This is a genomic window from Floridaenema flaviceps BLCC-F50, from assembly GCF_041929275.2.
Classification (GTDB): domain Bacteria; phylum Cyanobacteriota; class Cyanobacteriia; order Cyanobacteriales; family Aerosakkonemataceae; genus Floridanema; species Floridanema flaviceps.
In genome coordinates, this window is sequence record NZ_JBHFNR020000001.1 from 461374 (window position 1) to 519044 (window position 57671).

The window sequence follows — 57671 nt, forward strand, 5'->3', positions numbered from 1 at the left end:
TTTACTCCATTCTCGCACGCGATCGATAATTCCCCCAATAAATGACAGACTGAGAATTTGATTCTCCCCCGTTGAAGCACCCACTAACGCTTCTTTACCCGATGTATTTTCAATCAGCGTTAGTTCGTACTTGTCACTAAGTTTGGGAATATATGCTTTAAAGGAAATTGAACTAAAAATTTCCTGCACCCGCTTTTCTAATTGACTGCGAAAATGTTGATCTAACCGAGATTTATACTCATTTAATCGAGAAATAGCATCCTGAGTTGCAGCAATTCTTCGTTGTGCTAACAATTGTTTTTCTTCGTTAGATTGCTGTTTAGTAATTTGTTTTACAAGCGCATCAATTTCTGCTTTGAAATCAGAAATTTTTTGCTTATTCTCTCCCTCTTCTAAGGTTAACTCTCGAATTTTACTTTCAATTTCATCCAGTCGCTTTTGCAAGTTCCGAATTTCTTCTGCGGGATTTTTGCGTAACTGTTCGCTAATACTTTCTAACTGAGTTTCAGTTTGAAAGATTTCTTGGCGAAATTGGTTAATACTCGCTTGTTCTTTGTCTACATCTTCCCAGAAACTAACCGCTTGTTGCTCAATTTCATCTACTTGGGCACTGATGCGAATTGCGGTTTCTTCAACTGCGGCAATATTAGCTTTATCCAACCAACTGTTTACATTTTCATGAAAATGTGTGCCATCGCTTAAATCTGCACCACAAATACAACGCCGAGTATTAAGTAACTGATGAATAAATTCACGAGAAATTCCCGATGTTAATTCACCTCGCTGTTTTAATTCTTCTAAAATTGTGCGAAATTCAGCAGTTAATTCCGGCAATAAAACCGTATAACCTTTGCTAGAAATCGCACGGTTTAGCGCTTCTTTGCTTTTTTTCAGTCTTTCTCGACTGGCAGTTTTTTGCGCTTCTAATTCTTTGCGTCTTTCTTCTAAATCTTTAGCGCCACTAATATCTCGGAAGCGGGTACTAGTTTCTCGCTTCAGTGTTTCTTGGTGCGCTAATTCTTGAGAAATTTCGGTTTGACGATTTTCTAAACGTTCAATTTCTTTTTCTTTCTGCTGCTGTTGTTTTAATAGCTGTTTTGTTTCCGTATCTCCGATCGCCTTTAACTCATCTTCTAAACTTTTCTTTGCTTCCCCCAAATGCTTGATGGAACGATTTAAAACTTCCACCCCCAGCATAGTTTTAGTTGCTTCGGCAATTTCGATTTTGTTATCAGAACGAACGATTCTTTCAATTCGTTCTCCATCAAAGAAGAAATACTGATGCAAACTTTCTGGTAAAATTTTACCAATAATATCATCAGGTTGTTCTGTAGGAAGTTTCCAATTCCCATCATCGCCAGCAATTTGCATATATAATTTGCTTTCGCCTTGTTCGATGGTTTCGCCTTTATAACCGCGACATTCCCGTTTAGCGCGATAGCGTTTTTGAAAATGTTCCCAAACGATTTCTACCCAACATTCTATCCCTTCTCCAGGGTTAGCTTCCGATATTGCTCTTTTATTTACTAAGTATTCTTCCGAAGCAAAAGCCGCTGTAAATTTGTTATACAATACCCAAGTGAAAGCGTTGAGTAAAGTGGTTTTCCCCGAACCGTTATTTCCGTGAATAATTGTGGTATTCTGTTCCTCTCCATAAGCAAAGGAAATCTCTGGACTCTTGCCATAAAAACACCGAAAGTTACAAAGTTTCAGCGAAATTAACCTCATCGAATTACATCCTTAACGATGAGTAAAATGTCTTCGTTAATTTTATAAGGTGTTTTCATATAAAGCTTATCTTTTTCCGCTTGTCTCACCCTATCAATGATTTGTCGCACTTCTGGCGGCGCAGTGGCGATCGGTTCTTGCACATAACTCAGGTTGAGTTCTTCGCTCATCTTTACTACTACCCTGAACTTGGTAATCTCTTATTTAATCTATTGTATTTGCCCAGATTTCTGAACAGTAAAAATACTAATTTGCTTAATCTCACTGCGGTGAGTGCGATCGATTTTAACGCGCTAGTCATATCCTATATATATAAGGATATAATTATCTCGCCCAGCGCGAATTTTAAAATTACAAATTTCCCTTGTTTTATTGCTCAGTCATAATTGAGAGGAATTCTTAATTATTCCACCTATTTACTTCATTCCAGCCTTATGGTAAGATTTCATAATCAAACGGTTGGTATGACTATTTTAGATTTTTAGCTGATTCTAACTGCTCAAAGCCTTGTAAATGCGTTCGGGTAGGTTCTGATTCTAAGCATTTGAAGGCAATTTTCCAGGGCAAAGTGCCACAATTTTTGGCGAGGGACTTTCGGCTTGAGTTTGACAAAATAGCAGTTCAATTGTATAATATCGACTTTTGATTGCTCCAGTCTCCCTGTTATACTAAATTCGGGTTAGTTGCATCCTATTGTGCCTGTGCGGTTGAAAAAAAGCTGAATTAACCCGGATTGAGTAGACTCAGATCTTGCACTCCTGAGCAGAGCCTCTATTTCTCGTTCCCTGGTTGAACCAGGGAACGAGGTCTTGGAAGGTTCCACCTTCGCTGCTGCAAGATCTCAGTAGAAGCGATCGGACCGAGAGCAAAAAACTGAAACTAAAACCGATAGGAAAAATTTAAAAACCAAATCTTCCCTTTCTTCCTTCGCGTCCTTTGTGTCCTTTGCGGTTGAAAAAAAGCGGAATTAACCCGGATTAAGTAGAAGCGATCGGACCGAGAGCAAAAAACTGAAACTAAAACCGACAGGAAAAATTTAAAAACCAAATCTCTCCTTTCTTCCTTCGCGTCCTTTGCGTCCTTTGCGGTTGAAAAAAAGCGGAATTAACCCGGATTGAGTAGACTCAGATCTTGCACTCCTGAGCAGAGCCTCTATTTCTCGTTCCCTGGTTGAACCAGGGAACGAGGTCTTGGAAGGTTCCACCTTCGCTGCTGCAAGATCTCAGTAGAAGCGATCGGACCGAGAGCAAAAAACTGAAACTAAAACCGATAGGAAAAATTTAAAAACCAAATCTTCCCTTTCTTCCTTCGCGTCCTTTGTGTCCTTTGCGGTTGAAAAAAAGCGGAATTAACCCGGATTAAGTAGAAGCGATCGGACCGAGAGCAAAAAACTGAAACTAAAACCGATAGGAAAAATTTAAAAACCAAATCTTCCCTTTCTTCCTTCGCGTCCTTTGTGTCCTTTGCGGTTGAAAAAAAGCGGAATTAACCCGGATTAAGTAGAAGCGATCGGACCGAGAGCAAAAAACTGAAACTAAAACCGACTGGAAAAATTTAAAAACCAAATCTTCCCTTTCTTCCTTCGCGTCCTTTGCGCTCTTTGCGGTTCAAAAAAAGCTGAATTAACCTGGATTGAGGAGAAGCGATCGGACCGAGAGCAAAAAACTGAAACTAAAACCGACTGGATAAATCTAAAAACCAGATCTTCCCCCAGTCCCCAGTCCCTAGTCCCCAGTCCCCAGCCCCTCAAATATCCAACAACCCATAACGTTTTTGCAAACTCAGTAATTTCAACCTTGCTTCCCCGGCATTCACCGCCAAATCTGCAAATTCCACCAAGCGACGCAACTCTTTTCGTAACAGATTCCGTTCCACTTCCAAAGTTTCCCGGTCTAACTCTGGCGGTAGGACAATCATATCGAATAAAGTCGCCCTTTGTTTACCGGGATAAGGGCGCAAAATGCGTCCGCGACGTTGAATAAATTGCCGGGGATTGTTACTGCTTGCTAAAATTACGGCATTTTCGATCGCCGGAATATCCACCCCTTCATCCAAACAGCGAATTGCCACTAAACCTTGTAATTCTCCCGATTCAAATTGTCGCCGCAAATCTTCCCTTTCATCCAAAGGAGTTTCTGCCGTATAAGTGCTGACTCGATAACCTAACTCAGTTCCCAAAATCTTCGTCACCGCCTTCAGTTGGCGGGTACTTTCCACCGAACCATCCCCACAATAAAATAAAGTGTGGCAAGTTTCCAAACGATTAGCCATCAGAGTTCGCAACGCCCTTAACTTGTTCGCTGCTGCACCTATTAATCTCGCCCTTTGAATTAACAAAGGTGTCAAATCTTCATTTTCTTCATCAGAAATACTAGATGTTTGTCCTTCCTGTTGACGATACAGTAACGCCCGTCCAATTTGGCGAGTTAACTTAATATAACTCCGGGTTTCGGTTTCGGTGAGTTCGACTAAGATGGGATGATAAAAATAAGGAACTAAAGCCCCAGCTTGGATGGCATCTTTTAAGTTAAACTCTGGTTGTAAAACTGCGCCGAAATAGTTAAACAGAGATTCGGTGCCCAAATCATCAAAGTGTCTTTCGGGAGTTGCGGAAAGTGCGAGTCTTAAACCGATTTGTCGCGGTAAACTTTCCTCTAATTTGGGAGCACCTAAGTTATGCGCTTCGTCGCCGATGATTAAACTTTTTTCCGGGAAGTACTTAAGTTGAGATTGAAACCCCTCGCTGATTAAAGTGGCGTTGGTGGTAATGATTGTGAGGAATGGTTGTTTTTGCGATCGCACATTATACAGTTGAGTTGAAAGTTTATCTTGCCAACGACGCAGATTTTCAAAAGCCAAAATTGGCGACAACCCAAACTTTTCGCATTCTCGCGCCCATTGGGTGACTAAATGGCGAAAAGGACAGACAACTAACAAAACTTGTAATCCAATTCTTTGGTAAAGTTCGGTAGTAATTGCTAAGGCGGTAATCGTTTTTCCGCTACCCGTCGCCATTTTTAAAGTGCCTCTGCCTTGGTTAGCAAACCAAGATTCTACCGCCTGTTTTTGGTAAGGGCGCAATTGCAAAGAGTCAGGAATTCTCGGACATCCCGGATCAGGTTGTTTCCCTTCAAAATGATAACTACCTTTAGCAGCTGATACTTTTAAAAGTTTGTTGACTGGTAGTAAAGTTTCAGCTTGGAATTGGTGATTTGTTCGCTTTTGAACTTTATAAACACCCTGAGAATTTTCTTTCACAATGCGATCGCCCTTACCACGTTTTATTTATTGTAATTCAGAATCAGCAAATTTTATAGTTTTGCTAACGCCTCCCTAATCGCCCTTTCCTTTTGGGGGTCATTTCCTTGAGCATATTCAATGGGAAAAGGTACTATAATATCCGGCGTTACGCCCTTTCCTTCTAAGCGTTGGTTTTCATCAACATAAACATTGGCAACCGCTACATAAAGTAAAGTTCCATCTGCTAATAAAAAAGGACGACCCGCGACTACTGCACCAGCCGTTTTAGTGCCAACTACTGAGCCAATTTTAGCTTTTTGAAAACCATAAGCTACTACTTCTTTAGCACTGCGACTGCCTTCATTTACTAACATTACTACTGGCTTTTTCCAATGAGAATAATAAGTGCTGCGTCTGCCATTGCGGTTAATATTAGTTAACGAAAAGCCAGGTTGTGCTAAAAAGATATTCAAACCCACCATTGGCGCACCACCCCAACCATCACGCAAATCTAAAACTAAGGCATCTGCATCTTTTAACCGACCATAAATTAAGTCGTCTTCCAATTGTTGCTGATATTGGTCGCCACCATAAGACCAAATGTGAACATAACCGATTTTTTTCCCTTGTCTTTCAATTATTTGGGTACTGGCAATTTGGGCATCTAAAAACATGGTGGTTGTATCAAACGTTTTTGGCGTTACTGTGATTGCTTGCTGACTTTTTGCATCAGGTTGACGCTGAATTTTGAGAGTAACTTTTTGTCCAGCTTTTCCGGCAAAAGATTTAATAGGATGAAATGGTTTACCATCAGCATTAATTATTTCGTCACCTGTTTTTAGTCCAACTTTAGCTGCTGGAGAACCGTCTAAAATGGTGTTAATAAAGGTCTTGTTATTCAGAGTTTTGGTGTAAATGCCAATATCGGTGTATTCAATCTTTCCTGATGGGAATATATTCTTTAACTGCTTTTGTAATTCTTCATTCATTGGGGCGAAAATGCCCAAAATTTGATAGTATGCTGGCTCGTTTTGCGTGTAAAATTTAGTGTGAGAGGTTTGTAATTCTCCCAGCATTTGATTGATGATAACTGCCGCTTGGTCAATGTTTTGAGTTTGGTTAATTTTGGGGGCATATTTAGATTGCATTGCTTTCCAATCTACGCCATTAAATTTAGGGTCGTAAAAGTTGTTGTTGACAATCTCCCAGACGGAATTAAAAGTTTTTGACTGGGTTGCCAGCATTTTAGGAATTACTGGGGAAATTAGCCAGCTAAGGAGTAAAATTGAGATGCTAAATAAAATGATTAAAGCTGAGTTTCTCTTCCTGATGAGTCTGAATCTTTTCATCTCTGTATGTTTAAATAGAATTGATAACTTGTCTAATTTTAATCAATTTTCTCCATAACTGCTTTCAGTTATAATAAAGTTCTTCTTCTTCTTCTTCCTTCGCGTCCTTCGTGTCTTCGTGGTTCAAAATTAATTAAGTTAAAGGTAGTTTAAAAAATGTCTAATAAAGTTAAATATTTGCTACTGGCTTTATTGGTAATTGGCATAGCGACTTGGTTCAGCCATTCTTATAATTTTGCAATGATGGGATTGACGACTTTTTTAATTGCTTATCTTTCTAAGGGGATGCGACGTTATCGATCGCACAATCCCCACTCCCAAGATGAATAATTTTTGAAACCACAGAGACGCAGAGGACGCAGAGGAACGCAGATATATATCTATATTTACTGTGAGTTGCTTGAGATTGTTTCACTTTCAAATTAGATAATTTGGACAGAAGAGAAAATCACTTTAATCCTCTCCTCTGCCCCTCTGCCCCTCTGCCCCTCTGCCCCTCTGCCCCTCTGCCCCTCTGCGCCTTTTTCTAAAGTGCGTCGGTGACGATTTGTTGTGCTTCTTGCAAGATTTGTTCTAAGTGGTTTTCGCTTTGGAAGCTTTCGGCGTACACTTTATAAACGTTTTCTGTGCCGGAAGGACGTGCAGCAAACCAACCGTTCTCTGTGGTTACTTTTAGTCCGCCTATTGAAGCATTATTTCCGGGTGCTTTGGTGAGTTTAGCTGTGATTTGATCTCCTGCCATTGTTCCTGCTTTCACATCTTCTGGGGATAGTTTACCCAAACGTGCTTTTTGTTCGGGAGTAGCAGGAGAGTCAATGCGTTTGTAGTAAGGTGTGCCTAAACGTGCGGTTAAGTCTTGATAATGTAATCCTGGATCTTTTCCGGTTTTGGCGGTGATTTCTGCGGCTAAAAGATCCATGATGATTCCGTCTTTGTCGGTTGTCCAAACTGTACCATTTTTGCGTAAGAATGATGCCCCAGCGCTTTCTTCTCCGCCAAAACCAAAGGAACCGTCTAATAATCCGTCAACAAACCATTTGAAACCTACGGGCACTTCGCTCAGTTTGCGATCGATCTCTTTGGCGACGCGATCGATCATACTACTACTAACTAACGTTTTCCCGATCGCACTTTCTCCCGACCAACCTGTACGATTAGTAAATAAATACCAAATCGCTACTGATAGGAAATGATTCGGATTCATTAATCCTACACTAGGAGTTACAATTCCATGTCTGTCGGAATCGGTATCATTACCAAAAGCGATGTCATAATCATTTTTAAATTTGACTAAACTCGCCATCGCATAAGGCGAAGAACAATCCATGCGAATTTTACCATCCCAATCTACGGTCATAAACCGGAAAGTTGGGTCTACGGTTTTGTTAACTAAGGTGATGTTGAGGTTGTAGCGATCGGCAATTGGTTGCCAATAAGCTATATTAGAACCACCTAAAGGATCGGCACCTATGCGAAGTCCTGCCGATCGAATTACATCAATATCAACCACATTTTCTAGATCGTTGACGTAGGGAGTAATGAAATCATAAAAATGAGTTGTTGATGCTTTCAACGCCGCTTCATAAGAAATGCGCCGCACATCTCGATTGTTATTTGCTAACAATTCATTCGCCCTTTCTTGCACCCATTTGGTAATTTCTGGTTCCGCAGGGCCTCCAGAAGGGGGATTATATTTAAAACCACCATCAGAAGGGGGATTGTGAGAAGGAGTGATGATAATTCCATCTGCTAAACCAGTGGTTTTGCCTTGGTTGTAGGTGAGAATGGCATAAGAAACTACCGGAGTTGGCGTAAACTGAGCATATCCTTCCCCAGCAGCAATGTAAACCTCTACGCCATGAGCCGCTAACACTTCCAAAGCCGTCTTTTGTGCGGGTGCAGAGAGGGCGTGGGTATCCATTCCCATGTACAATGGGCCATTAATGCCCTGACTCTGGCGATATTCCACCACAGCTTGGGAAACCGCGAGAATGTGGTCTTCGTTGAAAGTGCCGTTGCTGGAAGAACCCCGATGTCCCGAAGTGCCAAAACTCACCTTTTGCAGCGGATTTGCCGGATCGGGATGAACTGTGTAATAGTCGTCTAAAAGTTTGGCGACATCAATCAAAATGTCGTCGGGTGCTGGCTTTCCCGCCAGGGGGTTGACTTTTTCTTCTACTGTTTGCATTGTGCCCTCTGTCCAAATCCCGTCATGTTTTTTCTAGTAAAGAATAGCTCGAAATGTCCCTGCTTGGAGCGTGGCAGCTAACTTTGCTTCATTGGGGAAGTTCTATGCCGTAAGATTTAGGACTTCCGCACTCTCTCTAGTATCGCCCCAATGCTTCGCCCTTACCCAAAACCCAAGCAGTATTGCCTTGGGAAGGAGGTTGGGGACTCTGAGTGCGTAACTCCTAAGATTGACAAATCTCCCGCAGTTCTCTGACGCTTCCGGGAAAGAGAAATATTCTGAACTTAACTCTCCTTGCTATTAAACTTAAATAGATGAATTTATGAACCAGTTCCCACTTTGGGGGCAGGAGAACGGGAGAAAATTTGGCAATGAGCAACGCAGTAATGATTAGAGTTAAAAATCCAAAAATTGCTCAAAAAATTAAAAATAAAAATATTCTGACTTTTGTCCTGTAATCCTCTACATTTTTCTGTATGCTTGATCTAACTTCCCATATTATAAGTTAAAGCTCATTAAAGGAAAATAAAAAATGTCCAGTTCTCAACAAAAACCTTCACCACAGGAACCATTGAGCCTTTCAGATATCATTCCCTACCAAGAAGCATTTAGTCCTAGTTTATACAGTCAGGGTTTAGCAAAGTTTCTTCTATTTTTTGCCTTGTTTCCAATGGTGCTCAGCTGGTTAATCAACATCACAGGTGTCGGGGGAAGCTTGCGGCAAACTGCTGGGTTTTTAGGAATTTATTACGCTTGTATGTGGGGAGTAATTTTGCATAATTTAATTAAACCACAGCGATTTTCTTGGGGCAATACTATTACCTGCGTAACATTTACCGCTTTAGTTGGCATTCCCATAGATTTATTATTGCAACAAATTCCCCCATTTAACTTTCTTTATGCCGGAATCGATCGAGGTGGACTACCTACTTTATTTGGGTTCGTTTTTGGTGTCGGACTGTTAGAAGAATTTGTGAAAGCTTTGCCTGTTTATTTATTTTTAATCCGTCCAGGTAAAGTAAAAGACCCTTACACCGCAGCATTTTATGGTGCAATGTCCGGTTTAGGATTTGCAATTTCCGAAGGCGTAAATTACTCAATTCAATATGCAATGGGTTTAGGAGAAGGTATAACAGCAACTTTTTTCGGAAATATTGAACCCACAAATTTATTAGGAGAATATCTGTTAGTTAGTACAATTCGCTTTGTTTGTTTGCCGCTGTTTCATGCAATTTGGGCGGGAATTTTTGGTTACTTTTTGGGGTTATCAGCTATGAGTAATTCCCAAAAAACCACAATTATTTTGATTGGTTGGGCTATTCCAGCTGTGTTACATGGATTTTACAATACTTTCGCGGAAACTGCGATCGGTCTTTTGGTCATGGCGTTTTCAATTTTGATATTTCTCACCTATCTGCGAAATGGTCAAAAAATGAGCGGATAATAACTTCTTCACCAATAACCAATGACCAATGACTAATAACTTATCTCTGTTTAATTACCACTAACGTAATATCATCGAATACTTTTTGTTCATTGATATAACTCATTACATCATCAATCACTGCTTGGCGAATTTCATCAGCTGAGAGATGATGATTTTTTTGCAGAATTGTATAAAATCTTTCTAAGCCATACAGTTCATTTTGGGAATTTACAGCTTCAGTAATACCATCAGTATAAAGTACGGCAATTTCTCCCGATCGCAAAGTAATTTCTACCTGTTGTATAAATTGCGTAATATCTGGTTCTAACCCTAAAGGAAACCCCAAATCAAAAGTATCAATTCGTTCTATCTCTCCATTATTTCGCACCACTATTAACTCTTCATGTTGCCCACTTAAACGCATTACCCCCGCTTCATATTCCAGCAGCGATAATGTCATATTCTTCGGGGATTTCATGCGATTAGTATTGCGATAAATAATTTGGTTTAAAGCATTTAAAAACTTCACAGGATCGGTTTCTTCTACCGTTAACAAAGTTCGCACAGCTGTCTGTGCCATAATCATCACCACACCACTTTCTAACCCATGACCTGTCACATCTCCAATCCCAATTTTAACTTTACCATTTTGTTGCAGAACATCGTAATAATCACCGCCAACTTCATTAGCAGGTGCCATAAAACCAGAAATATCAAGGTCGGCAATTTGTTTAAGTTCTTCCTCTTTAGGTAAAATCATTTCTTGTAATTGTCTGGCTACTTCTAACTCAGCACTCATCCGTAAATTCTCTGTTTTTAGTCGTTCATTTAAGCGCGTAATTTCTTCGTTAGAGTAGCGTAAAGCCGTAGCTATTTTATTAAAAGAATTGACAACTTGACCAAGTTCATCTTTATTTTGTAACGTGATATTTTCGCCAACAAAACCACTTGTCATTTGTTTAGCAGCTTCGTCTAAACGCTCCACTGTCAGCATAACTGCTTTGTAAAAAGCAATCCACAGATAAATAACTATTGCCGAAATTAGTAAAACTAAAATAACAATTACTTGCTGTCTTCTTGTCAAATATTTAATTCTAGCTTGTAAAATTTCATTTAAAACTTGGGAAATTTCATTTTCTAATTTAGAACTTAATTTTAAAGTTTGGTCAGCTTGATGTATATAGTTAAGTGGTTGTACATTGGCGTATGGACTAGTGAGAATATCAAGTTGCTTATTTAATTCTTTAGTAGTTAGGAGTAGAGCTTGTAAATCTTGATTAACTTTAGCTCGCCAACTTTGGGAATTAGGTTGATTAAAGGCTACTTCTAAATTGCGAGATAAATCTTTTGTATAATCTTTTAATGAACCTGATAATTGCACTAATTTACCTCGCTCCTGGGGGGTGATTTCCTGATTACGATTAATACTATTACCGAGGATTTTAATTTCGGTTAAAGTTCTTTGAATTTGGGGAAGTTTGGCGAGAATAGCATCACTGAAATAATAAGCATCTAAATAAGGGTCTAAAATTAAATTGGAGCTTTCTCCAACTTTTGCTGTGAGTTCGTAAGTTTGCGCGATCGCTCTATTATAAAAAACATCCTTAGTCTCTGGACTCCAAATTTGATAATTTTCTTGTAATTGCTCCCAGGTACTTTTAACTTCATTCACCTTAGTAGTACTTGGTAACACCTTTCCCCATTGCCGATCTTTATCTATCAAATTTTGTAAATTTTCCTCAGTTCTGTGATTAGCCTCTTTACGCTTATTTTGATGAATTTCCGAATTAAAGTTATACCTTAAGTCTTGCTCAACTAAATAACTTTCAAAAATAGCTCCTCTAAGTTCACGTAAAGGTTTTAAATATTCAATTCCATAAGTTTGCTTTTGAGTAAAATTTATCCTAATATTAGTTTCTAATAAAAATAAATATATAATTATACATAGAGGTAAAGCCATTAACATCGTAATTAAAGTAAACTTTTGCGGATACTTTAGTTGGTTCATTAAGTAAATAGCTGGTTGAAAAATCCTCTTCATACATTTACCTTGATAAACTAACTTAGCAAGCCGTAAGTCATAGCAAATCTGCAACGATGCCTCCTCTTATTCGGAACTACTGTAGAGACATTGCCTGCAACGTCTCTACAGATGCAACAATCTTCGTTGCTCACAATCACCTAAATTAATTCTATTGTAGGCAACAAATTGGCAAAAGTTGTAGGACTTACGCACCATAGCCAAGAAACCCGGTAACTTCTGCGAAACCGGGTTTCTTTCGTCTCATCTCCCTCTTGCTTAACTTCCTGGATAGCGATAAACAGGTAACTCGTCTACTCGCATTTCAAATGGTGCAGCTTTACTTCCAGGCGAAGAAACTCTAATTTTGCCTTGTTTGGCTATGCGTTTAAGTACACCACCTATTTTCACTAAAGATTTTAAAACTCGCCAGTTAATTACTTGATCTGGACATTCGATAATTAGTGTTGGTACTTCGCTATAAGTGGTAATATACCACTCACAATTAGAGAGTAATGCTTGCTGTTGGGGATGACAAGAATCATAAAAATATTTAGCAAGCATCTCTTCCAATTGTAGACGTTGTAAAGTATCGTCCAAGCCGGAAGTATCAGGCGGTAAATCTTCAAATGGTAAAGAAGAAAGATTCATAATAATTCCCCATCTCTTCAATGAGAGATTGCTGCTTTGGTACGGGGACAAGTTTCTAAGTCCTGATTCACAGGAACTTCAGGTTTTAAGCCAATCCAAGCATTAATTTTTTCTAAGTTAAATCCCACTGTTCGCACATCACCAACTTGGATTAATGGACGGCGAATTAATAAAGGATCTGCCATCATTAATTCTAAAGCTGTGTCTTCATCTAAAAACTCAGGATTTACATCGCCTGATTTAACGCGAGGTGCGGTATAATTAAACCACTCTTTAACAGGCAAATTTCCAAAAAATGAGCGTAGTTTTTCCTTAGTCCAAGTAGTAGTTAAGAGATTTTCAGGTTGTACTTGGTGTCCAGCTTCTAAGAGTAAAGCTTTCTGTTTTTTGTTGTTGGTACAACCTGGCTTTTCGTAAAAAATTACGGTAGACATCGTAGGTTAATTGTAGTGAACTAGGTTAGGATTAAGTCAAGGGAAATTGTTGATAGCTGTACATGGTTGGTGAGAGTTTATCAGCTAACAAATCAACGATTTTTTCAGGAGACATTTTGCTACAGCGGACTTTTCCTGGCATTAAAAGGACGTTAGGTGCAGAGGAACAACATTTTAAACATCCGGTGTATTCAATAACTACTTGATTTTGCAAACCCCGATCGCGCAAAGCTGCTTCTAGTTGTTGACTCAGCTTTTTCCCACCCCGTTTCATGCAACCAGATTTATTACACATTAATAACTTGACTTTTTTAGATTTAGGAGTCGATTCTACAATATCTACTGTTGGTAAGCAGTTATTGGGGCAATCTTCTCCAAAACATTCACTTACTTTATTAATTTGATAAGCTGTTAATTTAGGTAAATCTGTAAAATGCTTTTGTTTCTTTTCTCCAGATACTTCGATGCGATCGCCAGGAATTAAAACCTGTTTAATTTTCCCCCTTGTTTCTTTCGGTAGTTTGATTTCCAACACATTATTTTCTACCGCAATTCGCAAAGATTTAATTTTCCCACTGGACTTTTGTTCAAAACCTAAAAACTGTCCTTCCAAAAAGAAGCTTGACTGAGGTTGAAAACTACACATATCCATCGGGGTAACTCCTAATCTTTACAAATGTGGACGTTAAGTTTGTTGTAGCGACTTTAGTCGTACATTTCCAGGAATAAAAGCACGCTCAGTGCTCACAACGAACCTGGTTTGTTGTAGCGACTTTAGTCGTACATTCTCAGGAATAAAAGCACGCTCAGTGCTCACAACGAACCTGGTTTGTTGTAGCGACTTTAGTCGTACATTCCTAAATCAAAGCGCAGTGACGCTATCAGGTGATGGGATGGTGCGTTACGTTATGACTAACGCACCCTACAAGAAATTCGATTTAGTCGCGAATTACCTTAGCTTCTACAGTCATTGGTAAAGATAAAGTATCGGTCAAATCAGGAATTACTAATTCCCAACCATTTGCCAAAACGAAATGTTTGCCTTCCGACACTTCCTTTTCGCTGACAACTTCCTCTTCTAAATCTTTCTTGGGTACATAAGCAATTAAATGTCCGGCGCAATTATGACGCAACATTACTTTCATAAAATTCCTCCACTAGTTCCAATTCTTTTTTCCGGCAACCAACTATTACACCTCGTTCTACAAAATGTACTGCATAAATATAGTACATTTGCAAATAGTCACCTATACCTACTATATATCCCGTATCTCCTTTTTTTGCTAAAGTTTCTCCGATTTCTTTATTAGGAAAAGTTCCATCATTACGGATTAACTTTTTCACCCTTACCTTATCTTCCATATCAAAGGCAGGTGGGCCATATAGTTCATTTTCTTCTGATGCCGATCCCATGAGCCATCCTCCTTGTATTAACTAAATCCAACAATTCTTCAATAGTCAAACCGCGTTTTACTTGTCCTGAAAGCTGACGCACTTTTTCTAAAAGTGACTCTATTTCCTCTGGTTCGAGAACAATATTATGCTGTTCTAAAACCTTAATTAGTAGATGCCTCCCGGAATGTTTTCCCACTACTAAACGCCGTTCCCAACCTACTTCTTCTGGAGCGAAAGGTTCATAAGTTAGGGGATTTTTTAATACACCATGAGCATGAATTCCTGACTCGTGAGCAAAGGTATTTTGACCGACTATTGCTTTCCAAGGCGGAACTTCATTTCCTGATGCTTTGGCGACTAATTGTGAGAGTTCTTGAAACTTGCGGGTGTTGATTCCAAGCTCCATTGCATATACTCGTTTCAACCCCATGACTACTTCTTCTAAAGCAGCATTACCTGCTCTTTCTCCCAATCCATTAACAGTAGTATTGACTGATTTTGCGCCTGCTAAAATTCCCGCGATCGCATTTGCAGTTGCCATCCCCAAATCATTATGGGTGTGCATCTCCACTGGAATTTCTAACTGCGAAACTAACTGTTTAACTTTAGCGTAAGTGCTAAAAGGATCGAGTATTCCTACAGTATCACAAAACCGAAATCTTGAAACACCTAATTCTTGAACTGAGAGCGCTACATCTAACAAAAAATTATCATCTGCTCTCGAAGAATCCTCACCACCAACTGAAACAAACAAACCTTTATCTAAGGCGAAGCTAACACTGTCTTTCAGTCGGGATAAGATCAACTGCCATTGTCCTTGAAACTTGGCATTGATTTGAATTTCTGAAACCGGAATCGAAATATGAACTCGTTGCAAACCACAAGCTATAGAAGCTTCAATATCTGCTAAAACTGCACGGTTCCAACCCAAAAGTTTGGCAGACAACCCAGCTTCTACCACAGTAGAAATCGCCTTTTGCTCTTCTTTCCCCATTGCGGGAATGCCAATTTCTAATTCTTGGACTCCAATGCTGTCGAGGAAAACTGCGATCGCTAATTTCTCTTCTATAGTAAAAGCAACACCAGCGGCTTGTTCGCCATCCCGGAGAGTCGTATCATTAATCTGAATAATTTCACTCATGATATTGCACAACTTTAGAGTTTCAAATCTTTATGGGTCTGCATTTCTAGCCAATCAAAAATTCTGGTTAGCTGCTCGATCGAAATTAATCCATACTGCCAAAGTAACATCGGTAAAGGGTCATGCCATTGCTGATGAGTACGGAGTGCCATTGCGATCGCAGGACTAGAAATCTCTAAATCATGCTGAAGAAAATTGATGAATTCGTTAAACTTCAAACTGCGATCCATGACCTTACCTCGCGTACTTGGATTAATCTAACCGGAACTATTTAAATCCCCGGAATTTTAGTGCGCCAACAGCGCTCTAACCAATCAACTAATTCCCCGCGAGAAGCAATGAATTGCTGCACAACACTGCGAACTAAAATTGCTTCCATACTGTTATTTATCTCAACTCGCAAAGAACCATCATTTGGACAGCAGCAGGAAATCATTAACTCTTGCAAACGGTGATAAACTTGCCAACGATTTGGGCGAGAAATCTCGACAATTTGACTAGCTAAAGGGGGAACACTATGAGAGTCAAACATAATTTTCTTGATTGATTCTCGCTAAATTTTTCAATTCTTTTACTTGTTGTTCCAATTGTTCAATGCGATCGAGCAACCCACGAATTACAGTTGCTTCCGTATCAGGTAACTTGCCATGTTCTAACGGACAACCTTTACCCTGCTTTGAAACAATTCGCCCCGGAATTCCCACCACTGTGCAATCAGTAGGAACATCGCGCAGCACAACCGAACCTGCACCAATGCGGACATTATCGCCAACGCAGATATTACCCAGCACCTTTGCGCCAGCACCCACCACCACATTGCTTCCGACAGTGGGATGGCGTTTACCGCTTTCTTTTCCTGTACCGCCGAGAGTAGCGCCTTGATAAATTAGCGAGTAATCGCCAACGATCGCAGTTTCGCCAATCACTACTCCCATGCCATGATCGATAAACACACCTTTACCGATCGTTGCACCCGGATGAATCTCAATTCCCGTGAATAATCTACCAATGTGCGAAATCAGGCGCGGGAAAAAACTTACCTTGTGTGAGTACAACCAATGGGCGACGCGATGCAAACACAGAGCATGAAAACCAGGGTAACAGATAATCACCTCCAGCCAATTCCGCGCCGCTGGATCTCGCTCAAAGATAATCTGAAAATCCGCCTGTATTGCTTTAAATCCCGAAGAATCGCTATTTTCTGAACCAGATTTAGGAGTCTCAGAACTAGGAGAACGCCTCAAACTCTGGTGTTGAGATACTTTGTCAGTCGGTTTGGTGAAAGGCAGTAGCATCGACAGAGGAACCAACGCTGTTCTCCTGCTTATAACAAATTGGTTTCGCAGGGTGCGATCGTTCTGAGTGGATTGGAATTATTAGACTTATTAACCTTGCACTCAAAGTCCTCAAAACCTCTCTATTTAATAGATAAAAAAAACTTTGGGGGTAGGGGGTCGAGTATTTTTCCCATCAGGTACAAGTATTTTTGATCGGGGGTACTTGCATTTTTGTACTCAAAACCCAACCCCAACTTCCTGAACTGGTAAGGGTTTCACCCAACTATTACTACTCAGTTAACCTGTACTCACAGGTCAGTTTTCTTGAGCGGAACAGGTCGATCGATCCCCCCTAACCCCCCTTAACAAGGGGGGAACCGGATCTCACCGTCTTCTGGTTTCCCCCTTAACAAGGGGGAACCGGATTTCAAAGTCCCCCTTTCCCAGCAACCAGGAGGGAACCGGATTTCAAAGTCCCCCTTTCCCAGCAACCAGGAGGGAACCGGATCTCAAAGTCCCCCTTTCCCAGCAACCAGGAGGGAACCGGATTTCAAAGTCCCCCTTTCCCAGCAACCAGGAGGGAACCGGATCTCAAAGTCCCCCTTGTTAAGGGGGATTTAGGGGGATCGAAAATGCCTAAACTCATAACTAGCAACTTGAATCTTTACATTCTTCTGCCTTTTCAAATTGAGTTTAACAAATTTTGTCGCAAAGACTACCGTTTAAATTATTAAAGTGCTATTTTAGATACAGAACAACAATTGAATTCGCAAAACGCACCACTGGAGTAGTTAGAAAATCGGCTCCAGAGGTACTCTAAATAGATTTTGAGTACAGGGTTGAAGCGTGAAAACTAAGCAGTAAATAAGGCTCAAACCTTTGATTTATAAAGGTTTAAGCCTGAGTACAAGCTATTCCCGCACCCCTTACCAGAAATACTCAGACCTCTACCCGGAAATACTTGTACCCTCACCCCAAAAAAATTTTTCGATCTAGGTAAATATAGGCTTTGAGGGCTTGAGTACAAAACTAATAAATTCAATAAATCTGAATCCAGGGCAAAAACTGGGACTGGTTGAAGACCTCTTGGTATAAATCCATTAACGTCAGGCACTTAAATTTCAGCAAGAAGACCAAACAAGGTTCGCTTCTTTTGCAGGTAAGTGTACTCACGCCGGAAACACAGCAAGTTACTGGGAAATTCGATGTCTTCAACCACAACTTTACTCACGACGACACCGGAAGCGACGACAACATCAGATGCAGCCACTGCTAAAACCAAAAAATCTGGCGGTTGCGGTTGCAGTTCTTCTTCCACTGAAACAACCCTCGACGAAAAGATTAAAGAAAGAATCGCCAAGCACCCTTGCTACAGCGAAGAAGCGCACCACCATTACGCCAGAATGCACGTTGCTGTTGCACCAGCTTGCAACATTCAATGCAACTACTGCAACCGTAAATATGATTGCGCCAACGAAAGCCGTCCTGGAGTAGTTAGTGAACTCCTGACACCGGAAGAAGCCGCACATAAAGTATTGGTAATCGCCGGAAAAATTCCTCAAATGACGGTTTTAGGAATTGCAGGTCCCGGAGATCCTTTGGCTAACCCCGAAAAGACCTTCCGCACCTTTGATTTAATTGCTGACAAAGCCCCAGATATTAAACTGTGCTTGTCTACCAATGGTTTAATGCTTCCCGATCATGTCGATCGCATCAAAGAGCTAAACGTCGATCACGTCACCATAACTATTAATATGGTAGACCCGGAAGTAGGAACCAAGATTTATCCTTGGGTACACTACAGACGCAAGCGCTACAGAGGCATCGAAGGAGTTAAAATCCTCCACGAAAGACAGATGGAAGGCTTGCAAGCCCTCAGAGAAGCCGATATCCTCTGCAAAGTCAACTCAGTAATGATTCCCGGTATTAACGACGAACATTTAGTTGAAGTTGACAAAGTAATTCGGCAACATGGAGCATTCTTGCACAACATTATGCCCCTGATTTCCGCACCGGAACATGGCACCCACTTCGGTTTAACAGGGCAACGCGGGCCTACACCCAAGGAACTGAAGGCGCTACAAGATAACTGTTCCGGCAATATGAAAATGATGCGCCATTGCCGTCAATGTCGCGCTGATGCGGTGGGATTGTTGGGTGAAGACCGTTCTCAAGAATTTACCAAAGATAAGTTCCTGGAAATGGCACCGGAATACAACCTAGAGAAGCGTCAGGAAGTCCATGCAGCTATTGATAAAGTTCGTGAAGAACAAGAATCTCTCAAAGTTGCCAAAGCGTTAGCTAAGAAAGCTGCTAACACTCCCAAAATCTTAGTTGCAGTAGCAACAAAAGGTGGCGGTTTAGTTAACCAACACTTCGGTCATGCTAGAGAGTTCCAAATTTACGAAGTTGATGGCGTAAGCGCCAAATTCGTCGGACACCGCAAAGTTGAACAATACTGCCAAGGCGGTTTCGGTGAAGAGGAATCTTTAGACGGCATGATGAAGATGCTGGAAGATTGCAAAGCTGTCCTAGTTTCCAAGATTGGTCATTGTCCCCAAGAAACTTTGCAAAAAGCCGGAATTGAACCAGTGGAAGCTTTCGACTTGATCGATAAGGTGGCTTTGGAATTCTATCAAAAGTGGCTCTCCACTCAAACTGCAACAGTGTAACAATTTGCGATTTTAGATTTTAGATTTTCGATTTTTAATTAATTAAATCCCAAATCTAAAATCTATAATCCCAAATCCCAAATCCGAAATCCAAAATCCCAAATCCAAAATCGATTAAGGAGGGGCGATGACTTACACAATTACGAATAACTGTATTGCTTGCGATCGCTGTTTACCTCAATGTCCAACTAACGCAATCTCTGTTAAAGGACAGACCTACCAAATAGATAATAACTTATGTAATGGTTGCGTCGGTTTTTACAGTGTTCCCCAATGTCAAGCGGTTTGTCCAACTAATAATGGGTGTGTTCGTAGTCTAAGTGCGATCGCCTCTTCTGAGGATTACTGGGAGTCTTGGTTTAACACCTTCAATCACTTAGTTAGCCGCATCAATAAAACCAAAGAAAACCCTTACTGGCAAAAGTGGTTTAACACCTATTCCCAAGAACTAAAAAGAGTCATTGTATCTCGTTAATCTCAGAAATGTAGGAGCAGCATTATGTCAGTAATTTATTTAGATAACAATGCAACTACGAAAGTTGATGAAGCAGTTTTAGCGGCAATGCTGCCCTACCTGACCGAGCTTTACGGTAATCCTTCTAGTATGCACACCTTTGGTGGTCAAGTTGGCAAAGCAGTTAAAGAAGCCAGAGAACAAGTTGCCGCTTTGTTAGGTGCAGAACCTACAGAAATCATCTTTACAAGTTGTGGCACAGAAGGTAATAATTCAGCTATTCGCGCCGCTTTAGCAGCACGTCCCAACAAAACTCACATTGTCACTTCCCAAGTTGAACACGCTGCTGTTTTAAATCAGTGCAAACAGCTAGAAAGTCAAGGTTATACTGTTACTTATCTCTCCGTAGATGGTCAAGGTCAAATCGATTTAGATGAGTTGGAAGCATCCCTTACGGGTAACACGGCTTTAGTTTCGATCATGTATGCTAATAATGAAACTGGTGTGGTGTTTCCGATCGAACAAATCGGTCAAATCGTTAAGGAAAATGGCGCGATCTTTCACGTAGACGCAGTGCAAGCAGCAGGCAAAATTCCGCTGAATATGAAAACTAGCACTGTGGATATGTTGACGATTTCTGGTCACAAATTGCACGCCCCCAAAGGTCTTGGTGCTTTATATGTAAGAAAAGGTGTAAGATTCCGTCCCTTGTTAATTGGCGGACATCAAGAAAGAGGAAGACGTGCAGGAACGGAAAATGTACCGGGAATTATTGCATTAGGAAAAGCTAGTGAATTAGCACTACAACATTTAGATAATGTATTTGAAGAAAAAGCCTTGCGCGATTTGTTAGAACAAGGTATTCTTAATACAGTACCCGATACAGTAGTTAACGGACATACCAAAAACAGACTTCCCAACACTACAAATATTGGCTTCAAATATATCGAAGGTGAAGCAATTCTGCTTTCCATGAATCAGTTTGGAGTTTGTGCTTCTTCTGGTTCGGCTTGTACTTCTGGTTCCTTAGAACCCTCCCATGTTTTACGCGCAATGGGTTTACCTTATTCAGTTTTACATGGTTCGATTCGGTTCTCCTTGTCTCGTTACACCAAACAAGCAGAAGTCGAAAAAGTCTTATCAATACTGCCACCAGTAATTGAGCGTTTAAGAGCTTTATCTCCCTTCAAAAATGACCAGGAATCCTGGTTGCAAGAGCAAGAAAAAGCCCTTGCTAATGCTAAGTAGTCATTGGTCATTCGTCATTGGTCATTCGTCATTGGTTTAGCTAACAAAATTTAACAAATGACAAAGAACAAATGACAAATGACAAATGACAAAAAATAAACCAAAACTGCAACATTTACAACAAAAATCGCCAAGGCTATGTGGGAATATACAGATAAGGTAATGGACTTGTTCTACAATCCGAAAAACCAAGGATTGATAGAAGCAGCAAACGAAACAGGAATCAAAGTTGTTACAGGAGAAGTAGGTAGCATTGCTTGCGGAGATGCCCTCAGATTGCACCTCAAAGTTGATGAAGCGACAAACATAATTCTAGATGCTAAGTTTCAAACCTTTGGTTGTGCAAGTGCGATCGCTTCTTCTTCTGCCCTAACCGAAATGATTGTCGGCATGACAGTAGACCAAGCATTAAGCTTAACCAACAAAGAAATTGCCGAATACTTAGGCGGATTACCCGAAGAAAAAATGCACTGTTCCGTAATGGGGCAAGAAGCATTAGAAGCAGCGATTTACTCCTACAAAGGTATCCCGCTAGCGCAGCATGAAGAAGACGAAAGTGCCATGATTTGTCGCTGCTTTGGGATTACTGAAACCAGGATTAAAAAGACAATTAAAGAAAATCAACTCACCAGTGCTGAACAAGTCACAAATTATATTAAAGCCGGAGGCGGTTGCACCACTTGTTTAGCAGATATTGACGACTTAATTGCAGCAGTTTGGGAAGGAGTCGAACAAGAAAAAATTCAGGTTCCCGTAGTTAAACCAGAAACAGACACCTTACCTCAGTTAACCAACCTGCAAAAAATCACACTCATTCAAAAAGTTCTAGAGACAGAAGTTAAACCATTCTTAGCCGCAGATGGCGGAGACGTTGAACTCTACGATGTAGAAGGCGACAAAGTAAAAGTTGTACTCAAAGGTGCTTGCGGTTCTTGTCCTAGCAGCACAGTAACTTTGAAGATTGCGATCGAAGAAAAATTAAAACAGCTGGTATTACCCAGCTTAGTAGTTGAATCAGTCTAGTCAGGAAAAATCATGAAAAATTATCAAGATTCCCCAGGATTACCTGTGGGACGGTCGCCGCCAAACCCACATTTCTGCCCAATCCACACTCTCACTACTCAAAGTAAACAAACAATTTTCACAGCATAACACGAAGGAGACAAACCAATGACTGACGAAAAAATTAGACAGATTGCGTTCTACGGCAAAGGCGGTATCGGCAAATCTACCACTTCACAAAATACGATCGCAGCAATGGCAGAAATGGGCCAACGCATCATGATCGTAGGTTGCGACCCCAAAGCAGACTCCACCCGTTTGATGTTACACAGCAAAGCCCAAACCACAATTCTCCACTTAGCTGCTGAACGGGGCGCTGTTGAAGATTTGGAACTCGAAGAAGTATTGTTGACTGGTTATCGCAATGTACGTTGCGTTGAGTCTGGTGGTCCAGAACCCGGTGTAGGTTGCGCGGGACGTGGCATCATCACCGCTATTAACTTCTTAGAAGAAAATGGCGCTTATGAAGACCTCGATTTCGTATCTTACGACGTATTAGGCGACGTTGTGTGCGGTGGTTTCGCAATGCCTATCCGTGAAGGAAAAGCACAAGAAATCTACATCGTTACCTCTGGTGAAATGATGGCGATGTACGCAGCTAACAACATTGCACGAGGCGTTCTGAAATATGCTCACTCTGGCGGTGTACGTTTAGGTGGTTTGATTTGTAACAGCCGTAAAGTTGACCGGGAACTCGAATTAATCGAAACCTTGGCAAAACGTCTGAACACCCAAATGATTCACTTTGTTCCTCGTGACAACATTGTTCAACACGCAGAACTACGTCGGATGACTGTTAACGAATATGCACCCGACAGCCAACAAAATGAAGAGTACAAGCAACTAGCTAAGAAGATCATCGACAACAAGAACCTCACCGTTCCTACTCCAATCACAATGGACGAACTGGAAGACTTACTAGTTGAATTCGGTATCTTGGGCGGTGAAGAAGAGTACGAAAAAGCACTCCAAGCAGACCAACAAAAAGCTGCTGCTGTAGTCTAATCCGTTATTTGTTGGGGAATAGGGAATAGAGATAGGGAGGAAAAATTCCTCACTTCCCTACACTCCTCCCTTTCCCTACTCCCTACCTCCCTACTCCCTACATTGAAACGAGGCTTTGAATCATGACAACAACCAACAACACCATACCCACAACGAACGAAGAGAAGAAAGAACTACTTAAGGAAATTATTGAAGCTTACCCAGAGAAAGGCGGTAAGAAGCGGGCAAAACACCTCAACGTATACGAAGAAGGAAAATCTGATTGCGGAGTTAAATCCAACATCAAATCAGTTCCGGGAGTAATGACCACTCGTGGTTGCGCTTATGCAGGTGCTAAGGGTGTGGTTTGGGGCCCAGTCAAGGATATGATCCACATAAGTCACGGCCCTGTTGGTTGTGGTTACTATTCCTGGTCTGGTCGTCGTAACTATTACATCGGTATTACAGGTGTTGATACCTTCGGTACCATGCAGTTTACCTCCGACTTCCAAGAAAGAGACATCGTATTCGGTGGTGACAAAAAACTGGCGAAGCTGATCGATGAAATGGAAGAACTCTTCCCCTTAAGCAAAGGGATTACCATTGAATCTGAATGTCCAATTGGTTTGATTGGAGATGACATCGAAGCAGTCGCCAAGAAGAAAGCTAAAGACACAGGTAAGCCAGTAGTGCCTGTACGTTGCGAAGGTTTCCGGGGTGTTTCTCAATCTTTAGGACACCACATCGCTAACGACACCGTAAGAGACTGGGTACTCCCCAAAGCAGACCAATACCGTCAAACTCCCGAAGGTTTCGTTCCCGGCCCTTATGATGTGAACATCATCGGTGACTATAACATCGGTGGAGACATTTGGCCCTCTCGCATTCTGTTAGAAGAAATCGGCTTGCGCGTACTTTGCCAATTCTCTGGCGATGGTACATTTAACGAAGTAGTAATGACCCCGTTAGCAAAATTGAACTTGATTCACTGCTATCGGTCTATGAACTACATCTGCCGTCACATGGAAGAAGCTTACGGTATTCCTTGGATTGAATACAACTTCTTCGGCCCATCTCAAATTGCTAAATCTCTTCGCAAAATCGCCTCGAAATTTGACGAAACTATCCAAGCTAAAGCAGAAGAAGTTATCGCCAGATATCAACCCCAAGCAGATGCAGTAGTTGAAAAATATCGCTCTCGTTTGGCAGGCAAAACCGTAATGATGATGGTTGGTGGTCTGCGTCCACGTCACATCGTTCCAGCTTTTGAAGATTTGGGAATGACCGTAATTGGTACAGGTTATGAATTCGGTCACAACGACGACTACAAACGTACTGCTGAATACGTTGAAGACGGCACCATTATTTACGATGACGTTTCTGGTTATGAATTTGAGCAAATCGCTGAAAAAATGAAACCAGATTTGATCGCTGCTGGAATTAAAGAAAAATACGTCTTCCACAAGATGGCGTTACCATTCCGGCAAATGCACTCCTGGGATTACTCTGGCCCATATCACGGCTATGACGGATTTGCAGTGTTTGCACGCGACATGGATTTAGCGATCAACAACCCAACTTGGAGTTTGATTAAAGCTCCTTGGAAGAACGAAGACTAAGGACTAGTTTGGGGACTAGGGACTGGGGACTGGGGACTGGGAAATTTAGCTTTTCGATTCGATTTCCTTTAGTCACCTCCTCTTACCTTCCCCGCACTGCACACTACAGAAGAAGTCCAGACAGTAGCGAAAACATAGGAGAAAAATCATGGCTCAGAACGATGTAAATAAAGTTGCCGACCACTTTGACCTATTCCACCAACCAGAATATCAAGAACTGTTCGAGAACAAAAAACAATTTGAAGGCAGACATTCGGACGAAGAAATCGATCGGGTACGCGAATGGACTAAGACTTGGGAATATCGGGAAAAGAACTTCTCTCGTGAAGCCTTAACAGTTAACCCAGCGAAAGCTTGCCAACCTTTAGGTGCGATTTTTGCGGCTGCTGGTTTTGAAGGTACTCTACCTTTTGTACATGGTTCTCAAGGTTGCGTTGCTTATTTCCGTACTCACTTAACCCGGAATTACAAAGAACCATTCTCTGCTGTTTCCTCTTCGATGACTGAAGATGCGGCGGTGTTCGGTGGTTTGCAAAACATGATTGAAGGTTTGGCAAACGCTCATGCTCTTTACAAGCCAAAAATGATTGCTCTGTGTACAACTTGTATGGCAGAAGTAATCGGGGATGACTTGGGTGCATTTATCACCACTTCTAAGAATCAAGGTTCTGTGCCTTTAGATTTCCCAGTTCCTTACGCTCATACTCCTAGTTTTGTGGGTTCTCACATTACTGGTTATGACAACATGATGAAGGGTATTCTTTCTTGCTTGACTAAGGACAAGAAGACAGAAACCAAGAATGGCAAATGGAACTTTATTCCTGGTTTTGATGCTTATACCAGCAATATTCGGGAATTGAAGAGAATCTTCAATTTGATGGGTGTTAATTACACTGTTTTGGCTGACAATTCGGATTCTTTTGATGCTCCGAATGAAGGCGAATTCGTGATGTACAATGGTCTGACCACTTTGGAAGAAGGTGCAGATTCTATCAATGCTGAAGGTACGATTTCTTTCCAAGCATACTCCACAGAAAAAACCCTGAACTACATCAATACTGAGTGGAAGCAAGAAACCGCAGTTTATCGCCCAGTTGGTATTCGCGGTACTGATGAATTCTTGCAAGCGCTTTCTAAGATTACCGGACAACCTATTCCTCGCGAATTGGAAGTTGAACGGGGTCGCGCTATTGACGCAATGAACGATTCCCAAGCTTGGTTGCATGGCAAAAAGATTGCTATGTATGGCGACCCTGATTTGGTAATGGGTTTGATTAGCTTCTTGTTAGAAGTTGGTGCAGAACCTACTCACATTGTTGTTACTAACAGCAACGAAAAATTTGAAGCTGAAGCAAAAGCTTTGTTAGCTTCTAGTCCTTATGGTGCAAATGCAACTGTTTGGGGTGGCAAAGACTTGTGGCACCTACGCAGCTTGATCTTCACTGAACCAGTTGATTTGTTGATCGGCAACTCCTACGGTAAGTACCTGTGGCGTGATATCGGTGTGCCCCTGGTTCGCATTGGCTATCCAATTTTCGATCGCCATCACCTACACCGCTATCCTATCTACGGCTACCAAGGTGCATTGAACCTACTCAACTGGATTGTTAACACCATCCTCGATGAGTTGGATCGCAAGACTGACATTCCTGGTAAGACCGATATCTCCTTTGACTTGATTCGGTAGAGGTGATTGGGGACTGGGGACTGGGGACTGGGGAATGACAGGCAAGATGCCTGTCCTACACCCTACCCCCTACACCCTAACCCCTACACCCTAACCCCTACCCCCTACCCCCTACCCCCTACCCCCTTTACCTGCTCTTGCTCGCCATGTCTACTATTACTCACGATCACGATCATCCGATTCCCAGAGGCCGCCCTGGTTTTGATATTTTATTCCCGTTGCGGCAGTGGGTTGATAATTTAAAGGTAAGCGATCGCAAATTAGCTCATTTCCTTTGTAAGTTTATTCCCTGCTGCTGCCCTTTTGAAAGAGATGTGACTTTATTCGGTCACACTTTTCATATCCCCCCTCTTTGTAAATTAAACCCTCTGTATTACGAATTTGTTTCTCTGCGTCTCCGCGCCCTTTGTTACCTTGCTGATGATTGCGGTGAGGATGTCAGCAAATACCTCTGTTAATGGGTAATAGGTAATCGGTAATAAGTAATCGGAAATAACCAATTACCAAAAACCAATTACCAAAAGCCAAGAATTAATCAATAATTACCAATTACCAATTACCAATTACCAGGAGAGTCATGAAAATTACTCAAGGTAAAATCAACGAACTTCTCAGCGAAAAAGCTTGCGAACATAATCACCACAAAGACGGGCAAAAGAAGAACAAATCTTGTACGCAACAAGCCCAACCTGGTGCTGCTCAAGGTGGTTGTGCTTTTGATGGTGCTAGTATTGCTTTAGTACCTGTTACAGATGTAGCGCATTTGGTTCATGGTCCGATCGCTTGTGCGGGAAATTCTTGGGGAAGTCGCGGAAGTCTTTCTTCTGGCCCTAGTCTTTACAAAATGGGTTTTACCACCGACTTAGGTGAAAATGATGTCATTTTTGGTGGTGAGAAAAAGCTCTACAAAGCAATTGTAGATGTGCAAAATCGTTACCAACCAGCGGCGGTTTTTGTTTATTCAACTTGTGTAACTGCGTTGATTGGTGATGATTTAGATGCCGTTTGCCATGCTGCTTCCCAAAAAATTGGGATTCCGGTAATTCCAGTTAATTCTCCCGGTTTTGTTGGCAGCAAAAACTTGGGTAATCGCATCGGTGGCGAATCATTATTAGAATATGTTGTCGGAACTGAGGAACCAGAATATACCACTCCTTATGATATTAATTTGATTGGGGAGTACAACATTGCTGGGGAAATGTGGGGTGTTCTACCTTTATTTGAAAAGTTAGGCATTCGCGTTCTGGCAAAAATTACAGGTGATGCCCGTTACAAGGAAATTTGCACCGCCCATCGCGCCAAACTCAATGTGATGATCTGCTCAAAAGCACTGATCAACATGGGGAGAAAGATGGAAGAAAAGTATGGGATTCCTTTCATTGAAGAATCTTTCTATGGCGTTGATGATATGAATCGTTGCTTGCGAAATATTGCCGCTAAAATTGGCGATGCAGATTTGCAAGAACGAGTTGAGAAATTGATTGCTGAGGAGACAGAAAAGCTAAACCAAGCCCTTGCACCTTATCGCGCCCGCTTACAAGGTAAACGAGTGGTACTTTACACAGGTGGCGTAAAAAGTTGGTCAATTATTTCTGCTGCTAAAGATTTAGGAATGGAAGTAGTCGCCACGAGTACGAAGAAAAGTACCGAAGAAGATAAGGCAAGAATTAAAGAATTGCTGGGCAAAGACGGCATGATGTTGGAAAAGGGAAATGCTGCCGAGTTACTGAATGTAATTGAGAAAACTAGGGCAGATATGTTGATTGCTGGAGGCAGAAATCAATACACAGCTTTAAAAGCAAAAATTCCTTTCCTTGATATTAACCAAGAACGCCATCATCCCTACGCAGGTTATGAAGGAATGGTGGAAATGGCAAGGGAATTAGACGAAGCACTTCACAGTCCAATTTGGGAACAAGTACGTCAACCTGCACCTTGGGATTAGGGACTGGGGACTGGGGATTGGGGATTGGGTAATTTCCCTTTCTATCTACCAATTACTATCACCAACGACCAACTACCAACTACCAACGACCAACTACCAATTACCAAAAGAAATGGCTACTGTACTTAACCCAAAAAAACCCGTTGCTGTTAATCCTCTCAAACAATCTCAACCGCTAGGTGCAGCGTTAGCTTTCTTAGGTTTGAAGGGAATGATGCCTTTATTTCATGGTTCCCAAGGTTGCACAGCTTTTGCTAAAGTAATGTTGGTGCGGCACTTCCGAGAAGCGATTCCTTTAAGCACTACGGCGATGACGGAAGTTACCACAATTTTAGGGGGAGAAGATAACATCCAAACGGCGATTTTAACTTTGTTGGAAAAGGCAAAACCGGAAATAATTGGTCTTTGTACAACAGGGTTAACGGAAACTAGAGGTGATGATATGGAAGGTATCATCAAACAGATTAAAAAACGCCATGAAAGTATCAATGAGTTACCTTTAGTTTACGTTTCTACTCCTGATTTTAAGGGTGCTTTGCAAGATGGTTATGCTGCTGCTATTGAAGGAATTGTAGGTCAAATTCCAGAGAAGGGCGAAACGCAAAAAGATCAAGTCACAATTTTGGTGAGTTCGGCTTTTGCGCCTGGGGATGTGGAGGAGATTAAGGAGATTGTAACTGCTTTTGGGTTAAAGGCGATCGCAATTCCCGACCTTTCTCAATCGCTAGATGGGCACTTAACTGATGGTGATTTTAGTGCTGTCACTACAGGTGGTACAAGTGTAGCCGAGTTGCGGAGTGTGGGTGCTTCTGCTTTTACCTTAGCTATTGGTGAAAGTATGAGGGGTGCAGCCGAAATTTTACAGCAAAGATTCGGCACCGAATATCAAGTTTTTACCCGACTAACAGGGTTAAAAGTTGTTGATGATTTTCTCGTCAAACTATCCCAATTAAGTGGGCAACCTATTCCCCAAAAATATCGTCATCAACGGGGGCAATTGCAGGATGCCATGTTAGATACTCACTTCTATTTTGGACGGAAGAAAGTATCTTTGGGATTGGAACCAGATTTGTTATATTCGACTAGCTGTTTTTTACAGGAAATGGGGGCACAAATTCAAGCTGCTATCACTACTACCCAGTCACCTTTATTAGCAGAAATACCTGTGGAATCTGTGACAATTGGTGATTTAGAAGACCTGGAAAATTTGGCAGTTGGTTCGGATTTGTTGATTACTAATTCCCAAGGGAAGAGGGTTAGTAAGAAACTAGGTATACCTCTTTATCGCCAGGGTTTACCGATTTACGATCGCTTAGGCAACGGTCACTTTGCCTCCGTTGGTTATCGCGGAACTAAGGAGGTTTTATTCAGAATTGGCAATATTTTATTGGAGGAAGAAGAGACAAAACATAAACATTAAATCTTTCTTTTTTTACGCCCATTTAATCTAAAAAAGGAGTAGAATTATGAAAATTGCATTTGCTACAAACGACAAAGTTCATATCAACGCTCACTTTGGTTGGGCAAAGCAAATGACAGTTTATGAGGTGTCAACTGAAGGCTATCAATTAGTAGATACCCTAGACTTTGAAGGCGACCTCAAAGAAGATGGCAATGAGGATAAATTAGAACCCAAATTAAACGCTTTAGCTGACTGCAAAATTGTCTATGTTTCAGCGATCGGCGGGAGTGCAGCTGCGAGATTAATTCGCAAAAACGTCACTCCAATTCAGTCAAAAACTGAAGCAGACGAAATTGATGATGTCCTGGGAAGGTTAGTAGAAACCTTAAAAGGAAGTCCTCCACCTTGGTTGCGAAAAGCATTGGGACAAGAAACAAAATTCCGAGATTTTGAAGCTGACTAAAAGGCTCTCACTGGTAAATTTAGATACTTAAATCAAGAGGAAATCGAAGTACAATGACAACAACGGAAGCTACCCCCCAAATTAGTGCTGAAGAGTTAATTAAAACTACACCACTTCTGCAAGAAATAGTCCGTCAACTCCGCGCCCACGATCCTTATGGTACTTTCCGTAATTGGTCAGATGAGTTGATTCTCAAACCTTATGTTGTTACCAGAGAGCAAAAAAAGAAGATTTCTGTTGATGGCGAAGTCGATGTAATTACTAAGTCCAGGATTATTACTTTCTATCGTGCGATCGCATCTTTAATCGAACAAGAAACTGGATTACTTTCTCAAGTCGTCATCGACTTAAGTCATGAAGGTTTTGGCTGGGTTTTAGTATTTTCTGGTCGCTTATTATTGGTATCAAAAACCCTGCGCGATGCCCAACGTTTCGGCTTTGACTCTTTGGAAAAATTGGTAGCTGAAGGCGAAAAAATTGCCAAATCTGGCATTGAATTAGGTAAGAAATATGGGGATGTTGCCCAGCTTTAGTCAACCGACTTTCGATTTTGAATTTTCGATTGACTAAAAGGGAGAAAAACTATGGTGCAAGCAGACGTTGCAACTTCCAGCCAACCTAGCATTGAGGAGTTAAAAACTCAAATTAAACGCCTCAATAGCAAAGGTGGACAACTAAAAATGGAGCTTCATGATTTAGCAGAAGGTTTACCAACTGATTTCGAGCAAATCATGGAAGTAGCTTCTAGAACTTACGAGCTTTATTGCGAGCTAGATGAACTGAAGAAACAACTAAAAGCACGGGAGCAATAAAAATGACAGAAAGTTTAACAGAATTTCGCAAACTCACTGATGCTGAACAATATTTTCAGTTTTTCCAACTCCCTTACGATCAGCAATTGGTAAATGTCAACCGCTTGCACATTTTGAAGAAATTCTCTCACCTAATGGCTGAAATTGATACTAATTTTCCTGATGACAGTGATGAAGAGAAATTAGAAAGATATAAGGATGCTCTGATCGATTCTTATAACTTGTTCATCACTTCTTCAGGGGTAGAACAAAAATTGTTCAAAGTATTCAAAGAAAAGCCCAAAAATGTGGTTCTTCTCTCTGAGTTAGAAGCATAAATCAGGAGAATTCAAATGTTAAACCTTACACCGACGGAAATTGAAACCTACCATCGCCAAATGATGCTTCCTAATTTTGGAGAAGCAGGACAACAAAAACTCCGCCAAGCAACTGTATTAGTCACAGGTGTAGGGGGATTAGGCGGTACGGCGGCGCTATATTTGGCGGTGGCTGGAGTTGGTAGACTGATCCTAGTTCGGGGTGGCGAATTGCGCCAAGATGACATGAACCGTCAAATTTTAATGACGGATGATTGGGTAGGAAAACCAAGAGTTTTCAAAGCTAAGGAAACCCTTTCTGCTATTAATCCAAATGTAGAAATTGAGGCAATTCCTGAATATGTCACCCCAGAAAATGTGGATTCTTTGGTATTACAGGCAGATGTCGCTCTTGACTGCGCTCATAACTTTGACGAACGGGATTTATTGAATGCTGCTTGTGTGCGTTGGCGTAAGCCAATGGTAGAGGCGGCGATGAATGGAATGGAGGCTTATTTAACCACAATTATTCCGGGAAAAACTCCTTGTTTATCTTGTATTTTCCCCGAAAAACCTGATTGGGATCGCCGCAGTTTTGGTGTTTTAGGAGCAGTTTCGGGAACGCTAGCTTGTTTGACAACCCTAGAAGCAATCAAGGTAATTACTGGTTTTGAAAAGCCTCTGTTATCTGAACTTTTGACGATGGATTTGGGAGGGCTAAATTTTGCCAAACGTCGCCCCTACCATGACCCTCATTGTCCCGTTTGTGGCAATCATAGCCATTAGTGGAGATCCCCCCTAACCCCCCTTAACAAGGGGGGAACCAGAGGACTAACCCCCCTTACAAAGGGGGGAACCAGAATTAACATCATTAATTTCAAAGTCCCCCTTATTAAGGGGGATTTAGGGGGATTGCCTACGGCACGCTACGCGAACAAAAATGCTGGAACTCACTAGCAACTTACGTTAGTACACTTTCACCTACTATCATCTGAAGGAGATTTTATGACAGTTACTTTAACTGAAAAAGCAGCACTTCGTCTTCGCACTTTCTTAAGAGCTTCTAATGCAGAAGATCCAAGTGCGCCTCGGAAAGCTGTGAGATTAGGAGTAGGTGATGGTGGTTGCAGTGGTTACGAATATAAAATGAATATCACCAGCGAATCTGCACCTGATGATTTGGTATTTGAAGAAGACAAAGTGTTGTTTTACATTGACAAAGCAAGTGCGCCTTTATTGGAAGGAATCCAAATTGATTTTGTTGATGGTTTAACTGAGTCTGGGTTTAAGTTTAGCAATCCTAATGCAACGGATTCTTGTGGCTGCGGTAAGTCTTTTAAAGTGGGAGATTGCACTCCTGCTGGTACTTCTTGCAGTTAACTAGATGAGCAAATTACTTGAATTGAAGAATTGTCCGAGGTTCCAAAAATGGCTACTACCTACAAAGTACGTTTGATTCAGAAAAAAGGTAAAAATATCGTATCTGACCAAACAATTGAGGTCGATGAAGATACTTATATTTTAGATGCGGCGGAAGAACAAGATATAGAGTTACCGTCTTCCTGTAAATCTGGCGGTTGTTCTAGCTGCGTTGGTAAAATTGAGGAAGGTGAGGTTGATCAAGAAGACCAAAGCTTCTTGGATGATGAGCAATTAGGTAAGAAATACGTGCTACTTTGTGTAGCTAAGCCTCTCTCTGATTGTACGATTCGGACTCATCAAGAAGCTTATCTTGTTTAAAAATCTGTTCGCATTTTTTCTACATAGAAGTCGTAGTTTGTTATGCAAATTCTACGGCTTCTAAAATTCCCTTTTTAGATTTGCGATCGCTCTTTCTCAAATCTAAAACCATTTTACTGTCAGTTGACATGGATGAAGGAATGAAATGAGGAAACATTTTTGGTGGTATTTGTTAGCTACTTTGGAAATATTGATTTATTTACTCATTAGTGTTAATTTGACAAATCCATCAATTATACCTGTTAAATCTACTCTAATTTTCCGAGAAGTTTTACTTCCTTCAAGCATGACACCCTAAAAATACTTACGCACTCTTGTCGGTTTTAACCCCAATAAAATGATTAGCGAAGAATACTTAGCTCATGAGTTTGCTAAGATAGTCGATCGAATTCACCCCAAATTAGGAAAATTACTCCAAAGCTGCTATGTAAAAGTAGTCGAATTTTCCGTTAAAAGGCTAAAAAAACGATTTTATTATATTACTATATATTGTCCAGATCACCTAATCCCGGAATTACAATCTGAGAAAAGTTTGCTCAAAGATATTGCCGAAAATATGGGATTAGTAGATGTAACTTGTCTCAATGCTTCCAAGTTATTGCGCGATCCTTTATCTCAATTGAAGCAAGAAAACCCCCATCTTTGGATGGAATTATACTGGATTGCGACGCACTTTAAATAATATTGCGATCGCTCTCTTCTCCTGAGTTGATTTAGTAAATTATATGTTAGCTTATAATTGTCATAATCAATCACATTTTTTCTAGCCCCTGACCATCTTTCACTCAAAATACTACTATTGTAGTTATGTGTTTTTGAGATTAGGAACAAGGGGTTTTTATTATTGATAAAATCAGCAAATTTCTGGGAAATAGTAGTTTATATTACAAGCAGAATAGACAATTTAAATCATACTAAGTTTTAGTTGTTGTTGAACTTAGTGCTGTCATGTTGAATCAAGGTTTTACGGTTTGTCTATCTTCCCTAGAGTTGCTTGAACCTGATGAACAGGGTGTAGTAAGTAGTTTTCGTAATCTCAGCGAAACTACTCTTCAAAGAGTTATAGCAATGGGAATTAAGTTGGGAAGTGTTGTTTCTCTGCAACAGCGTTACCCTACTTTTATTGTTAAAGTTGGCAATATTTCTATCGCACTGGATAAAGAAATTGCCCGTGCTATTGTTGTGCGAATTAATCAATAATAAATTACCAAAAAAATGTGTAGGATAAAATCGCTGAGGTAGTTCTCAGCTAAAGACAAAAACTACACTCAGCAGTTGATATTTTAATCGACAGCTACCATGACATCTGAGGATTTTATCACAGCATAAACTTCCTTACCTTCTTCAATTCCCAGGCTTTCAGCTGAAGCTTTGGTGATAATAGATGTTACTTCTACTCCAGGGGCAAGTTCTACAACAACTTCTGTATTAACTGCACCGGGAATGACTTGTTTAACTGTACCTTTAAGCGTGTTACGAGCACTAATTTTCATTTTTTTACCTATGCGTAGATTTCTTGCTCAGTTATGGTAGCAGATTATTCACTACTTATTTGATAAAGTCAAGGTTTGATAACATTTACTGTTCTATGGCAATCATCACATCTGAGGATTTAATTACCACGCAGACTTCTTTTCCAGGCGCGATCGCAAACCGTTCCACTGAAGATTTAGTAATTACAGATACAATTTCTACATTAGGGGCAATCTCTACAATTACTTCTGCGGTGATATCGCCGATTAACACCTGTTTCACCTTACCCCGAATGTTGTTGCGGGCGCTAATTCCCAACACTTGATAGGTGGATGGAACTGTTGATTTTACCTCTGTTACACTAGAAGAATTTTGGGAAACTTTTTGCCATTGTTGAGTTAAACCGCGAACTAACTCCCGCAATACTTCAGTTTTAGAGCGTTGCGATTCTTGGCAATACTGCTCTAATAAATTGCGCTCTTCTTCCGAAGATTGAAAAGTAATCCAACCTTGTTCTTTTCTGGGCATAGACATTCACCAACTTTGTTGGTATAGTATTTTCATTCTTGGCTCGATCATACCAATCAGCCAGTCCTAATAGTCATTTAGCTGACATAGCCAAACAAACTTATCTACTGAAAAATGACCAAAAGACGAGTTATTGCCTTTATTGGTTGGATTCTTGCTGCCTTAATTTTAGTAGTTGGCATCGGGGTGTGGAATCAAAAACCGATCGCCGCTCAAGGTAACTCTACAATAATAGTTTCTGCTGCGGCTAGTTTAAAAGATGCTTTGGACGAAATCAAACCACTTTACCAAAAAAACCAATCCAAACGTCACAGTTAATTACAACTTTGGTGCTTCCGGCGCGTTACTCCAACAAATTGAAAATGGTGCCCCTGCGGATGTATTCATTTCTGCCGCACAAAAGCAGATGAACGATTTACAACAAAAGAATCTGATTGTACCAGAAACCAGACGTAATTTGCTAACTAATACTGTTGTTTTAATTGCGCCGAAAAACTCCAATACTGTCACCAGTTTCAAAGGTTTAACATCTCCCAACATCAAACGGATTGCTGTTGGTGAACCTCGCAGCGTACCAGTAGGACAATATAGCGAAGAAATCTTTAAGAATTTGGGAATTTTAGACCAACTAAAACCCAAGTTTACCTACGGTAACAGCGTTCGCAATGTTCTGGCAGCAGTGGAAAGCGGAAACGCCGATGCGGGTGTTGTTTATGCTACAGATGCCAAGATATCGGATCAAGTAAAAGTGGTAGAAACTGCGGCAGCAAATCTGCATTCTCCAGTAGTTTATCCAATGGCAGTGCTAAAAAATAGTAAAAACGCAGCCGCTGCTAAGGAATATGCTCAATTTTTGCAGAGTGCCAATGCCCGCAGTATCTTTACAAAATACGGATTTGGTATCGCTAAATAGGGGTAAAAATTGAGTGAACGCGACGGATTGGTTACTAACTAACGATGGCATCTGCCAAGCTTGTAAAGCTGTAAGAGAATGGGAATTATTACGAGAAGAATATCGCTTCTACCGTTTTCTGACAGAAGTCGAAGATGCCATAATTCAAGCTTCAGACGAAAGCAGTTTATTACCAGAAATCCGTCGGTTAGTACGTCAGTTAGTCCTCAATTCTTACTGGGTACAAACTCAATATTCAGAAGCTTCTCCCCAAACTGGCGCTTCCGTATTAATTTTGTACGATGAAATCGGGTTTCCCTTAACAGTGCAAACAGTTACCTTCGCTCCGGGTACTGTTTCTACGATTCATAATCACGGAACTTGGGGAGTAGTAGCAGTAATCAAAGGTAGAGAAAAAAATACCTTTTGGCGCAGAACGAATAACCCAGAATTTCCCGATCAAATTGAGAGAGTGGGAGAAAAAATTTTAGAACCTGGAGACATTATTAGTTTTACCCCAAACGCAATTCATAGCGTAGAAGCGATCGGGGACGAACCAACAATTACTTTTAATATTTACGGTGAAACTAATAGTAAAACCAGATTTGAATATGATTTGGAGACGGCAACGGCGAAAAAGTTTTGAAATAGTATAAAGAACGATGCCTAACGATTTATCCCCTTTGTGGATTTCTTTAAAAACTGCTTCTATAGCAACGATCGTAACTTTCTTTCTGGGAATTGCAGCAGCTTATTGGATGTTAGGTTATCGGGGAAAAGGAAAAGCAATAATCGAAGGTATCTTTGTTTCTCCCTTAGTTTTACCACCAACAGTTGTGGGTTTTTTACTGTTGATGTTGTTGGGAAAAAATGGCCCGATTGGTAAAATTTTACAGATAGTAAACATTGATATTGTGTTTACTTGGTACGCTGTAGTAATTGCTTCAACAGTAGTCGCTTTTCCCTTAATGTATAAAACTGCATTAGGAGCTTTTGAACAAATTGATAACAGTTTACCAAGTGTAGCTAGAACTCTGGGAGCTTCAGAATTTAGTATATTTTGGCGAGTAAGTTTTCCTTTGGCGCTACCAGGAATTTTAGCGGGAGCAACGTTGGCTTTTTGTCGCGCTTTGGGTGAATTTGGCGCTACTTTAATGTTAGCAGGAAATATTCCCGGACAAACGCAAACTTTGCCGATCGCCATCTATTTTTCCGTAGAAGCAGGAGCAAATCAAGAAGCATGGATTTGGGCTTTAACAATTATCGCCATTTCGTTTTCTGCAATTAGTAGTGTAAATTTTTGGGAACAGAAAAGAAAACAAAAGTCAAAAATAGGCAGAATTAACAAATCAACAGAAATAACTCCAACTACCAACTACCAACTACCAACTACCGACAATTCCGGTTTATTTGTAGATATTCAAAAAAGATTAGCTGATTTTACTTTAGATGTGAGTTTTACGAGTAGCGATCGCCCATTAGGTTTATTAGGCGGATCTGGTGCAGGGAAAAGTATGATTCTGCGCTGTATCGCCGGAATGGAAACACCCGATCGCGGAAGAATTGTTTTAAATGGGAAAGTGTTGTTTGATGCGGCACAAAAGATTAATGTACCTTCTCGCGATCGCCAAGTTGGTTTCCTATTCCAAAATTACGCTTTATTCCCTCATCTAACAGTCGCCCAAAATATCGCTTTTGGTTTACCGAAAAACACACCTAAAACTAGAATCAAAGAATTAGTAACCGCGCAATTGGCGAAAGTAAGATTGGAGGGATTTGGCGATCGCTATCCCCGTCAACTTTCTGGAGGCGAACAACAAAGAGTTGCTTTAGCCAGAGCCTTAGCCAGCAATCCCGAAGTATTATTATTAGATGAGCCATTTTCCGCGCTTGATACTTATTTACGGGCGCAATTAGAAGAACAATTACAGTTAGTTTTAGCTGAATATCCCGGCGTTACTTTGATGGTTTCCCATAACTTAGAAGAAACTTATCGAGTTTGTGAAAATTTGTTGGTGATCGATCGGGGAAAAGCGATCGCATCTGATTCCAAACAAAACATCTTTGAACATCCCGGAACTTTCCGCACTGCTCAAATTACCGGATGTAAAAACTTTTCTCGTGCCGTAGCTCAAACTTCCCAAGAAATAGAAGCAATTGATTGGGGATGCACCCTAAAATTAATTGAACCAATTCCCGAATCCCTAGCTTTTGTGGGAATTCGCGCCCACCAAATTAGCTTTCCTAAAGATACCAACCAAGAAAAAACAGAAAATTCCTTTCCCTGTTGGTTAGCTCACACCAGCGAAACTCAACACCGAATGACACTTTATATCAAACTCAATTCTCCTCCCAACAGCCCCCAAGATTACCACTTACAAGCGGAAGTTTTCAAAGAAAAATGGGCAAAATTAAAAGATCGCCCCTTCCCTTGGCAAGTTTATCTACATCCGCTGAGACTGATGCTGATGTCAGAGTGATAAGAGCGCTAAAGCGCAACTACGTACTTTATACATAAACTCTTTGATTTGACAATCAGAAGAATTGCTCTAATATTTAATCAGTTATCCTCGTTACAGTCTTAAAGATTAAATTAGATCTGCTACAGTTGAATAGTGGCAATGCTTTCGGACTCTTTAAAAAAGATTATCAATGATCTTGCTTGTTTGAGGCTTTTTTAAGAGGAATTCTTGACAATAATCCGACAAACAAAATATTAAAATAATCTGTAATTGGTTTGTTTGTTGCGATCGTAATTCTTGTCTTCATCAATAAACAAGCTAATTTGAGGAATTAATATTAGTAGGGGTACTAGTATTTTTGAGTAGTTTTTAATTATAAATAATTTATAAAATAGTTCATAAATAACTTTTTATTTCGCTAACTGTTCTTGTTTCCTGACATTTAAAACTCTAAACTATAAAATTGAGTACCACAGATAAATTGCTGGTAATATATCAGTGGGCTAGATTTTATGCAAAAATCTCAACCCAAGCCCTGAAGAGTAAAAACTTGAGGAAGATATACGCATTCTGGGCTAGTTCCTAATTTCAGAGGGAAAAGAGATTTTCTCTTAAATGCGATCGCAAAAAAGCGTAATTCTTCCCAAAAAAAATTGCCCTAACAGTTACTTGGCTAAACCCAAGTTGCCTGAAGGGGCTGAACAAAAAGTAAAGTTCCTATTGCTATCATATCGAATCTTTTCAGGGAATTTGACAATTTCGTAACAATTGTGGCGAATGAGTAAAGTTTTTTACTCACAAATCTAATTTATGGAGCGGTGAATCATGAAAGCTAAAGATATTATGACCCAAGACGTAGCAACTATTCGCGGTTCTGCAACAGTAGCCCAAGCAGTTAGACTAATGAGATTGAAAGAAGTGCGGGCGTTAATTGTGGAAGCTCGGAATGAAGAAGATGCTTATGGTATAGTTACCGAAACGGATGTAATTGCCAAAGTCGTCGCCTACGGAAAAGATCCCAAACAAGTGCGCGTTTGTGAAATAATGAGTAAGCCTTGTATCGTAGTTAATCCTGACCTTGGTGTTGAATATGTAGCCCGGTTATTTGCTAATACTGGTGTATGGCGTGCGCCTGTAATTCAAGGAGAATTAATTGGTATAATTTCTGTGACTGATATCCTGAATAAAGGCGATTTCATCGAACAACCAAAACTAGAATATTTAGAACAACAACTGCAAAAAGCTATCTCCAACGCTCGTGCTACTACTGCTAATTTTGGTGCTGAATCTGAACAAGCGGTAGATGCTTGGGATTTGGTAGATGAAATCGAAGCAGAAGCGATATTTTATGGCGCACCAAAACCAGAAAAAAGTGCCAGAGAACAGTTCCAAGAACCACAAGCAGTAGCAGTTAATTAAAAACTAATCCCTCAGTTTCACAACACCAAGATGTTGGCTTACCTTCACGCTCCAACAGCTGAAACTGAGTGGAATTAGAGATAGACAAAAGGAAAAAGCATATCCCTGGTTCGTTGTGAGCACTTTAGTGCTTTTATCCGAGGAATGTACGACTGAAGTCGCTACAACAAACGAAACTTTTTCCTTTTGTTTTTCCTTATTAGGTTTTGTTTAAATCACCCAATCATTGACTTTTTGCCTATCAAAACTGAGAATTTGATAGGTTTTTTATCTGCCTACAATGCTTTATCCCATTCTAGCTGATGACTTAAACCATATTTAATAAAGTCTTCTTCTGAAGCTTTATCATTTTTACCAAAAACCCCTAAACTATAAGGATTTTCTTGCATTCTTTCTTTAACTAATTCTTGTTCAAACTGACTCACTTCGGCTCTAGGTTTATCAGTTTTAAAGAAATCTACAACCAAAACAGTTCTGTCATAATCGGTGTAATTATGGGGACAATGAGGGTAGCTATGATCTAAAACTAAAAATTCGCCTTCATGCCAATAAAGTTTATCATGGCATATTTTCATTGCTATATCTCCAGGCGGAACAATTAACCCTAAATAACCCCGATTCATGTGTGGGTTATAGTTAACATGAAGTTTCACGTCTAACCCTGGATGAAATGTACCAAAATAAACGTTTCTTAAAACATTATCAGTGATTTCGTTGGTTTTGGCGATCGCACTACTCAACCGAGGAAAATACTTTTCTCTTAATTCAAATGCTTTTTGCGGTACATCTTGTGATTCGTAATGGGGATAGGGGATTTGGTGCGATCGAATATATTCTTCTATAAACTTACCTTGAAATAATACCCCAAAAGCGCTATATTTGGAGTTACCTTTTGTTTTAATGGTTTTGTTTTTGGGCCCCATTACATCTAAGCTAAACTGCAATTCTTCCTGCGATGCTTGATTCTTGAAGTTGGTGAATTCATCTCTAATTACTTGCCAGTTTTCTTGCAGTTCGTTCAGAAAAGTAAATTGTTTGGGGTTTAAGTTATATTCGGTAAATGTTGTCATTGTCTTTTCTCCTGAGTTTGAGTGAGTGTTATTTTGAGTCTAAATGATTTTTTTGAACCGCTCCAGACGCAGAGGACGCAGAGAGAGGAGAAGGAGGAATTTTTACAATTGATTTGGGATTGCTATATAATTTTGATGCTAGAAGTTTTATTTTAAACAATTAGTTTAACTGAGTGTAACAAGAGGCGTTGTGTCTGAAACTCTATTGCTAGATAGAATTATCAAAAATGTCCGTGTAGTTCGTCCGAATCAATCATCGGTTGAATGTTTGGATTTGGGAATTAAGGATGGTAAATTTAGTCAGATTTCGCCGCAAATCAGCCCGGAACAGGGTAAAGAGGTGTTCGACGCGCAAAATCTGCTCGGTTTTCCCGGAGTCGTTGATGCTCATACACACATCGGGATTTATCAACCCCTTGAACAAGATGCGATTAGTGAAACTAAAGCAGCAGCTATGGGGGGAGTGACTACTACTTTAAATTATATTCGCACGGGTCAGTATTATCTGAATAAAGGTGGTTCTTACAGGGATTTTTTCCCAGAAGTGTTGGTTTTGTCAGCGGGCAATTTTTTTGTTGATTACGGTTATCATATCGCGCCAATTAGCCCACAGCATATTGAAGAAATGCAGTGGTTATTTGAGGAACATGGGGTTGCTTCCTTCAAAATTTTTATGTTTTATGGTGGATATGGTCTGCATGGATTGTCGGATCAACAAAATTTGTTTTTAATGATTAATAAGGACGATCGCTACGACTTAGCCCACTTTGAATTTATCATGCGGGGATTGTCCCAACTACGAGAACGCTACCCCGATAAACAAAACAAAATTAGCCTCAGTTTGCATTGTGAACTAGCCGATATTCTCAATGCTTACACCAAAATTGTGCAACAAGATACTAGCCTCACCGGACTTAATGCTTATAGCGCGGCTCGTCCGCCCCACTCCGAAGGATTAGCCATTTGTATTGCATCTTATCTGGCGCACGAAACGAACTGCGTTAACATTAATTTACTGCATCTCAGTTCTCGCAAAGCTGTAGAAGCAGCGTTAATGATGCAAAAAACTTTTCCCCACATCAACTTTAAACGAGAAGTTACGATCGGTCATTTATTATTAGATGTAAATGCGCCCACAGGTAAATGGGCTAAAGTTAATCCCCCCATTCGTCCCCGTGAAGATGTGGAATTTTTATGGAATGCAGTATTAGAAAATCAGATAGATTGGATTGTCAGCGATCACGCTTGCTGTTCAGCAGAACAAAAAGCAAGTTTGCGAGATCCGAATAATATATGGTTAGCTAAATCTGGCTTTGGTGGAACAGAATATTTGCTTTCCGGCGTGATTAGCGAAGGAAGCAAACGAGGAATGTCTTACAATCAAATGGCAAAATTATTATGTTGGAATCCCGCACAAAGATTTGGCTTATCGCAAAAAGGAGACATCGCTGTAGGCTATGATGCTGATTTGGTTTTAGTAGATCCCAATGAAACTTTTGTTGTGCGTGCTGCGGAATCATTTTCCCAACAAGGTTACACTCCTTTTGAGGGAATGGAGTTAACAGGAAGAGTGAAAAATACATTTTTGCGTGGTAATTTGATTTTCGATCGCACACAAATAATCGGTTCTCCTCAAGGGATTTATTTAAAGCGATCGTAATGATTGAATTAACTCATATCTTGGACAATTAAATAGTGTAGGGGCGAAGCATTCGGGCGACAATTCCTGAAACTTAACCAAGATATAACAATCCGAATGCTTCGCCCTGTCTTGGCGCGAAATTTAATCTTCTTCCTCTTCAGGCGGACGAGTCAAAATATCTAAAATAATCGATGCGCCAAACTCATTTTTTGGATCAACTTCCTTAACTCGCGCCGTCGCTTCTTTCGCCTTTTCCAGTTCACCCATTTTTGCTAAAACAAAACCCGAAGCAGCATAAGCATTGAGAAATAATCTAACTTGAGGGTCTTGCGATCGACTTAATAAAATAGGTTTCAACTCTTCCCAATCATCAGGAAATTCTTGAGCATCTTTGATCAAATTAGTTAACTTTTCCACTACTTGTAAAGCTTGCGGATACTTATACTTATAAACAAAATAACGATAAGCAGTTACTAGAACTTCTGGATTATCAGTTTTTGCTAAAGCATCATTAATATACTTTTCCGACTCTGCCGTATTATCCCAATTTTTCGCCGCCAAAACCAACAAATCTTTAACTTCGGCGGGAACATCGTACCAAGAAAAACTTCTATCTGTAACTTGCATAACGTAAGACCTAATTGAGAGAGTTAGACGTAGGGTGCGTTACATCATCATTGTTTGTTGTAGCGACTTTAGTCGTATATTCCTGAATTAAAGGGAACACTGAAGTGTTCACAACGAACGTTGATTTACACACCCTACAAAGTTGCTTAGAACAGTGTCAAAATGTAGAGCAAACTAAACAAAACAATCCAAATGATATCGACAAAGTGCCAGTAAATTTCCGCCATTTCGATACCAACGTGCTTAGTAGCAGAATAATGTCCTGCGCGACGAGAACGCCACAGCACACCCAAAATTAATAACAGTCCCACGAAAACGTGCAACCCGTGAAAACCTGTCATTAAGTAAAAACAGTTAGAAAAGATATTAGTAGTCAGTCCATAACCTAAACTTAGGTATTCATAAACTTGACCACCCAAGAAAATCGCCCCCATTAAAGCGGTGACAGCATACCAAAGTCTCATGCCATTGACATTGTTCTTTTTAATTGCTGTATCGCCTAAATGGATCACGAAACTACTAGAAACCAGAATGATTGTGTTAATTGTGGGTAATAATAACTCAACTTCTGTCCCTTCGGGCGGCCAATTTGCTGCACCACCACGATAAACTAAATAAGTGGCAAAAAAGCCACCAAACATTAAAGATTCAGAAGCTAAAAAAGTCAACAAACCCCATACTCTTAGGTCGGGATGTCCTTCATGATGGGCAACTTCTGTTGTCACTGCTGGATCGACAGAAGAATTGAGAATTTCTGATGTTTCAATTGCGCCTTGCATTTTACCTCCTACCAATTATCAGTGATTTGTATTTAGCTCCAGGATTTGAGCCCCCCTAACCCCCCTTATCAAGGGGGGAACTAGATTCACACTCCTTTCAAAGTCCCCCATTTTAAGGGAGAGAACCGGATTCAAAGTTCCCCATTTTAAGGGAGATAACTGGATTCAAAGTTCCCCATTTTAAGGGAGATAACTGGATTCAAAGTCTCCCTTTTTAAGGGAGAGAACCGGATTCAAAGTCCCCCATTTTAAGGGAGATAACTGGATTCAAAGTCTCCCTTTTTAAGGGAGAGAACCGGATTCAAAGTCCCCCTTTTTAAGGGGGATTTAGGGGGATCGAAGACACTGAAGCACAAACCACTAATCAAAATTAACTTACAGATTCGCTGGTTGCTTTTTCAGTTGTAGCACTATGACCATTCATACCATAATCGTAAGGGCCGTGAGTTACTACTGGTAAAACTTCCCAATTTTCGATTAGAGGTGGTGAACTAGTAGTCCATTCTAAACTTAGTGCATCCCAAGGATTGTCACTAGCTTTTTCCCCATACATCCAACTCCAAAGAGCATTAAAAAAGAAGGGAATTACAGAGATTCCTAAGAGTATGGAACCGAAGGTACAAACTTGGTTCAAAGTGATAAATTGGGGGTCATACATAGCAACGCGACGAGGCATTCCTTGTAATCCCAATTCGTGCATCGGTAGAAATGTTAAATGAGTGCCAATGAAAGTCATAATGAAGTGAACTTTTCCCCAAGTTTCATTCATCATTCTTCCGGTCATTTTGGGGAACCAATGGTAGATCCCCGCATAAATACCAAAAACAGAACCACCAAACAAAACGTAATGAAAATGTCCCACAACATAGTAAGTATCGTGTACGTGAAGGTCAAAAGGTGCAGTTCCTAAAGTTACGCCAGTGATGCCACCAATGACAAACATTGATAACAAACCGACAGCGAATAACATCGCACTTGTATAGCGAATTTTACCGCCCCAAAGTGTCGCCACCCAACCGAAAATTTTCACTCCCGTAGGTACAGCAACAATCAAAGTTGAGATGGTAAAAAACATCCGCATCCAGGGGGGTGTTCCGCTGGTAAACATATGGTGTACCCAGACGAATAACCCGACGAAACAAATCGCTAAACTGGAATATGCGATCGCCTTATAACCAAAAATCGGTTTCCTGGCGTGTACCGGAATTACTTCCGACATAATGCCGAAAATCGGCAAAATCATCAAGTAAACTGCGGGGTGAGAATAAAACCAGAATAAGTGTTGGTAAATAACTACATTTCCGCCTGCATCTGGTTTAAAGAAAGACGTGCCAAAATTGATATCAAATAATAGTAATACCAATCCTGCCGCTAATACTGGAGTTGAGAAAAGCGCTAATACCGAAGTTGCTAAAATTGCCCAACAAAACAGAGGAACTTGGGTCAACTGCATACTTGGTACGCGCATAAATAGGATCGTGATAACAAAGTTCACCGAACCTAAAATTGAGGAAGTTCCCACCAAAACAATGCTGAGAATCCACAACGATTGACCGATGTTATTCGTAATTAAACTCAATGGTGGGTAAGCAGTCCAACCAGATTGCGATCCACCAAAAAACAGACTAGCAATTAAAATTGCACCTGCGGGTGGATTTAACCAGAATGCGATCGCATTTAACTTGGGAAAAGCCATATCTCTAGCGCCAACCATTAACGGCACTAGAAAATTACCAAAACCCCCGATCGCTGCTGGTACAATCCACAGGAAAATCATAAATGTCCCGTGATTGGTTAAAAAAGCATTGTAGAGAGTCGGGTCAATAAAATCTGAATCAGGTGTTAGCAATTCCGCACGCATGGCGATCGCCATTAACCCACCAAGTAGGTAAAAGAAAAATGCTGTCACCAAATATTGAATGCCAATGACTTTGTGATCGACATTAAAGGTGAAATAGTCATACCATTTCCAAGCTTTTGGGTGTTCCTTTGAGGAATCACCTGATATACCTGGCGGAGTATTTAAGGGAAGTTGTGCTTGTGCCATAAACCGTTTTTCGTCTGCTAAAATCAGTCTCTTACTCTTAATAAGAAAATTCCCTGACTAATCACTTTGTCATTTGTCCTTTGTTCTTCGTCATTCGTCCTTTGTTTTTTACCAATGACTAATGACTCATGACCAATGACTAATGACCAATTTAGTCAGAGATTTTAATTACTCATGGAGGAAACTATTGCGCCTGGGTGTAAATGAGTTAAAGAATGAGCATCAATTCCCATTTCTTTAGCGTAAGGCGCAAGAAACTCTGAAGTTGGTAAATCAGCGGGATTAGCGGCAACAGTTTGAGTAGATTCTTGTTGCTGCGCTACCTGATTTTCTGTTACCCAACTGTTAAATGCTTCCGGTGTTTCTACAACAGCTGTTGCTCTCATACCACCGTGAAAACTACCGCACAATTCCGTACAAACGATCGGATAACTTCCCTCTTTTGTAGCGACAAACCTTAACTGTGTTGGTTGTCCGGGAATCGCATCTTGTTTGAGGCGAAATTGTGGTATCCAAAATGAATGGATTACATCCACAGCGCTAATGTTCAGTAGCACATCTTTGCCAATGGGAACGTGCAATTCTCCGCTAGTAACTCCGCTATCGGGATAATTGAAGATCCAGGCATATTGCATTGCGGTGACATCTACCACCAAACTAGCGGCTTTTCCTTCTTCTTCCGGTGTCGCACCTATGCCGTATTTTTTCTCTACAGGTGGTACAGCTACTTCGGAAGTTATGCTTTCTGAATCAGCGATTAGGGGTGCAGCGATCGCACTTCCCGGCATTTTCGCCATTTGAGACGAGCCACCATGATGATGTGCTATCATCTCGTAACCTGCCGGATCGAAACCGCCCATAGCTCGGTAAACTTCCACACTGTAGATTCCTAAGACAATCACAATTAGTGCTGGAATCGCAGTCCAAAAGATTTCTAAAGAGAAGTTACCTTCGATCGGCAAACCATCGCTATCATCATCTTTAGGTTTCCGATACTTAATCGCAAAAATTAAAATTGCACCTTGAACCACAATAAACAAGGCTGTTGCGATCGTCACCATGACGTTGAAGAAACCATCTACCAAAGGCGCTTGTGCCGAAGCTTGTTCTGGCAACAAATGATGGTTTTGACCAACCCAAAGGCTAAGAAATGCAATTACAACCCCTGCTACTAAGGTTAAGAGTGAAACGGGAATTTGTTTCATAGATATTTTTCCTTGATTGGGGCGACTCTCACCCTTAAGGTATAGTAGTCGCCTGTGCACATGGAGATATTTCTACCATTTAGCACTTGTTTCCTACTCTTATTTAAGCTAAGGGCATAAGTGATTTGCTGTCTTATTCGTAACTATTTCTTAAGGGCGGCAGGTAATCCTACCTAAATTTGACAGAAGCAGGAAAATTGTCGCTCAATTTTTGTGTTTTACTATACTCTTTGCAGAGCGACAATTCCTGAACAAATAACTCCTGATTCAGCTGTCAATTTAATTCCCCAAAATGTATCGAATTTGACGTTAATCAATTCGCATCTAATGGGGCATGAACGTGGCAATTTTTGGGGCAAACTCTGGAACAAGCTTCACAACCAATACAATTTTCGGCATTGGCGATCGTCATTACTTTACGAGGTTTTCTTCCTCATCCTCATCTTCAATAAACTCGCCATGTTCATTGACTGGTTTTAACTCCATCACCCCACGTCCACAAGCCTTAAAGCATCTGCCACATCCCAAACAAGTAGCAATTTTGATGTCTTGAAGAAATTGTGGTGTCCAAGTCTTTCCGCCGAACGTTGTTGCTGTTAATACCGCCATGAGTTTTGCTCCTTTTGAACTAGAATAATTAATGCTGTGTTTGTGTTTGTCTCCTGATATTAGGTTTATATCAGACGGCTATTTTTCCCACTTTTGCACCGCGACGGATCAAACTTATTAGACTAATTAACCTGCTACTCAAAGCTTCTAATTTAGCCTTAATCAGCACTGAGAAATTTTCTTGGGGTAGGGGTACTAGTATTTTTTGCCAGGGGTACTAGTATTTTTTTATGGGGGTTCTAGTATTTAATTACTCAAATAAATTAGCTAGAAGTATTGTTGCAGAAGGCTTAGGGAATTTCACTCAAGATTTTTGACCTTGAGTTCTGAATAATTACTTAATTAATAGTAGGAAAAATTCTCATTTATTAAGTAGGGTTTGCTAAATAAAGGTAAAAAGTAAGATAGGCAAGGGTGAAAGCGCCTTTTTTGCTCAAAACAAGTGCCAGTTTTTCAGACCTTTTGGCGCTTTCATCCTTGCCTTTTTCCAGGAAATTGTAGGGACACGGCATGAAAGAGATAACGTAGGAATTGCAAATATTAATGATGCCGTGTCCCTACCCCCACCAACAGACTTTTTCAGCAAGACACGACATGAAAGAGATAACGTAGGAATTGCAAATATTGATGATGCCGTGTCCCTACCCCCACCAACAGACTTTTTCAGCAAGCTCTAAGTACGTTGTTGCGCTTCAGCGCTAAAGCGCAACAACCTACCTAAAAATAAACTTACTCATTGCCGTAATTGTTGCAATACTTCATCAGTAAAAGGATCTTTACCCGCTTTGAGATCCTTAATCCAATCATGCCTTTGAGCTTTATCTTCTTCGGAGGTTTCAGGAGAATTTGCAACAGCTTGTAAATCTTCAATTGCCCCGGTTTTATCTCCAATTAAAGCTCTAGCAACGCCGCGACTATCGCGAATGGACAAATCTTTTGGTGCAAGTTTGACAGCATTTTCACAAGCAAACATTACCTCTTTAGCAGAGCGGTAGAGGCTGCCATACCAACACAGAGTATTCCATGATCCAGCAGAAATTTTCAACTTCGGGTCAAATTGTTGGGCTTTTTCGTAAGCAGTTAAAGCCGCTTTGACATTCCCTTCTTTAACTAGCTTTTCTCCCCCTTCGATTAAATCAGCAGCGAGTTGAGTTTTCCAGGCAGCTAAGTTGAGATTTGGGTCAAGTTTTTTGGCTTCGGTTAATTTCTGCATTGCTTGATCCCCATCTCCCTTTTCTTGCACCAAAGCTTTCCCTTGTCTCACCAAAAAGTGAGCTTCCTCTGTCTTTTTCCAACCGCCATATTTCCTACAGGTTTCTCCTGCTGCTACATTGTCAGGAGAAGCGAGTTGCGGATGCAAGCGCAATTGAGAACAACCCAACTGTAGTACATATTGCCAATTTTCCGGTGTAGGCCAGAGTTTGAGCGTCTTGTCATCACTGCCACTGAGGATGGTTTTGCCATCCCGACTGAAGGCGACAGCATTGACAGAATTTTGATGTCCGGTAAAAGTCTGGAGCAACTTGCCAGAAGTGTCCCAGAGTTTGAGTGTCTTGTCATCACTACCACTGAGGATGGTTTTGCCATCCCGACTGAAGGCGACAGCAAAGACAGAACTTTGATGTCCGGTAAAAGTCTGGAGCAACTTGCCAGAAGTGTCCCAGAGTTTGAGTGTCTTGTCATCACTGCCACTGAGGATGGTTTTGCCATCGGCACTAAAGGCGACAGCCCTGACAGAACCTTGATGCCCAATAAAAGTCTGGAGCAACTTGCCAGAAGTGTCCCAGAGTTTGAGTGTCTTGTCATCACTACCACTGAGGATGGTTTTGCCATCGGCACTAAAGGTGACAGCATTGACAGAATTTTGATGTCCCCTAAAAGTCTGGAGCAACTTGCCAGAAGTGTCCCAGAGTTTGAGCGTGTTGTCATCACTGCCACTGAGGATGGTTTTGCCATCGGCACTAAAGGTGACAGCCCTGACAGAATTTTGATGTCCCCTAAAAGTCTGGAGCAACTTGCCAGAAGTGTCCCAGAGTTTGAGTGTCTTGTCATCACTACCACTGAGGATGGTTTTGCCATCGGCACTAAAGGCGACAGCATTGACAGAATTTTGATGTCCCCTAAAAGTCTGGAGCAACTTGCCAGAAGTGTCCCAGAGTTTGAGTGTCTTGTCATCACTACCACTGAGGATGGTTTTGCCATCGGCACTAAAGGCGACAGCATTGACAGAATTTTGATGTCCCCTAAAAGTCTTGAGCAACTTGCCAGAAGTGTCCCAGAGTTTGAGTGTCTTGTCATCACTACCACTGAGGATGGTTTTGCCATCGGGACTAAAGGCGACAGCATTGACAGAATTTTGATGTCCCCTAAAAGTCTTGAGCAACTTGCCAGAAGTGTCCCAGAGTTTGAGTGTCTTGTCATCACTACCACTGAGGATGGTTTTGCCATCGGGACTAAAGGCCACAGCATTGACATAACCTTGATGTCCGGTAAAAGTCTTGAGCAACTTGCCAGAAGTGTCCCAGAGTTTGAGCGTCTTGTCATCACTGCCACTGAGGATGGTTTTGCCATCGGGACTAAAGGCAACAGCCCTGACATAATCTTGATGTCCGGTAAAAGTCTGGAGCAACTTGCCAGAAGTGTCCCAGAGTTTGAGCGTCTTGTCATCACTGCCACTGAGGATGGTTTTGCCATCGGGACTAAAGGCAACAGCATAGACAGAATCTTGATGTCCGGTAAAAGTCTGGAGCAACTTGCCAGAAGTGTCCCAGAGTTTGAGCGTCTTGTCATCACTGCCACTGAGGATGGTTTTGCCATCGGGACTAAAGGCAACAGCATAGACAGAATCTTGATGTCGGGTAAAGGTATTGCGTTCCCGCACCTCGTCCACTGCGTTATAAAGGCTGGAGTAAACTTCACTCAGGACATTTCCGACAGATGTTTGACTTTTTTCAGTAGTTTCGATGGCTTTAATCAGAGGTGTGGCAGTTCCCAAAGGGAGGAGTAATTTAATGTTGGCTGCATCTTCCCGCAAGTTTGCCAATGTCGCTTGTCTGCGCGAGTCTAAACCAAAAAAGATGGCAACAAGCGCTGCTAAAGATACAACCCCAATCACTCCCCCAACGGTTAACTGTTGTCGGCGGCGGCGGTTTTTGTTTTGTTGGCGACTAACTTTTATATAGTCCTCCGCCACCCCATCGAGCATTCCCAACTCACCATATTTACTCAAATAATCTTCTGCTTTGGCAAGTTTCGCCCCTTGCAACAACAACCCCAAATCGTTGGGTTTTCCCGCAGCTTCCCACTGCTGTGCCTGGGTTTCAATTTCCCGCTCCACAATCATCGCCTCTTGGTACTCTTTTTGCCAATCCCGCAACCGCTTCCAATGGCGAATCAAAGCTTCGTGAACCACATCAATGAGGATTTTCGATTTTTGATTTTCGCTTTTCGATTCCTCATCTGATTTCTCAGACATTGGATCTTCTGTGCGAGTAATCAGGCGATTTTGTTCATTGGCAAGGATTTGAGTAACTTTATCTAAAACTGCCAAGTCTTGGTGAGAATTAACTAAATCATCCAGGTAAACCCGCCTGCGAGTATCCAGAGTTTCCCCCACCTGCGTCAGTTCCAAAAACAAACGTTTAGCAACAATTTTTTCAGCTTCCCCAAGACTTTCATAAACTGCGTCGGCGCGTTTTTGCAAAGTTCCCTCAATTCCCCCTAAACTTTGATAAGTGGCTAACCGTAAAAACTGTTCCCCTTGCTTTTGCGCCTTGTTCCAAAGTTCCGTCAAGGTAAATTGCAACAAAGGCAAACTACCAGGATAATCTTCGACATCATTAATAATCTGCTGTTTTAACGCCCCTTCAATACCTAACCCCACCAACTCAGCAGGTTTAACAATAGCTTCTTCAATTTCCTCTCGGTTTAAGTGTCCGACATTAATATAAGGTTTCTCGATGCGTTCAGTTAATTGGGGATGTTCGCGCAACCGACTGCGAAAATCCGACCTCATCCCGATAATAATGTAGAGGTTTGGGTTGTTTTGGTTTAATTCGATCAGATGGTTAAAAAATTTCTCTCGCGTCTGTTCATCGCACATGGTAAAAACTTCTTCAAATTGATCGATTACCATGACGACAGGTTGAAAACCTTCGAGAGAACTCGCCTGCGAATCAAGAGAGCCCGCCTGTGAATCAATGGGTGGAACATCTCCCAGAGAGTCCGCCTGTGAATCAATGGGTGGAACATCTCCCAGAGAGTCCGCCTGCGAATCAATGGGTGGAACACCTCCCAGAGAGCCCGCCTGCGAATCAATGGGTGGAACACCTCCCAGAGAGCCCGCCTGCGAATCAATGGGTGGAACATCTCCCAGAGAGCCCGCCTGCGAATCAATTCGCAGGCTAATAGCTAAAGTCGGTTGAAACCGACTATCAATCTCTTCCCCAGTCCCCAGTCCCCAGTCCCCAGTCCCCAGTCCCTTTATAGCTGCTTCCAGATTTTCCAGAGGATTTCCCTGTGGCGTAAAGGGTTCCAGGTATATCCAACTATCACTCCCAGGAATTTCCTGCCCCAACTTTAGCTGATACAATAATCCCGCCCGCAACAGGGAAGATTTACCACTTCCCGACGCACCTAAAACGGTAATGAAGCGATGTTTGTTCTCAATTCGTGAAATTAGTTCCTTGGTTAAAATGTTACGTCCACAAAATACCTTTGCATCTTCTTGTTTTTCCGTAAAGTAAGACAGAGAACGATAAGGACAAGTATTCTCAAACCGTTTTTTGGGTGATTTCGTCGTCAGCCAAATTACCCTCTGGGAGTGTTTAATTGACGGGCGCTGGGATGTCCGCGCCATCTGCTTTTTGATAAAGTCAGCTAAGTTGCGGCTATTAACCTTCCCTTCCGAGTATTTTTCCGGGTTTAATCCTTCCAGTAGTGCCTTTGTGAATAAACCTTGTTCGTGGGATATTTCCAACCCTGGTTCGTAAGAACGAGTCGCAGTAATGAAGCAGTAATCTTTATCAGTATCAGTTGGGATAAATTTCAACAATTCGCCGCTGTAACAGCAATCTAGCCAAACAATCACCCGTTTTACCGGGCTTTTTTGCAATTCCTCTCCTAACCAACTCAAAGCAATCCCATAAATTTGTTCTTGGGGAAAAGCATCGCTGGTGGCTAGGAATACCTCCCTTTTACCATCCACAGTTTCCCGCCATCCATGCCCAGAAAAGAAGAATAGCGCTGTTTCTGGCGCTTCGTTAGGAGGCGGGGGGTTGAGTAAATTTGACAGAGCCTCTTTTAATTCCTCTGATTTTACCATCCCGTTCGGGTCGATTTGTGCCTCGCCTTTTTGATCCCTTTGTTGCGGTAAACACTGGACACGAAAGCTTTCATAGCCGTATTCTTTTAGTTGGACAGCAAGATCTTCTGCATCCTTCGCTGCTACACTAAGATCTTTTAGGGTTGTCTGTGAAGGATAGCGATTGATCCCAACCACTAGGGCTTCCCATTCCGATGTCATAGTGAGATAATTTAAAGATTTTTACTAGAGATATCAGAGTAAAATTTTCTAGAAATAATCAATTTATCAAGTAATACCTGCTCTTCTATATTATTGTATATATCCCTTGTTTTTCTGCAAAAGCCTATGAACTCTCAGATTAACACAACTGGTTTAGCTTTCCTGCTAGCCCTTCAAGATTTAGACACGCCGCTAAACGACATAGAAAAGCAAATTTTAAAAGAAGTTGCCGATCAACTTTATGCCCAACCTCTAGCTTGGTCAAGTGTTACCGAACCACTTTTATTAAGAATGATTGCGTCCAACGAGCCATTAAATCAACTCTATCAATTATATAAACCTCAACTCGATTCTATTGAAGATTTCCCCAACGAACTTTTGCCAACCACAACCGAAATCGAACAATTAAGCAGAGATGAAACAGTGGCGACTAGAGGATTGCCACCTCAATCAATACCGACAGGTTACAAGCAACAAATTAATAATTTAGTCATTGTCATTAGTCGTTCTGAAGATCCAAAAGAAGCTATTAAAAAATTAAGCTTTCCTGAGAAAGTCAAACAATTTTTTGGGTTAGAGACGCATTAGATCCCCGACTTCTTGAAGAAGTCGGGGATCTATGAAGATATCTTCAATCAACTAAATTGAATTCTGCCAACTCATGAGTAATCTTATTTATCCCACTCTCGATCTATTTCTGTATGATTTAAAGGAAGCCCTTAACAGTACTGGCGAAGCAATCACTAAAAATCAAGAAATTTTCACCAAGAAATTACCCAGTGATGTTAATCTCGATGACCCAGATAAAGAAGTAGAATATCTAGAACTCCTTCCACAAGACAGGTTTAAACACTTTAAAACTGATAAACTGCAAGGTTACTATTATCCTGTCCGCCTTAACGATACCTACGGTTTGCAAATTGATTGTTCAATAAATAACCAGACCGATCCTCAATCAGTCAATTATTTTAGCAATTTAAAAGCGGAAATAGAATCGCGTTTAAACCAACAACCCATCACCCTTGGACAAGCTTGGATTCTATCTGGTTGGTTGCCTGAAAATTCTCCTCAAAATCCCGAAGCAATTGCTAAAGATTGTTATAAAACATTCAGCAAAGATGCAGATTGGCAGCGAGATTTTCAAGGGAAAGGAAAGTTTTTTGGCGGGAATATATTTTACATACTTTTTGGTAAAACTCCCGTTTTGATTCTCATTTATCCGCAACAAAACGCCCAAAAAGTTGCAGATATTTATCCTGATTGGATGGGGTTGTTTTGTTATTATAGCAAAATTAATTGGAGTTACGATCAAAGCCGTTTTATCAAAAAATCTATTTTAGATTACTATCAAAAACTTGAAGGCGATCGACAAAAAATAACTAAATATGAGCCGCCAAAAGTTGGCTATCAATTAAATGATTACAAGCAAAGTCTTGAGCGCCTGCAACAAGAGATAAAGCAATATAGCGTTGATTTATTGGGAATGTCATTTCAAAAGCAAGTTATTGAAATCAATCTAAGTAATTATGAAACTCGCCTAGAGTTTATTCAGAAAAAACTCGATGCAAATAGCCAAATAGATTTTTTTCAAAAATTTACTGATTTAGTCACCAAGAAATACATCGTTCAAATCGATAAAGACTCAGAAAATATGCAAATCGGATTGCGATTGTTGGAAGATAATATTAACGCTGTGCGAGGTGGGATTGAACTTGCTAAGGCGGAACGCGATCGCAATTTTCAAGAATTTGTCGCTGTCGTCGGTGCTGGAGTCGCTGGAGTTTCTTTCGCACCCGCAGATAAAAATTGTGTACCGATTTTTGGTCAAGCTTCCCTATTTTGTAAAACTCCGGTTCTCTTTAGTCTTCTTGTGTTTGTAATCGCTGCTGGATTAACTTGGTTGATTAGGAGAAAATGGAAATAATCGATTTTTTTACCACAGATGTCCACAGATGTTGGCGCAGCTTTCCCGTAGGTAAGCAGATGAGTATATAGCCCACATTACATACCCAAAACTATCTAGGATTAAGCTAGTCCTTTATTTAAGAGCCGCAAAATTATGATCCAAGTAGTAATTAGCCCGCAATCTTTGTTAGAAACGGGCATTAAAGTTGAGAAGGTTGATAACCTTCGACTATTCAAATTTACCGACGAATTACAATCTCACCTCGAAGATTTGTTAGAAAAAAACAAGACAGGTTCGCTAACCCCAGAAGAGGAGGCAGAACTCAATGCTATAGGAGAACTAGACCGCATCTTTACCTACCTCAATTCTCTCTTGGTTGCCCAGCAATGACTATTAATGAATTGACGAGGCAATTGGTACACAAACGCGCAGACTACCTGTGCGAATACTGCCATTCTCCAGAAAAAATCAGCACTTCTCGCTTCACCATCGATCACATTCAACCACGTTCTTTGGGTGGCTCTGACAATTCTGATAACTTAGCTCTGGTTTGCAGTCGTTGTAACCAGCGTCGTTATAACTTCATAGTGGGTCGGGATGTAGAAACCTCAGCAATTCTACCCTTATTTAATCCCCGTCAACAGCAGTGGTCTGACCACTTCATCTGGAGCGCAGACGGTACAAAGATTCTCGGTACAACTCCCATCGGTCGAGCTACTTGCGAACGTCTTGACCTTAATGATGAACGCTACAGAGGAGAACGTTCTATCCAAGAAGCTCGTGCGCTGTGGGTTCAGGCTGGTTGGCATCCTCCTTCAGAAGATCCCCAGCAGCTTGAGTAAGCCGATTTGTCTGGATTAAATATTACATCTACTTACCCAAACAACCTTTTTCCGAATGGGAAATCATGCAGCAAGGTGTAAAAACAGGGAATAATAAATAAAGTCAACAACGTTGCTAGAGACAACCCAGAAAACACTACAACTCCCAAAGGTTGCAGAAATTCCGAACCTTCACCCATTCCCAAAGCTAAGGGGAATAAACCTAAAACAGTGGTAATAGTTGTCATTAAAATTGGTCGCAAACGTTGGGGTGCTGCTTTTAAAATGGCGGTGGTGCGATCGAGCCCTTCTTCTTCCCTAATTTGATTCGCCATTTCTACCATAATAATCGCATTATTGACGACAATTCCCACCAATAACACTGCTCCAACTAAAACCGTAGCACCGATCGCAGTTTTCGTAATATAAAGCCCAAAAATTCCCCCCGCTAAAGCTAACGGTACAGTCAGCATAATTACTAACGGATCGATCAGGGAATTGTATTGCACCGCCATTACTACAAATACTAAGAAAGCGGCTAAACTTCCCAGAATTTTTAATGAATTTTGTAACTGTCTATTTGTTTCGGCGTTGGAACTAGGTAAAATCGAAACACCTTGCGGTAATTTAGTTTCAGCTAAAACGCTATCTACTTGTTTTAAAGCTTCACTTAAACTAGCACCTTTGTTCAAACTTCCTGCAATAATGAAAACTTGTCTTTGGTTAATTCGTTGAATTTCTCCGGGTGCTTGTCCTTCTACAATTGTTGCTACATCACCCAAACGAATTAAGGCATTATTGTTAACAAAGAGAGGGATTTGTTCTAATTGAGAAGCGCGTTGTACAGATTCTCGATCTAATTGTACTCGCACATCGACTAAGCGGTTTCCTCTTTGTAATTGCGTCGGTGTAGAACCTTCGATCGCAGTTTGAATAGTATCGCCAATTGACTTGGTATTTAATCCTAAACTAGCAACTCTTTCCCAATCTGGGCGAATTTGAATTTCCGGTTGGCGATCGTCTGCATCAGGACGAAACTGTGCTAAAGTTACTTTTTCATCCATTGCTGCTAATACTTGTCTTCCGGCGCGTTGCAAACTTTGTTCATTTTCGCCTTGGAGCATAATATCAACTTCTGCACCTCTCACAGGCGAGTTACTTAAGATAATACCGCGCACTTGACCAGGACTTAAACGCAATCGAATTCCAGCTAAATTTAGCTTTTCAAATTCCCTAGTAACTCGTTGTACAAATGCCGCAACATCTGTTCCCGGTTTGAGAGTAATTGTACTACTACTACGGACTGGATTAGCATTAGTATTACTGCCGAAAAGTGAACCACCCGCAGTAGTAAATACAAAATCTGTTTCGGGTTGTTTGCCCAGAATTTCATCGACAACTGTCATTACTTTTTTGTTAGTTTCTACAGTTGTT

General features: G+C 40.9%; 53 protein-coding genes and 2 pseudogenes (2 of these 55 only partly in view). 30 read left to right on the forward strand and 25 right to left on the reverse strand.

What is annotated here, in order from left to right; genetic code table 11:
- The 4 genes from ACE1CI_RS02165 to ACE1CI_RS02180 all read right to left on the reverse strand — a co-directional run.
- A protein-coding gene (locus tag ACE1CI_RS02165) for an AAA family ATPase (RefSeq protein WP_413268162.1) crosses the window boundary here: on the reverse strand, nucleotides 1-1728 show its 5' portion. 336 nt of this gene lie to the left of the window's left edge; 1728 of the gene's 2064 nt are visible here — the first part of the coding sequence; the start codon lies at nucleotides 1726-1728; its stop codon lies off the left edge, out of view.
- The gene (locus tag ACE1CI_RS02170) at nucleotides 1725-1898 is read right to left on the reverse strand and encodes a hypothetical protein (RefSeq protein ID WP_413268163.1); all 174 of its coding nucleotides are present in this window, start codon (nucleotides 1896-1898) and stop codon (nucleotides 1725-1727) included. The genes ACE1CI_RS02165 and ACE1CI_RS02170 overlap by 4 nt, the downstream gene beginning before the upstream one ends.
- Before the next feature lie 1576 nt (nucleotides 1899-3474).
- Nucleotides 3475-4986: a DNA phosphorothioation system restriction enzyme gene (locus ACE1CI_RS02175; RefSeq protein WP_459564167.1), complete on the reverse strand. Its 1512-nt coding sequence runs from the start codon at nucleotides 4984-4986 to the stop codon at nucleotides 3475-3477.
- Nucleotides 4987-5039: 53 nt separating this feature from the next.
- The gene (locus ACE1CI_RS02180) at nucleotides 5040-6317 is read right to left on the reverse strand and encodes a S41 family peptidase (RefSeq protein WP_413268164.1); all 1278 of its coding nucleotides are present in this window, start codon (nucleotides 6315-6317) and stop codon (nucleotides 5040-5042) included.
- A 156-nt stretch (nucleotides 6318-6473) separates the two neighbouring features.
- Between ACE1CI_RS02180 and ACE1CI_RS02185 the strand changes: the two genes are divergently transcribed.
- Complete coding sequence (locus ACE1CI_RS02185; protein WP_413268165.1) at nucleotides 6474-6647, forward strand: hypothetical protein; 174 nt, start codon at nucleotides 6474-6476, stop codon at nucleotides 6645-6647.
- A 196-nt stretch (nucleotides 6648-6843) separates the two neighbouring features.
- On the opposite strand, the gene pgm is transcribed toward ACE1CI_RS02185, so the two are convergent.
- Complete coding sequence (pgm, locus tag ACE1CI_RS02190) at nucleotides 6844-8505, reverse strand: phosphoglucomutase (alpha-D-glucose-1,6-bisphosphate-dependent) (RefSeq protein ID WP_413268166.1); 1662 nt, start codon at nucleotides 8503-8505, stop codon at nucleotides 6844-6846.
- A gap of 532 nt (nucleotides 8506-9037) precedes the next feature.
- Between pgm and ACE1CI_RS02195 the strand changes: the two genes are divergently transcribed.
- Entirely contained in the window at nucleotides 9038-9949 is a 912-nt protein-coding gene (locus ACE1CI_RS02195) for a PrsW family intramembrane metalloprotease (RefSeq protein ID WP_413268167.1), read from the forward strand.
- A gap of 40 nt (nucleotides 9950-9989) precedes the next feature.
- Here ACE1CI_RS02195 and ACE1CI_RS02200 read toward each other — a convergent pair whose 3' ends face one another.
- From ACE1CI_RS02200 to cysE, 10 genes are all read right to left on the reverse strand, one after another.
- Nucleotides 9990-12026 carry a SpoIIE family protein phosphatase gene (locus tag ACE1CI_RS02200; RefSeq protein WP_413268168.1) on the reverse strand — a complete coding sequence of 679 codons (2037 nt, stop codon included), beginning with the start codon at nucleotides 12024-12026 and terminating at the stop codon, nucleotides 9990-9992.
- A gap of 204 nt (nucleotides 12027-12230) precedes the next feature.
- Complete coding sequence (locus tag ACE1CI_RS02205; protein WP_413268169.1) at nucleotides 12231-12602, reverse strand: hypothetical protein; 372 nt, start codon at nucleotides 12600-12602, stop codon at nucleotides 12231-12233.
- Nucleotides 12603-12619: 17 nt separating this feature from the next.
- A complete protein-coding gene (locus ACE1CI_RS02210; RefSeq protein ID WP_413268170.1) occupies nucleotides 12620-13036 on the reverse strand; it encodes an ArsC/Spx/MgsR family protein in 417 nt (138 codons plus the stop codon).
- Nucleotides 13037-13067: 31 nt separating this feature from the next.
- The gene (locus ACE1CI_RS02215) at nucleotides 13068-13688 is read right to left on the reverse strand and encodes a (2Fe-2S) ferredoxin domain-containing protein (protein ID WP_413268171.1); all 621 of its coding nucleotides are present in this window, start codon (nucleotides 13686-13688) and stop codon (nucleotides 13068-13070) included.
- 286 nt (nucleotides 13689-13974) lie between these two features.
- Nucleotides 13975-14181, reverse strand: a complete 207-nt coding sequence (gene nifT / locus ACE1CI_RS02220; protein WP_193981039.1) for a putative nitrogen fixation protein NifT — start codon at nucleotides 14179-14181, stop codon at nucleotides 13975-13977.
- Nucleotides 14159-14449, reverse strand: a complete 291-nt coding sequence (locus ACE1CI_RS02225) for a nitrogen fixation protein NifZ (protein WP_413268172.1) — start codon at nucleotides 14447-14449, stop codon at nucleotides 14159-14161. The genes nifT and ACE1CI_RS02225 overlap by 23 nt, the downstream gene beginning before the upstream one ends.
- A complete protein-coding gene (gene nifV, locus ACE1CI_RS02230; RefSeq protein WP_413268173.1) occupies nucleotides 14424-15572 on the reverse strand; it encodes a homocitrate synthase in 1149 nt (382 codons plus the stop codon). Before nifV ends, ACE1CI_RS02225 begins: the two co-directional genes overlap by 26 nt.
- Nucleotides 15573-15586: 14 nt before the next feature.
- Entirely contained in the window at nucleotides 15587-15802 is a 216-nt protein-coding gene (locus ACE1CI_RS02235) for a DUF2949 domain-containing protein (RefSeq protein ID WP_413268174.1), read from the reverse strand.
- Between the two features lie 41 nt (nucleotides 15803-15843).
- Nucleotides 15844-16104, reverse strand: a complete 261-nt coding sequence (locus ACE1CI_RS02240; protein ID WP_413268175.1) for an Asr1405/Asl0597 family protein — start codon at nucleotides 16102-16104, stop codon at nucleotides 15844-15846.
- Nucleotides 16097-16867 (reverse strand): serine O-acetyltransferase, encoded by a 771-nt coding sequence (cysE, locus tag ACE1CI_RS02245; RefSeq protein WP_413268213.1) that lies wholly within the window; start codon nucleotides 16865-16867, stop codon nucleotides 16097-16099. Before cysE ends, ACE1CI_RS02240 begins: the two co-directional genes overlap by 8 nt.
- Nucleotides 16868-18054: 1187 nt before the next feature.
- On the opposite strand from cysE, the gene nifB reads away from it, so the two are divergent.
- The 19 genes from nifB (at nucleotide 18055) to ACE1CI_RS02340 (ending at nucleotide 34433) form a co-directional block, all read left to right on the forward strand.
- Nucleotides 18055-19521: a nitrogenase cofactor biosynthesis protein NifB gene (gene nifB, locus ACE1CI_RS02250; protein ID WP_413268176.1), complete on the forward strand. Its 1467-nt coding sequence runs from the start codon at nucleotides 18055-18057 to the stop codon at nucleotides 19519-19521.
- Between the two features lie 127 nt (nucleotides 19522-19648).
- Nucleotides 19649-19996, forward strand: a complete 348-nt coding sequence (locus ACE1CI_RS02255; protein WP_413268177.1) for a 4Fe-4S dicluster domain-containing protein — start codon at nucleotides 19649-19651, stop codon at nucleotides 19994-19996.
- Between the two features lie 24 nt (nucleotides 19997-20020).
- Nucleotides 20021-21223 carry a cysteine desulfurase NifS gene (nifS, locus tag ACE1CI_RS02260; RefSeq protein WP_413268178.1) on the forward strand — a complete coding sequence of 401 codons (1203 nt, stop codon included), beginning with the start codon at nucleotides 20021-20023 and terminating at the stop codon, nucleotides 21221-21223.
- 138 nt (nucleotides 21224-21361) lie between these two features.
- Complete coding sequence (gene nifU / locus ACE1CI_RS02265; RefSeq protein WP_413268179.1) at nucleotides 21362-22246, forward strand: Fe-S cluster assembly protein NifU; 885 nt, start codon at nucleotides 21362-21364, stop codon at nucleotides 22244-22246.
- Nucleotides 22247-22393: 147 nt separating this feature from the next.
- Nucleotides 22394-23290, forward strand: a complete 897-nt coding sequence (nifH, locus tag ACE1CI_RS02270) for a nitrogenase iron protein (protein ID WP_413268180.1) — start codon at nucleotides 22394-22396, stop codon at nucleotides 23288-23290.
- Between the two features lie 122 nt (nucleotides 23291-23412).
- Nucleotides 23413-24888: a nitrogenase molybdenum-iron protein alpha chain gene (nifD, locus tag ACE1CI_RS02275; protein WP_413268181.1), complete on the forward strand. Its 1476-nt coding sequence runs from the start codon at nucleotides 23413-23415 to the stop codon at nucleotides 24886-24888.
- Between the two features lie 148 nt (nucleotides 24889-25036).
- A complete protein-coding gene (gene nifK / locus ACE1CI_RS02280; RefSeq protein ID WP_413268182.1) occupies nucleotides 25037-26575 on the forward strand; it encodes a nitrogenase molybdenum-iron protein subunit beta in 1539 nt (512 codons plus the stop codon).
- A 146-nt stretch (nucleotides 26576-26721) separates the two neighbouring features.
- Complete coding sequence (locus ACE1CI_RS02285) at nucleotides 26722-27033, forward strand: Mo-dependent nitrogenase C-terminal domain-containing protein (RefSeq protein ID WP_413268183.1); 312 nt, start codon at nucleotides 26722-26724, stop codon at nucleotides 27031-27033.
- A gap of 119 nt (nucleotides 27034-27152) precedes the next feature.
- Nucleotides 27153-28520: a nitrogenase iron-molybdenum cofactor biosynthesis protein NifE gene (gene nifE, locus ACE1CI_RS02290; RefSeq protein ID WP_413268184.1), complete on the forward strand. Its 1368-nt coding sequence runs from the start codon at nucleotides 27153-27155 to the stop codon at nucleotides 28518-28520.
- A gap of 112 nt (nucleotides 28521-28632) precedes the next feature.
- Nucleotides 28633-29940, forward strand: a complete 1308-nt coding sequence (gene nifN / locus ACE1CI_RS02295; protein WP_413268185.1) for a nitrogenase iron-molybdenum cofactor biosynthesis protein NifN — start codon at nucleotides 28633-28635, stop codon at nucleotides 29938-29940.
- Nucleotides 29941-29986: 46 nt separating this feature from the next.
- Nucleotides 29987-30385 (forward strand): nitrogen fixation protein NifX, encoded by a 399-nt coding sequence (nifX, locus tag ACE1CI_RS02300; protein WP_413268186.1) that lies wholly within the window; start codon nucleotides 29987-29989, stop codon nucleotides 30383-30385.
- Nucleotides 30386-30438: 53 nt separating this feature from the next.
- Nucleotides 30439-30918 carry a NifX-associated nitrogen fixation protein gene (locus tag ACE1CI_RS02305; RefSeq protein ID WP_413268187.1) on the forward strand — a complete coding sequence of 160 codons (480 nt, stop codon included), beginning with the start codon at nucleotides 30439-30441 and terminating at the stop codon, nucleotides 30916-30918.
- A 51-nt stretch (nucleotides 30919-30969) separates the two neighbouring features.
- Nucleotides 30970-31197, forward strand: a complete 228-nt coding sequence (locus ACE1CI_RS02310; RefSeq protein ID WP_413268188.1) for a CCE_0567 family metalloprotein — start codon at nucleotides 30970-30972, stop codon at nucleotides 31195-31197.
- A gap of 2 nt (nucleotides 31198-31199) precedes the next feature.
- A complete protein-coding gene (gene nifW / locus ACE1CI_RS02315) occupies nucleotides 31200-31514 on the forward strand; it encodes a nitrogenase-stabilizing/protective protein NifW (protein ID WP_413268189.1) in 315 nt (104 codons plus the stop codon).
- 15 nt (nucleotides 31515-31529) lie between these two features.
- Nucleotides 31530-32279, forward strand: coding sequence for a ThiF family adenylyltransferase (locus ACE1CI_RS02320; protein WP_496615195.1), 750 nt, complete (start codon nucleotides 31530-31532; stop codon nucleotides 32277-32279).
- Between the two features lie 219 nt (nucleotides 32280-32498).
- Nucleotides 32499-32873, forward strand: a complete 375-nt coding sequence (locus ACE1CI_RS02325) for a HesB/IscA family protein (protein WP_413268191.1) — start codon at nucleotides 32499-32501, stop codon at nucleotides 32871-32873.
- A 48-nt stretch (nucleotides 32874-32921) separates the two neighbouring features.
- Nucleotides 32922-33233 (forward strand): 2Fe-2S iron-sulfur cluster-binding protein, encoded by a 312-nt coding sequence (locus tag ACE1CI_RS02330; RefSeq protein WP_413268192.1) that lies wholly within the window; start codon nucleotides 32922-32924, stop codon nucleotides 33231-33233.
- A gap of 337 nt (nucleotides 33234-33570) precedes the next feature.
- A complete protein-coding gene (locus ACE1CI_RS02335; RefSeq protein WP_413268193.1) occupies nucleotides 33571-33915 on the forward strand; it encodes a hypothetical protein in 345 nt (114 codons plus the stop codon).
- A 266-nt stretch (nucleotides 33916-34181) separates the two neighbouring features.
- Nucleotides 34182-34433, forward strand: a complete 252-nt coding sequence (locus ACE1CI_RS02340; protein ID WP_413268194.1) for a FeoA family protein — start codon at nucleotides 34182-34184, stop codon at nucleotides 34431-34433.
- 83 nt (nucleotides 34434-34516) lie between these two features.
- On the opposite strand, the gene ACE1CI_RS02345 is transcribed toward ACE1CI_RS02340, so the two are convergent.
- Nucleotides 34517-34726 carry a TOBE domain-containing protein gene (locus ACE1CI_RS02345; RefSeq protein WP_413268195.1) on the reverse strand — a complete coding sequence of 70 codons (210 nt, stop codon included), beginning with the start codon at nucleotides 34724-34726 and terminating at the stop codon, nucleotides 34517-34519.
- A gap of 85 nt (nucleotides 34727-34811) precedes the next feature.
- On the reverse strand, nucleotides 34812-35234 hold the full coding sequence (locus tag ACE1CI_RS02350; protein WP_413268196.1) for a TOBE domain-containing protein: 423 nt from the start codon (nucleotides 35232-35234) through the stop codon (nucleotides 34812-34814).
- 114 nt (nucleotides 35235-35348) lie between these two features.
- Between ACE1CI_RS02350 and modA the strand changes: the two are divergent.
- The 4 genes and pseudogenes from modA (at nucleotide 35349) to ACE1CI_RS02370 (ending at nucleotide 40007) form a co-directional block, all read left to right on the forward strand.
- Nucleotides 35349-36147: pseudogene (gene modA, locus ACE1CI_RS02355) on the forward strand (molybdate ABC transporter substrate-binding protein).
- Nucleotides 36148-36160: 13 nt separating this feature from the next.
- The gene (locus ACE1CI_RS02360; RefSeq protein WP_413268198.1) at nucleotides 36161-36772 is read left to right on the forward strand and encodes a cysteine dioxygenase family protein; all 612 of its coding nucleotides are present in this window, start codon (nucleotides 36161-36163) and stop codon (nucleotides 36770-36772) included.
- A gap of 16 nt (nucleotides 36773-36788) precedes the next feature.
- Nucleotides 36789-38606, forward strand: a complete 1818-nt coding sequence (gene modB, locus ACE1CI_RS02365; RefSeq protein ID WP_413268199.1) for a molybdate ABC transporter permease subunit — start codon at nucleotides 36789-36791, stop codon at nucleotides 38604-38606.
- Nucleotides 38607-39413: 807 nt separating this feature from the next.
- The gene (locus ACE1CI_RS02370) at nucleotides 39414-40007 is read left to right on the forward strand and encodes a CBS domain-containing protein (protein ID WP_413268200.1); all 594 of its coding nucleotides are present in this window, start codon (nucleotides 39414-39416) and stop codon (nucleotides 40005-40007) included.
- 275 nt (nucleotides 40008-40282) lie between these two features.
- On the opposite strand, the gene ACE1CI_RS02375 is transcribed toward ACE1CI_RS02370, so the two are convergent.
- On the reverse strand, nucleotides 40283-41077 hold the full coding sequence (locus tag ACE1CI_RS02375; protein WP_413268201.1) for an aspartyl/asparaginyl beta-hydroxylase domain-containing protein: 795 nt from the start codon (nucleotides 41075-41077) through the stop codon (nucleotides 40283-40285).
- Nucleotides 41078-41267: 190 nt separating this feature from the next.
- Between ACE1CI_RS02375 and ACE1CI_RS02380 the strand changes: the two genes are divergently transcribed.
- On the forward strand, nucleotides 41268-42737 hold the full coding sequence (locus ACE1CI_RS02380; RefSeq protein WP_496615196.1) for an amidohydrolase family protein: 1470 nt from the start codon (nucleotides 41268-41270) through the stop codon (nucleotides 42735-42737).
- Between the two features lie 123 nt (nucleotides 42738-42860).
- On the opposite strand, the gene ACE1CI_RS02385 is transcribed toward ACE1CI_RS02380, so the two are convergent.
- The 6 genes and pseudogenes from ACE1CI_RS02385 to ACE1CI_RS02410 all read right to left on the reverse strand — a co-directional run bounded on the left by ACE1CI_RS02385 (nucleotide 42861) and on the right by ACE1CI_RS02410 (nucleotide 53510).
- Entirely contained in the window at nucleotides 42861-43346 is a 486-nt protein-coding gene (locus ACE1CI_RS02385; RefSeq protein ID WP_413268203.1) for a hypothetical protein, read from the reverse strand.
- 146 nt (nucleotides 43347-43492) lie between these two features.
- The gene (locus ACE1CI_RS02390) at nucleotides 43493-44125 is read right to left on the reverse strand and encodes a cytochrome c oxidase subunit 3 (RefSeq protein ID WP_413268204.1); all 633 of its coding nucleotides are present in this window, start codon (nucleotides 44123-44125) and stop codon (nucleotides 43493-43495) included.
- A 370-nt stretch (nucleotides 44126-44495) separates the two neighbouring features.
- On the reverse strand, nucleotides 44496-46172 hold the full coding sequence (ctaD, locus tag ACE1CI_RS02395) for a cytochrome c oxidase subunit I (protein WP_413268205.1): 1677 nt from the start codon (nucleotides 46170-46172) through the stop codon (nucleotides 44496-44498).
- Nucleotides 46173-46336: 164 nt separating this feature from the next.
- Entirely contained in the window at nucleotides 46337-47377 is a 1041-nt protein-coding gene (locus tag ACE1CI_RS02400) for a cytochrome c oxidase subunit II (protein ID WP_413268206.1), read from the reverse strand.
- 313 nt (nucleotides 47378-47690) lie between these two features.
- A pseudogene (gene fdxB, locus ACE1CI_RS02405) lies at nucleotides 47691-47986 on the reverse strand (ferredoxin III, nif-specific).
- A gap of 733 nt (nucleotides 47987-48719) precedes the next feature.
- Complete coding sequence (locus tag ACE1CI_RS02410; protein ID WP_496615197.1) at nucleotides 48720-53510, reverse strand: nSTAND1 domain-containing NTPase; 4791 nt, start codon at nucleotides 53508-53510, stop codon at nucleotides 48720-48722.
- A gap of 126 nt (nucleotides 53511-53636) precedes the next feature.
- Between ACE1CI_RS02410 and ACE1CI_RS02415 the strand changes: the two genes are divergently transcribed.
- The 4 genes from ACE1CI_RS02415 to ACE1CI_RS02430 all read left to right on the forward strand — a co-directional run bounded on the left by ACE1CI_RS02415 (nucleotide 53637) and on the right by ACE1CI_RS02430 (nucleotide 56258).
- The gene (locus ACE1CI_RS02415; RefSeq protein WP_413268099.1) at nucleotides 53637-54098 is read left to right on the forward strand and encodes a hypothetical protein; all 462 of its coding nucleotides are present in this window, start codon (nucleotides 53637-53639) and stop codon (nucleotides 54096-54098) included.
- A gap of 73 nt (nucleotides 54099-54171) precedes the next feature.
- The gene (locus ACE1CI_RS02420; protein ID WP_413268100.1) at nucleotides 54172-55434 is read left to right on the forward strand and encodes a hypothetical protein; all 1263 of its coding nucleotides are present in this window, start codon (nucleotides 54172-54174) and stop codon (nucleotides 55432-55434) included.
- Nucleotides 55435-55569: 135 nt separating this feature from the next.
- On the forward strand, nucleotides 55570-55806 hold the full coding sequence (locus tag ACE1CI_RS02425; RefSeq protein ID WP_413268101.1) for a hypothetical protein: 237 nt from the start codon (nucleotides 55570-55572) through the stop codon (nucleotides 55804-55806).
- Nucleotides 55803-56258, forward strand: a complete 456-nt coding sequence (locus ACE1CI_RS02430) for an HNH endonuclease (RefSeq protein WP_496615198.1) — start codon at nucleotides 55803-55805, stop codon at nucleotides 56256-56258. The genes ACE1CI_RS02425 and ACE1CI_RS02430 overlap by 4 nt, the downstream gene beginning before the upstream one ends.
- 32 nt (nucleotides 56259-56290) lie before the next feature.
- Here the strand turns inward: ACE1CI_RS02430 and ACE1CI_RS02435 are convergent, their stop codons facing one another.
- Nucleotides 56291-57671: the 3' end of an efflux RND transporter permease subunit gene (locus tag ACE1CI_RS02435; protein ID WP_459564165.1), read on the reverse strand. 1808 nt of this gene lie beyond the right edge of the window; the window shows 1381 of its 3189 coding nt (coding positions 1809-3189); its start codon lies beyond the right edge, outside the window; the stop codon is at nucleotides 56291-56293.

What these genes read in the sequence shown, in the direction of transcription:
- ACE1CI_RS02170 (WP_413268163.1), bottom strand. Translation starts at nt 1,898, where the DNA reads ATGAGCGAAGAACTCAACCTGAGTTATGTGCAAGAACCGATCGCCACT.
- ACE1CI_RS02180 (WP_413268164.1), bottom strand. Translation starts at nt 6,317, where the DNA reads ATGAAAAGATTCAGACTCATCAGGAAGAGAAACTCAGCTTTAATCATT.
- ACE1CI_RS02185 (WP_413268165.1), top strand. Translation starts at nt 6,474, where the DNA reads ATGTCTAATAAAGTTAAATATTTGCTACTGGCTTTATTGGTAATTGGC.
- pgm (WP_413268166.1), bottom strand. Translation starts at nt 8,505, where the DNA reads ATGCAAACAGTAGAAGAAAAAGTCAACCCCCTGGCGGGAAAGCCAGCA.
- ACE1CI_RS02195 (WP_413268167.1), top strand. Translation starts at nt 9,038, where the DNA reads ATGTCCAGTTCTCAACAAAAACCTTCACCACAGGAACCATTGAGCCTT.
- ACE1CI_RS02205 (WP_413268169.1), bottom strand. Translation starts at nt 12,602, where the DNA reads ATGAATCTTTCTTCTTTACCATTTGAAGATTTACCGCCTGATACTTCC.
- ACE1CI_RS02210 (WP_413268170.1), bottom strand. Translation starts at nt 13,036, where the DNA reads ATGTCTACCGTAATTTTTTACGAAAAGCCAGGTTGTACCAACAACAAA.
- ACE1CI_RS02215 (WP_413268171.1), bottom strand. Translation starts at nt 13,688, where the DNA reads ATGGATATGTGTAGTTTTCAACCTCAGTCAAGCTTCTTTTTGGAAGGA.
- nifT (WP_193981039.1), bottom strand. Translation starts at nt 14,181, where the DNA reads ATGAAAGTAATGTTGCGTCATAATTGCGCCGGACATTTAATTGCTTAT.
- ACE1CI_RS02225 (WP_413268172.1), bottom strand. Translation starts at nt 14,449, where the DNA reads ATGGGATCGGCATCAGAAGAAAATGAACTATATGGCCCACCTGCCTTT.
- nifV (WP_413268173.1), bottom strand. Translation starts at nt 15,572, where the DNA reads ATGAGTGAAATTATTCAGATTAATGATACGACTCTCCGGGATGGCGAA.
- ACE1CI_RS02235 (WP_413268174.1), bottom strand. Translation starts at nt 15,802, where the DNA reads ATGGATCGCAGTTTGAAGTTTAACGAATTCATCAATTTTCTTCAGCAT.
- ACE1CI_RS02240 (WP_413268175.1), bottom strand. Translation starts at nt 16,104, where the DNA reads ATGTTTGACTCTCATAGTGTTCCCCCTTTAGCTAGTCAAATTGTCGAG.
- cysE (WP_413268213.1), bottom strand. Translation starts at nt 16,867, where the DNA reads ATGCTACTGCCTTTCACCAAACCGACTGACAAAGTATCTCAACACCAG.
- nifB (WP_413268176.1), top strand. Translation starts at nt 18,055, where the DNA reads ATGTCTTCAACCACAACTTTACTCACGACGACACCGGAAGCGACGACA.
- ACE1CI_RS02255 (WP_413268177.1), top strand. Translation starts at nt 19,649, where the DNA reads ATGACTTACACAATTACGAATAACTGTATTGCTTGCGATCGCTGTTTA.
- nifS (WP_413268178.1), top strand. Translation starts at nt 20,021, where the DNA reads ATGTCAGTAATTTATTTAGATAACAATGCAACTACGAAAGTTGATGAA.
- nifU (WP_413268179.1), top strand. Translation starts at nt 21,362, where the DNA reads ATGTGGGAATATACAGATAAGGTAATGGACTTGTTCTACAATCCGAAA.
- nifH (WP_413268180.1), top strand. Translation starts at nt 22,394, where the DNA reads ATGACTGACGAAAAAATTAGACAGATTGCGTTCTACGGCAAAGGCGGT.
- nifD (WP_413268181.1), top strand. Translation starts at nt 23,413, where the DNA reads ATGACAACAACCAACAACACCATACCCACAACGAACGAAGAGAAGAAA.
- nifK (WP_413268182.1), top strand. Translation starts at nt 25,037, where the DNA reads ATGGCTCAGAACGATGTAAATAAAGTTGCCGACCACTTTGACCTATTC.
- ACE1CI_RS02285 (WP_413268183.1), top strand. Translation starts at nt 26,722, where the DNA reads ATGTCTACTATTACTCACGATCACGATCATCCGATTCCCAGAGGCCGC.
- nifE (WP_413268184.1), top strand. Translation starts at nt 27,153, where the DNA reads ATGAAAATTACTCAAGGTAAAATCAACGAACTTCTCAGCGAAAAAGCT.
- nifN (WP_413268185.1), top strand. Translation starts at nt 28,633, where the DNA reads ATGGCTACTGTACTTAACCCAAAAAAACCCGTTGCTGTTAATCCTCTC.
- nifX (WP_413268186.1), top strand. Translation starts at nt 29,987, where the DNA reads ATGAAAATTGCATTTGCTACAAACGACAAAGTTCATATCAACGCTCAC.
- ACE1CI_RS02305 (WP_413268187.1), top strand. Translation starts at nt 30,439, where the DNA reads ATGACAACAACGGAAGCTACCCCCCAAATTAGTGCTGAAGAGTTAATT.
- ACE1CI_RS02310 (WP_413268188.1), top strand. Translation starts at nt 30,970, where the DNA reads ATGGTGCAAGCAGACGTTGCAACTTCCAGCCAACCTAGCATTGAGGAG.
- nifW (WP_413268189.1), top strand. Translation starts at nt 31,200, where the DNA reads ATGACAGAAAGTTTAACAGAATTTCGCAAACTCACTGATGCTGAACAA.
- ACE1CI_RS02320 (WP_496615195.1), top strand. Translation starts at nt 31,530, where the DNA reads ATGTTAAACCTTACACCGACGGAAATTGAAACCTACCATCGCCAAATG.
- ACE1CI_RS02325 (WP_413268191.1), top strand. Translation starts at nt 32,499, where the DNA reads ATGACAGTTACTTTAACTGAAAAAGCAGCACTTCGTCTTCGCACTTTC.
- ACE1CI_RS02330 (WP_413268192.1), top strand. Translation starts at nt 32,922, where the DNA reads ATGGCTACTACCTACAAAGTACGTTTGATTCAGAAAAAAGGTAAAAAT.
- ACE1CI_RS02335 (WP_413268193.1), top strand. Translation starts at nt 33,571, where the DNA reads ATGATTAGCGAAGAATACTTAGCTCATGAGTTTGCTAAGATAGTCGAT.
- ACE1CI_RS02340 (WP_413268194.1), top strand. Translation starts at nt 34,182, where the DNA reads ATGTTGAATCAAGGTTTTACGGTTTGTCTATCTTCCCTAGAGTTGCTT.
- ACE1CI_RS02345 (WP_413268195.1), bottom strand. Translation starts at nt 34,726, where the DNA reads ATGAAAATTAGTGCTCGTAACACGCTTAAAGGTACAGTTAAACAAGTC.
- ACE1CI_RS02350 (WP_413268196.1), bottom strand. Translation starts at nt 35,234, where the DNA reads ATGCCCAGAAAAGAACAAGGTTGGATTACTTTTCAATCTTCGGAAGAA.
- modB (WP_413268199.1), top strand. Translation starts at nt 36,789, where the DNA reads ATGCCTAACGATTTATCCCCTTTGTGGATTTCTTTAAAAACTGCTTCT.
- ACE1CI_RS02370 (WP_413268200.1), top strand. Translation starts at nt 39,414, where the DNA reads ATGAAAGCTAAAGATATTATGACCCAAGACGTAGCAACTATTCGCGGT.
- ACE1CI_RS02375 (WP_413268201.1), bottom strand. Translation starts at nt 41,077, where the DNA reads ATGACAACATTTACCGAATATAACTTAAACCCCAAACAATTTACTTTT.
- ACE1CI_RS02385 (WP_413268203.1), bottom strand. Translation starts at nt 43,346, where the DNA reads ATGCAAGTTACAGATAGAAGTTTTTCTTGGTACGATGTTCCCGCCGAA.
- ACE1CI_RS02390 (WP_413268204.1), bottom strand. Translation starts at nt 44,125, where the DNA reads ATGCAAGGCGCAATTGAAACATCAGAAATTCTCAATTCTTCTGTCGAT.
- ctaD (WP_413268205.1), bottom strand. Translation starts at nt 46,172, where the DNA reads ATGGCACAAGCACAACTTCCCTTAAATACTCCGCCAGGTATATCAGGT.
- ACE1CI_RS02400 (WP_413268206.1), bottom strand. Translation starts at nt 47,377, where the DNA reads ATGAAACAAATTCCCGTTTCACTCTTAACCTTAGTAGCAGGGGTTGTA.
- ACE1CI_RS02410 (WP_496615197.1), bottom strand. Translation starts at nt 53,510, where the DNA reads ATGACATCGGAATGGGAAGCCCTAGTGGTTGGGATCAATCGCTATCCT.
- ACE1CI_RS02415 (WP_413268099.1), top strand. Translation starts at nt 53,637, where the DNA reads ATGAACTCTCAGATTAACACAACTGGTTTAGCTTTCCTGCTAGCCCTT.
- ACE1CI_RS02420 (WP_413268100.1), top strand. Translation starts at nt 54,172, where the DNA reads ATGAGTAATCTTATTTATCCCACTCTCGATCTATTTCTGTATGATTTA.
- ACE1CI_RS02425 (WP_413268101.1), top strand. Translation starts at nt 55,570, where the DNA reads ATGATCCAAGTAGTAATTAGCCCGCAATCTTTGTTAGAAACGGGCATT.
- ACE1CI_RS02430 (WP_496615198.1), top strand. Translation starts at nt 55,803, where the DNA reads ATGACTATTAATGAATTGACGAGGCAATTGGTACACAAACGCGCAGAC.